Genomic DNA, 57,671 nt, shown 5'->3' on the forward strand with positions numbered 1-57,671 from the left:
CCTTGTTCGAATTCTGCGGTGACTCCGCGTAGTGCGATGACCTGTGCTTCGCCGCTGCCGTATACCTTCCATACGTCACTGGCACGCGCCGCCGCTGTTGGGCCGGCTGCGGGTACTGTCCCCGTCACGATGTCTCCCTCGTTCGATGACGGCGGTCGCCGTCCTATCGTCACGCTAGGTTGCCGAGGCAATCCGGCCATCCTGCGTGCGGAGGGTTTTCGACTACGACCATCGTCGCGACCGACCTCCGACCCGAGGATGGCGGAGGGGTCCGCGCGGCGTACGGACCGCGTGCGGGCGTCAGGAGCCCGGCCGGACCAACCCCGACTCGTACGCGAATACCACGGCCTGCACCCGGTCGCGAAGACAAAGTTTGGTCAGAACGTGTCCGACATGCGTCTTGATCGTCGTCTCGCTGATCGACAGCGTCCGCGCGATCTCGGCGTTGGACAGCCCCCGGGCGATGTGCACCAGCACCTGCCGCTCCCGCTCGGTCAGCACGTCGAGCGCCTTCGGCTGACTCGCCGTCGGGTCGGGCAGCAGGTCGGCGAAGCGGTCGAGCAGCCGCCGCAGGATCCTCGGCGCGACCACCGCCTCCCCGGCGGCCACGGTACGGATCGCGGTCACCAAATCCTCCGCCGGTACGTCCTTGGCGAGAAAGCCGCTCGCCCCGGCCCGCAACGCCCCCACCACGTACTCGTCCAGGTCGAAGGTGGTCAGGATCAGCACCCGTACCGGCAGTCGGGCGTCGACGATCGCCCTGGTCGCCGCGACGCCATCCATCCGGGGCATCCGGATGTCCATCAGCACCACGTCGGGCAGCAGCCGGCGGGCGAGTTCGACCGCCTCGGCACCGTCGCCGGCCTCGCCGACGATGTCGAGGTTCTCCTCCGCGCTGAGCACCATCCGGAACCCGGTACGCAGCAGCGGCTGGTCGTCGGCGAGCAGGATGCGCACCGGCCGGAGACCCCGCGCGTCCTCCACCTGCCCCGCTCCCACGCCCTCACCCGATCCGGTCACGCCATCCCCCCACTGCCCTCAGCCACGCCACCGGTCTCCAGCGGGACCTTCGCGTACACCCGGAAACCGCCGCCGGGGCGGGGGCCGGTGCGCAGGGCTCCACCGTAGAGGGCGACCCGTTCGCGCATCCCGACCAGTCCGTGTCCGGCCCGGTTCGGGTCGAGCGACGGACCGCGCCCGGTGTCCACGACCTCCACCACCAGCCAGTAGACCCCGAAGCTGAGCCGGACCTGCGCGGTTGCCGTCCCGGCGTGTTTCAGGGCGTTGGTGAGCGCCTCCTGCACGATCCGGAAGACGGTCAGGGCCAGCCCCGGTTCCAGCGGCGCCGGCTCGCCGTCGACCCGCAGCGAGACCGGTAGTCCCGCCTCGCGGACCTGGTCCACCAGCGCCTCCAGCCCGGCCAGACCGGGCTGCGGGGTCAGTTCGGCGGCCGGTTCGGTGTCGGTGCGCAGCACGTCGAGCAGCCGGCGCAACTCACGCAGGGTGGTCCGGCTGGTCTCCGCGATGCTCCCCAGGGCCTCGTCGGCGGCGCGCGGGTCACGGGGCAGCACCCGTTGCGCGCCGGTCGCGAGCACGCTCATCACGCTGACGTGGTGCGCGACCACGTCGTGCAGCTCACGGGCGATCCGGCGCCGCTCGTCGGCGACCGCCTGGTCGGCCAGCGACCGCTGGTTCTCCTCGGCCACCCGGGCGCGTTCCTCCAGCGCCCGGATGGTGGCCCGGCGGGCGTGCACCGTACGGCCGACGAAGAAACAGACCAACGCGATCAGTACATTGGTGAAGATCGCGTACGACCGGGCGACCCCCACCGGTTCCAGCGGCACCGGCAGCACCAGCACGGTGACCACGATCGGCACCCAGAGCAGGCCGGCGGTGAACACCGCCCGGCGGAACGAGTAACCGGCCGCGGCGGTGTAGGTCAGCAGGACGAACGCCACCCCAATGGTCAACGGCTGGCGCTGGTCGAGCAGCGCGCTGCCGAAGGCGACCAGGGTGAGCGCCAGCGCCACCCGAGGCATCGTCCGGTTCAGCACGATGGGCACCGCGCAGACGAGGCTCCAGACGATCGTTCGCGGCCAGTGGTCGGCGAGAGACGCTGTCGGCCCGCTGTCGGCGAGCAGGACCAGCGCCATCTCCGTGAGCACCGCCAGGACGGCGAGCAGCCCGTCGCGCCGGAGCGGGCGCAAGTCGTACCCCTCCGGGCGCGGCAGCGACCAGCGCCGCACCGGCGGCGCTGGAGCACCGGTGTGGTCCGGCGCCCGATCGGGTGCGGCCGGGACGTCGGTACGGGTCATGCTGGCGACGGTAGCCGGTGTAGGGGCCAATTCGTCCGCACCGGGGTGGAGCGCGTCTCCTCCTCGCGGAGGATGCCTACTCGTCCTCGGCCGCGCTGCCCGGCCGACCCGGCTGTTCCGGGATCGTCGCCGTGGCCACCCGTTCCGGGAAGGGCGGCGGCGTCCCCCCGAACGCCGGGCAGAGCGCCTGGTGACTGCACCAGTCACAGAGCCGGCTGGGCTTGGGGCGGAAGTCCTGCCGCTCGGTCGCCTGCTCGATCGCCCGCCAGAGCGCCACCAGGGTGCGCTCGAACCGCGCGAGTTCGTCGGCGTCCGGTGCGTAGTCGCAGATCTCCGCGTCCTTGAGGTAGAGCAGCCGCAGCACCTTCGGCACCACGCCACGGGTCCGCCAGAGCACCAGCGCGTAGAACTTGAGCTGGAACAGCGCGCGGGCCTCGAACGCCTCCCGGGGCGCCCCGCCGGTCTTGTAGTCGACCACCCGCAGCGCCCCGTCCGGCGCGACGTCGAGCCGGTCGATGTAGCCCCGGATCAGCAGCTCGTCGTCGACGACCGTGGAGATCAGCGTCTCCCGCTCGGCGGGTTCGAGCCGGCGTGGATCCTCCACCGTGAAGTAGCCGTCCAGCAGCCGGCGGGCCGAACCGAGGAACTCGGCGACGTCGACCGTCTCCTGTTCGGTGAAGAGCCCGGCCAACTCCGGCTCCCGGGTGACCAGTTCGTCCCACTGCGGGTCGACCAGGTCGCCGGCGGCCCCGGGGGTCCGTTCCGGTGCCGGCAGGTCGAAGAGCCGTTCCAGTACGGCGTGCACCAGGGTCCCGCGCACCTGGTCCAGGCTGGGGCGCTCGGGCAGCCGGTCGATGCTGCGGAACCGGTAGAGCAGCGGGCAGGTCTTGAAATCCGCCGCCCGCGACGGTGAGAGGGACGGCCCGGGGGGCCGTTCGGCCACCGGGGGTCGCCCGGTCGTCTGCTTCGTCACCGTCTCCGCCGTCATGACCGAAGGCTAAGGCACCGGTACGACGGTTACCGCGCCCGCCCGGAGTACGGGTGTGGCGTCGCGGCGGCTACGGGAGTCGAGCCCACCGACGACGGTTACGTAGCATCGACACGGTGGAGGACAGCCCAAGACCGAAACGCCGCCCCGAACGCCGCCCGGGTCTCGCCGTCGGCCGGGTGCTCGGCGTGCCGGTTTACCTCAACGCCTCCATGGTTCTGCTGGCCGTCCTGGTCACCGTGGTCTATGGCGAGTTCGTCCGCCGTGAACTTGAACTGTCGCAGCTCACCGGTTATCTGGTGGGCTTCGGGTTCGTGGTCTGCCTGCTCGGTTCGGTGCTGCTGCACGAGCTCGGCCACGCGCTGACGGCCCGACGCCACGGCATCGGCGTACGCGGCATCACCCTGGAACTGCTCGGTGGCTACACCGAGATGGACCGGGACGCCCCGACCCCACGGGTCGACCTGCTGGTCTCGCTCGCCGGCCCGGCGGTGTCGCTGGTGCTGGGCGTGGCCGCCGTGCTGGCCGCCGTCGCCCTGCCCGACCGCACCCTGCCCGACCAGTTCGCCCTCCAGTTGGCGGTCAGCAACGTGATCGTGGCGGTTTTCAACATCCTGCCCGGTTTGCCGCTCGACGGCGGGCGGGCGCTGCGGGCCCTCGTCTGGTCGGTCAGTCGGGACCGTCACCTGGGCACCGAGGTCGCCGGCTGGGCCGGACGGGCGGTCGCGGTCTGCACCGCCGTGGTGGTCGCCGTGCTGACCTGGCTCGGGCTGATCGCGCCGCTGGGCCTGGCCCTGATGGTGCTGGTCGCCTTCACCCTGTGGCAGGGGGCCGGGCAGTCGATCCGGATGGCCCGGATCAGCCGCCGCTTCCCCCTCATCGACCTGCGCCGACTGTCCCGGCCGCTGTTCCGGGTGCCGAGCGGCACCCCGCTGGCCGAGGCCCAGCGTCGGGGCTCGGAGACCGGTGCGGAACCGGTCGCGTTGGGTATCTCCGACTCCTCCGGGCGGCTGGTCGCCCTGGTCGACCGGGCCGCAGCCGCCGCGGTGCCGGCGGAGCGGCGGCCCTGGGTGGCGGTCGACACGGTGGCCCGGGGCCTGGACGGGCTGCCGAGCCTCCCGGTCGGGCTCGACGGCGAGGAGGTCGTGAAGGCCGTACAGACCGACCCGGGCGCGCAGTATCTCGTGACGTCAGGCGAAGATGTCGTCGGCGTTCTGCACATCGCCGATCTGGCGCAGCTTCTGGAGCCGAAACGAAAGATGACTCAGTGACCGCACAGCCCACCACCGCCCACCCCACCGACGCCGCGCCGGTACCGGCGCACCGTGGCCCGTTCCGGCCCGGCGACCGGGTGCAGTTGACCGACCCGAAGGGGCGGATGCACACGATCACGTTGGAGGGCGGCAAGTCGTTCCACACCCACCGGGGCGCGCTCGAACACGACGATCTGATCGGCCTGCCCGACGGCAGCGTGGTCACCTCGGCCGGTGGCACGGCGTACCTGGCGCTGCGCCCGCTGCTCGCGGACTACGTGCTCTCGATGCCCCGGGGCGCCCAGGTGATCTACCCGAAGGACGCGGCCCAGATCGTCGCGATGGGTGACATCTTCCCCGGTGCGAAGGTGCTCGAGGCCGGCGCCGGTTCCGGCGCGCTGGCCTGCTCCCTGCTGCGGGCGGTCGGCCCGACCGGGGAGTTGCACTCGTACGAGCTGCGGGACGACTTCGCCCAGATCGCCCGGCGCAACGTGGAGGCGTTCTTCGGCGGGCCGCACCCGTCCTGGCACCTGCACGTGGGTGACGTGGCGACCTGCCAGGAGCCGGAGTTCGACCGGATCATCCTGGACCTGCTCGCCCCGTGGGACGTACTCGACCTGGTGGAGCGGACGCTGGTGCCGGGCGGGGTGTTCATCGGTTACGTGGCCACCACGACCCAGCTCTCCGACCTGGTCGAGGCGTTGCGCGAGCGCGGCGGCTTCACCGAGCCACGGGCCTGGGAGTCGCTGGTGCGCGACTGGCACCTGGAGGGGCTGGCGGTGCGCCCGGACCACCGGATGATCGCGCACACCGCGTTCCTGGTCTCGGCCCGCAAGCTCGCCCCCGGGGTGACCGCGCCGCCCCGGCGGCGCAAGCCGAGCAAGGGCGTCGAGGCGTACGCGCTGCGCAAGCAGAGCCTGCGGGCGGCGGAGCAGGCCGCTCGCGAGGCGGACGCGGCGGCGCCGGCCCCGGCGGTCCAGCCGGACGTGGACGAGGCGGGGGAGAGGACCGTGCGGTGATCATCAACCTCGGGAGGTCCGCATGAGCAGGCCCACCTTCGGCGGCGGGGACCTCCCCGCCGTCTTCCCGGACTGGTCGCCGTACCAGGACCTGGAGTCGGCCGCCCGGGCCTACCTACGGGACCCGGAGGTGGCGCTGGAGGCTCTGGGCGGGGTGCTGCGCGGGGCCTCCGTGCTCGGCTTCACCCTGGAGCGCTTCGTCAACGAGGTCAACGGGGTCTGGCAGGAGGTGGCGGTCTGCGACGGGAGCCGGCTCATCCTCTGGCACGGCGAGGACATCCCGCCGGACGACGGGCCGGCCGGCTCGATGACCTCGTCCCTGCGGGTGGTGCCGGTCTCCACGGTGACCGAGGTGGGGTGTCGTCGGCGGCTGACCCGGACCCCGAGCGGTGGCGTACGGGTCGACAGCATCGACGTCTACCTGCTGCTCAGCTCCCTGGACGAGGGGGTGCCGGCGGACGAGGTGGTCGGTTCGCCGCGCCACGACGCGCTGCGGTTCGGCAAGACGTTCGACGACGGCGGGGCGGGACAGATCGCCCGGCTGGAGGAGTTCGCCCGGCTGGTCGCCTCGGTGCTCGGTCGTCCCACCCTGTGAGCGGTCCGGTCGGGTGGGAGCGTGCCCGGCCGAACCGTCAGTCCTGCGCGTCCGGTCCGGCCACCTCGACGTCGTCGCGGCTGCGCAGCACGTGGATGCAGTCGCCCGGGCACTCCTTGGCCGCGTCGATCACGTCCAGCCGCAGATGGGCCGGTACGTCCACCCGGCTGCCCGGCGCGAGCAGCAACTCGCCCGAGCCGTCCTTGACGTAGGCCAGGCCGTCGATGTCGAACTCGAACACCTCCGGCGCGTACTGCACGCAGAGCCCGTCGCCGGTGCAGAGGTCCTGGTCCACCCAGACTCGCAGCTCATCGGTCTCGGTCTGGGTTACCACGGTGACCCCTCCATCGGCTTGCTCGACACGTTCCGACGGTACCCGAACGTCTCCCCCGGGCCCCAGCGGCGTCCCCCGTGACGATCAAGGTTCGGTGACGAGGGTGTTGCATGGGACCGAATCGGCCTCATAGCGGCTAGTGTTAGGGCAGAACGTTCAAGCCCCCCGGGGAGGTGGGACGTGGCACGCAGCGACGACGCGGACTCGCGCGCCGCACGGTGGGAGAAGGAGGCCCACGATCTCTCCACCCAGGTCGCGTTCCTTCAGGAGGAACTGGCCTTGGTGCGGCGCAAGCTGACCGAAAGCCCCCGACACGTCCGGCAGCTCGAAGAACGGCTAGCGGCTACCCAGGCGCAGCTTGCTCGACTGACCGAGAACAACGACCGGCTCGTGAGCACCCTCAAAGAGGCACGGGCCCAGATCGTCACGCTCAAGGAAGAGATCGACCGGCTGGCCCAACCACCCAGCGGGTACGGCGTCTTCCTCGCGCGGCACGACGACGGCACGGTGGACGTCTTCACCGGCGGTCGGAAGCTGCGTGTGGCGGTGTCTCCGTCACTGGAGGTGGACGAGCTACGGCGTGGTCAGGAGGTCCTGCTCAACGACGCGCTCAACATCGTGGACGCGTTCGGGTTCGAGCGGGTCGGTGAGGTCGTGATGCTCAAGGAGGTGTTGGAGAGCCCCACGGGTGGTCCGGGTGACCGGGCGCTGGTGATCTCCCACGCCGACGAGGAGCGGATCGTCTTCCTCGCCGACACCCTGATCGGCTCGTCGATCCGAGCCGGCGACTCACTCATGATCGAGCCGCGCTCGTCGTACGCGTACGAGCGCATCCCGAAGAGTGAGGTCGAGGAGCTCGTCCTCGAGGAGGTCCCCGACGTCGACTACGGCGACATCGGCGGCCTCCAGTCCCAGATCGAGCAGATCCGGGACGCGGTCGAGCTGCCCTTCCTGCACGCCGAGCTGTTCCGGGAGCACCAGTTGCGCCCGCCGAAGGGCATCCTGCTCTACGGTCCGCCCGGGTGTGGGAAGACGCTGATCGCGAAGGCGGTGGCGAACTCGCTGGCGAAGAAGATCGCCGAGCGGCGTGGGGAGCAGAAGCACACCAGCTACTTCCTCAACATCAAGGGCCCGGAGCTGCTCAACAAGTACGTCGGCGAGACCGAGCGGCACATCCGGTTGATCTTCCAGCGGGCCCGGGAGAAGGCTGGCGAGGGCACCCCGGTCATCGTGTTCTTCGACGAGATGGACTCGGTCTTCCGTACCCGTGGCTCCGGGGTCTCCTCGGACGTGGAGAACACCATCGTCCCGCAGTTGCTCAGCGAGATCGACGGCGTGGAGGGGCTGGAGAACGTCATCGTGATCGGCGCCTCCAACCGGGAGGACATGATCGACCCGGCCATCCTGCGCCCGGGACGGCTCGACGTGAAGATCAAGATCGAGCGTCCGGACGCCGAGGCGGCCAGGGACATCTTCTCCAAGTACATCCTGACCGGGCTGCCGCTGCACTCGGACGACCTCAACGAGCACGGGCAGGACGCCCAGGCCACGGTGGCGGCCATGATCGAGGCCGTGGTGCTGCGGATGTACTCGGAGTCCGAGGAGAACAAGTTCCTCGAGGTCACCTACGCCAACGGTGACAAAGAGGTGCTCTACTTCAAGGACTTCAACTCCGGCGCGATGATCCAGAACATCGTCGACCGGGGCAAGAAGATGGCGATCAAGGAGTTCCTCTCCTCCGGGCGCAAGGGGCTGCGGTTGCAGCACCTGCTCGACGCCTGCGTCGACGAGTTCCGGGAGAACGAGGACCTGCCGAACACCACCAACCCCGACGACTGGGCCCGGATCTCCGGCAAGAAGGGCGAACGGATCGTCTACATCCGTACGCTCGTCTCCGGTGGTAAGGGTGCCGAAGCCGGACGGTCCATCGAGACCGCGAGCAACACCGGCCAGTACCTCTGATCGATTCGTAGTGGCGGGGGCGGCGCGCACGCGCCGCCCCCGCCGCCGCACCTACGGTCGGCCGCCACCCCGGACGCGGTCGCCTGGTTTCGGATCGGGGCGCCGACCGCGAGGTCCGATGCGGCTCCCGGGCGACCGGTCGATGTGGAACCCGACCGCCTCAGAGACGGCTCATGGGGCGAGTCAGGGCATTGGGTACATTCTGCGGCCGTGTCGTCACATCGGGCGAACGGATGAGCGTGAAACCGGACTACGCTCGCCTCATGGCGACGGAAAGTGGGGCAGCGGCATGAGCGTACGGCGGATCATGGGCGCCGAGGTCGAGTACGGCATCTCCGTGCCCGGACAGGCCGGGGCCAACCCGATGGTCACCTCGTCGCAGGTGGTCAACGCCTACGGCGCACGTCCCGAGCTGACCCGTGGCGGTCGCGCTCGGTGGGACTACGAGGAGGAGTCGCCGCTGCGTGACGCGCGCGGGTTCACCTACTCCGGCGCCGCCTACGACCCGGCCGAGGCGCTCGCCGACGAGGACCTGGGTCTGGCGAACGTGATACTGACCAACGGCGCCCGGCTCTACGTCGACCACGCCCACCCGGAATACTCCACCCCCGAGGTGACCAACCCGATGGACCTGGTCCGTTGGGACAAGGCGGGGGAGCGGGTGATGGCCGAGGCGGCCCGCCGGGCCGAGACCATCCCGGGCACCCACCCGATCCACCTGTACAAGAACAACACCGACAACAAGGGTGCCAGCTACGGCGCGCACGAGAACTACCTGATGCGCCGCCAGACCCCGTTCGCGGACATCGTCAGCTACCTGACCCCGTTCTTCGTCACCCGGCAGATCTTCTGCGGCGCGGGTCGGGTCGGGATCGGCCAGGACGGCTCGCAACCCGGATTCCAGATCTCCCAGCGGGCCGACTTCTTCGAGGTCGAGGTCGGTCTGGAGACCACCCTGAAGCGGCCGATCATCAACACCCGCGACGAGCCGCACGCCGACGCGGACAAGTACCGGCGGCTGCACGTGATCATCGGGGACGCGAACCTCTCCGAGATCTCGACCTACCTCAAGGTCGGCACCACCGCCCTGGTGCTGACCATGATCGAGGAGAAGGCGCTCACCCCCGACCTGGGCATCGCCGACCCGGTCGCCGAACTCCGCGCGATCAGCCACGACCCGTCGCTGTCGCACCTGCTGCGGCTGCGCGACGGTCGTCGGCTCACCGCACTGGACCTGCAGTGGGCGTACTACGAGCGGGCGCGCGCGTTTGTCGACGACCGGTACGGCAACGACACGGACGAGGCCACCCTCGACGTACTCGACCGTTGGGAGGGCGTGCTGGACAAGCTGGGCCGCGACCCGATGCTCTGTGCCGGCGAGCTGGACTGGGTGGCGAAGCTGCGGCTGCTCGAGGGTTACCGGGAGCGGGAGAAGCTCGGCTGGGCCTCGCACAAGCTGCAACTGGTCGACCTCCAGTACTCCGACGTCCGTCCGGAGAAGGGCCTCTACCACCGGCTGGTGGCGCGGGGCTCGATGGCGACCCTGCTGCCCGACGAGGAGACCCGCCGGGCCATGGTCGAGCCGCCGGATGACACCCGGGCCTACTTCCGTGGCCGCTGCCTCGCCCAGTACGCCTCCGAGGTGGTCGCGGCGAGCTGGGACTCGGTGATTTTCGACGTGGGTCGGGAGTCGCTCGTCCGGGTGCCGATGATGGAGCCGGAGCGGGGCACGCGCAAGCACGTGGGCGCGTTGTTCGACCGCTGCGCGAGCGCCAAGGACCTGTTGGAGATGATCACCGGTAACTGACCGGCGGAGTGACCGGAGCCCGCCCGCCCGTGCCGTCGCGGTCGGCCGGCGGATCGTCATGCCGGGCCGGCGGATCGTCGTGCTCGGTGCTCGGTGCTCGGTGCTCGGTGCTCGGTGCTCGCTGGTCGGTGGTCGGTGGTCGGCGGCCGTGGCACGAGATGTCTCGTCGGCCGGCGCCGCGACGGCGCCCGCCGCCGCAGACCGAATCGGTCAGTCGGGTGGCAAAGGTCGCGGGCGACGCCCCGTTCCGTCGCCCTTCCGAGGTAAGTTTCTTGCAGGCGATCGTGGAGGAGGAACCAGATGGCTACCCGTGACACCGGCGGTCAGTCCCAGTCCGGCAAGTCGCGTCGCGACGAAGAGGTCGACGACGTCACCACCGAGGCGAATCCCGAGGTCGCGGAGCGGCACGCCGAGATCACCGAGGACGTCGACGACCTGCTCGACGAGATCGACTCGGTGCTCGAGGAGAACGCCGAGGAGTTCGTCCGGGGCTACGTCCAGAAGGGCGGCGAGTAACCGACCGCCGGCCGTCGGGTCCGGCGGCCGGCGCGGTCCACACCACGCCGGCCTCGAGATCATCGCGCCGACCGGAGCCAGACGATAGTCTGCTTCAACCGCAGCGGTGGTCGTGGCTGATTCGGCGCCGGTGCGGTGTGTTCGGTCAAGGCGATCACGTACTGAGAGGAACCACGTGGCAGCGGGTTTTGATCCATCCGGGCGGCTTCCAGATGTGTTCACCAACGCGGGGACGTCCTCCTTCACCCAGTTCCTGAGCAAGGTGGCACCGGAGCTGCTCCCCGGCCGCCGGCCGCTGCCGCCCGGAATCGCCGCCGACCTGGCGCCGCACGCGACCACCATCGTCGCCATCGCCAGCGCGACCGGCGTGGTCATGGCGGGCGACCGGCGGGCCACGATGGGGAACATGATCTCCAGCCGGGACATCCAGAAGGTCCACCCGGCGGACCGGCACTCGCTGGTCGGCATCGCCGGCACCGCCGGTATCGGCATCGAGATGATGCGGCTGTTCCAGGTGGAGCTGGAGCACTACGAGAAGATCGAGGGCGCCGTCCTCTCCCTGGACGGCAAGGCCAACCGCCTGGCCTCGATGATCCGGGGCAACCTGGGCGCGGCGATGCAGGGCCTCGCCGTGATCCCGCTCTTCGCCGGCTTCGACCTCGCCGCCAGCGATCCGGCGAAGGCCGGGCGCATCTTCAGCTTCGACGTCGCCGGCGGCCCCTACGAGGAAACCGGTTACGACGCGATCGGATCCGGCTCGATCTTCGCCCGTTCCGCGCTGAAGAAGCGGTTCCGCCCGGGGTTGAGCACCGACGAGGCGGTGCGGCTGGCCGTCGAGGCGCTCTACGACGCCGCCGACGACGACACCGCGACCGGTGGCCCCGACCTCACCCGCCGCATCTACCCGGTGGTGATGACGGCGACGGCCGAGGGCACCAACCGGCTCACCGAAGCCGAGACCGCAGCGGTGGCCGAGGCCGTTGTCGCCGCTCGGATGGAGAACCCGGGCGGCTGACGCCGACCGGTCGCCAGCCACCGTGAAGTCCTACGCCAGTCGCTCGTACCGCTGCCAGACCAGCTTGTAAGGAGAACCGCCGCCGTGGCCATGCAGTTCTACGCCTCGCCCGAGCAGATCATGCGCGACCGTTCCGAGCTGGCCCGCAAGGGCATCGCCCGGGGCCGGAGCGCGGTGGTGCTCAGCTACGAGGGCGGGATCCTCTTCGTGGCGGAGAACCTCTCCAGCGCCCTGCACAAGGTCAGCGAGATCTACGACCGGATCGGCTTCGCCGCCGTCGGGCGCTACAACGAGTTCGAGAACCTCCGCCGCGCGGGCGTGCGGATGGCCGACCTCAACGGCCTGAGCTACGACCGGCGCGACGTCACCGGCCGGGCACTGGCCAACGCGTACGCGCAGACGCTCGGTGCGATCTTCACCGAGCAGTCCAAGCCGTTCGAGGTGGAGATCTGCGTCGCCGAGGTCGGTGCCACGGCCGACGACGACGAGATCTACCGACTCACCTACGACGGCTCGGTCAACGACGAGCCGGGCCGGATGGCGATGGGTGGCCAGAGTGAGGCGATCACCGGGTCGCTGAAGGCCAACCACCGTAACGACATCTCGCTCAGCGAGGCGGTTCGGCTCGCCGTGCAGGCCCTCGGCAGCGTCGGTGGCGAGGGGGGCGCGGCCAGGACGATCGCCGCGAACCAGCTCGAGGTCGCGGTGTTGGACCGGCACCGGATCGGGCGAACCTTCCGCCGGATCACCGGTGCCGCCCTGACCAGCCTGCTCGACGGCGGCGCGGAGCCGAAGGCAACCGGCGACGAGCCGGGACCCGCGACGCCGGCCGCCGGACCGGACAAGCCGGCGGTGTCGGCGGCCTCGGCCGACCTGGAAACGAAGGACACCGAGCAGCCCGAGGGCTGACCCGGTGTCCGGCGGGGCGGGTGGCGTCAGACCCAGCGACGAACCACCCGCCAGTAGGACGTCATCAACGCGTTGAGCAGCCCGACCCCGGGCGGATTGATCAGCGGCGTGTTGAACCGGTCGGTGAGCACCCGCATCCAGACCCGGTCCGGCACGGTCCGCTCGGCCTGCACCCGCCGGCGGCGCTCGCCCAGGTGCTTGCGGTGCCGCCAGAGCCATCCGTAGCCGCGCATCTTGTCCCGGAACCAGCCCTCCTTGACCGAGAGCAGGAGCATCACCAACTCCAGCGCGAGCAGCGGCGGTGCGAGCAGCAGCAGGCTGCGGGTCCCCCAGAGGGTGGCCACGAACATCAGCCGGTTCCGCTCGACCAGGTAGTACTTGAAGCTGTTCCGGCTGAACTCGTAACGGTGCAGCGCGACCGCGTCGGGCACGTTGAGCACCCGGAGACCGACCCGCCACGTACGGATCGACAGGTCGGCGTCCTCGTGGTAGGCGAAGTAGTGCGGGTCGAAGCCGCCCAACCGGTCCCAGTGACTGCGCGCCGTGACCAGGCACGCCCCCATCGCCCCGGCGGTCTCGGTGGGCTCGCTGCGGGTCTCCCGCTCCCGGAATCCGCCGATCCAGCTCACCCCGAGCACGTGCACCTCGTTGCCACGGGAGTTGAGCAACTCCGGCTCGTCGGCCAGTCGGACCGCGCCCGCGGCGATGCCCACGTCGGCCTGGTCCACCACCTCGACCAGCCGGGCCAGGGTGTTCGGCTCGACGATCGCGTCGCCGTTGACCAGGGCGACGTAGTCGCCGCTGGAGGCCGCGACCCCGAGGTTGCAGCCGGCGGAGAAGCCCAGGTTCTCGCCCTCGCCGACCGCCACCACGCCGGGCAGCTTCGACAAGACTTCGACGTCGTCGGTGGTGCAGCCGTTGTCGACCAGCACCACCTCGATCTCGACCTTCGCCGAGGCGAGCAGCGACTCCACCGACTGGCGCAGCAGCGGCTCGGCCTTCCAGGCGAGCACGATCGCGCTGACCCGGGGAAGCCGGTTGGAATCGGGGTACGAGCTGAGGGACGCTTCGGGCATGTCGGCGTTATCTCTCGGGTCGGCGGAGGGGGTGGGAGAGCGCTGGGTCAGACGGCGGAGAGGAGACCGCGTTCGGCGAGCGCGCCGGTGAGCATCTCCCGCCAGTCTGGCATGGGGGACAGGCCAGCCGCCCGCCAGCGGTCGTGGCCGAGCACGCTGTAGGCCGGACGCGCGGCGGGGCGGCGGAACTGCTCGCTGGTGGTGGGTCGGACCCGCTCGGGGTCCAGGCCGCTGAGCGCGAACACCTCACGGGCCAGGCCGTACCAGGTGGTCTGGCCGGAGGCGGTGCCGTGGTAGATCCCGGCCGGAGCCCGACCGGCGAGGGCGGCGTCGCCGAGTCCGACCAACTGCTGGGCCAGCGCGTACGACCAGGTGGGCTGCCCGAGCTGGTCGTCGACCACGTCCAACTGGTCCCGTTCGGCGGCCAGCCGCAGCATGGTGGTGACGAAGTTGCGGCCGTGCAGGCCGTAGAGCCAGGCCGTCCGGACGACGTACCCGCTCTCCGGCAGCATGGAGGTGACCGCCTGCTCGCCGACGAGCTTGCTGCGCCCGTACGCGTTGATCGGTGCCGTCGGGGCGTCCTCCGGGTACGGCCGGGTGGCGTCGCCGGGGAAGACGTAGTCGGTGGAGACGTGGATCAGCCGGGCACCGGTCCGCGCGCAGGCGCGGGCGAGGTTGGCCACGCCCGCGCCGTTGACCTCGGTGGCGGCCTCTTCCTGGGTCTCGGCCCCGTCGACGTCGGTCCACGCGGCGGCGTTGATCACCACGTCGTGTCCGTCGACGGCGCTGTGGAGGGCGGTGGCGTCGGTCAAATCCAGATCGGTCCGGGTGGCGGCGGTGACCTGCCGCACGTCCGAGGTGCCGAGCACCGTCACGAGATCCCGGCCCAGCATGCCGCCGGCCCCGGTCACCAGGTAGCGGCTCTTCCGTTCGGTCATTTCCGCCTCGCTCCAACGGCCGATTCCGGCCCCGGCGACAGCCGGGCGATCCGTACGGGTTCGTGAGTCTACGCGATGAGTGAGCCGAATCAGCCGCCACAGGGGGCGTGCTGGTGTCACCAGGAGCCGGTACTCTCCCCGGGTGCGTGGAATCCTGCTCGCCGGTGGCACCGGCTCGCGGCTGTGGCCGCTCACCAAGGCGGTATCAAAGCAGTTGATGCCGGTCTTCGACAAGCCGATGATCTACTATCCGCTTTCCACCCTGGTGATGTCCGGTATCCGGGAGATCCTGGTGATCACCACGCCGGAGGACCAGGACCAGTTCCGGCGCCTGCTCGGTGACGGTAGCCAGTTCGGTCTGCGCCTGGAGTACTGCGCCCAACCCCGGCCCGAGGGTATCGCCCAGGCGTTTGTCCTCGGCGCGGACTTCATCGGCGACGAACCGGTGGCCCTGGTGCTCGGCGACAACATCTTCCACGGGGTGGGACTCGGTCGTCAGCTCTCCGAGCAGAACACGCTGGTCGGCGGGCGGGTGTTCGCGTACCAGGTGGCCAACCCCGAGGAGTACGGGGTGGTCGACTTCGACGAGGACGGCCGGGTGCTCTCGATCGAGGAGAAGCCGGCCAAGCCGAAGTCCCGCTACGCGGTGCCCGGCCTCTACTTCTACGACAACCGAGTGGTCGAGATCGCCCGGGGGTTGCAGCCGAGCGACCGGGGCGAGTTGGAGATCACCGCGGTCAACGAGGCGTACCGCGAGCGGGGCGAGTTGACCGTGACCGTGCTCGACCGGGGAACCGCCTGGCTGGACACCGGCACCTTCACCTCGATGATGCAGGCGGCCGAGTTCGTCCGGGTGATCGAGGAACGCCAGGGCATGAAGATCGGTTGTGTCGAGGAGGTCGCCTGGCGGGCCGGCCTGATCGACGACGATCAGCTCCACGCCCTGGCCCTGCCGCTGCGTAAGAGCGGATACGGCGAATACCTGCTCAATCTGCTTCGTTGACCGGTTCGCGCGCCGGGTTCGCGCGGAGTTTCGCCGCCGACGCGCGGAATGCACGACCCGAGGGCGACCACTCGGAGCCCTCGGGCGGCTAGTGTCTGTTCATGGAGCGGCGAATCTTCGGTCTCGAGACCGAGTACGGCGTCACCTGCACCTACCGCGGTCAGCGGCGACTGTCTCCGGACGAGGTCGCCCGCTACCTCTTCCGCCGGGTGGTGTCCTGGGGACGGTCCAGCAATGTGTTCCTGCGCAACGGAGCCCGGCTCTACCTCGACGTCGGTTCCCACCCGGAGTACGCGACACCGGAGTGCGACTCGGTCACCGATCTGGTCGCGCACGACCGGGCCGGTGAGCGGATCCTCGAGGGGCTGCTCGTCGACGCCGAGAAGCGCCTGCACGACGAGGGCATCGCGGGCGAGATCTACCTGTTCAAGAACAACACCGACTCGGCCGGCAACTCGTACGGTTGCCACGAGAACTACCTGGTCTCCCGGCACGGTGAGTTCGGCCGACTGGCCGACGTGCTGATCCCGTTCCTGGTCACGCGCCAGCTCATCTGCGGCGCCGGCAAGGTGCTCCAGACGCCTCGGGGTGCGGTCTACTGCCTGTCCCAGCGGGCGGAGCACATCTGGGAGGGGGTGTCGTCTGCGACCACCCGGAGCCGGCCGATCATCAACACCAGGGACGAGCCGCACGCCGACGCCGAGCGGTACCGCCGGCTGCACGTGATCGTCGGTGATTCGAACATGAACGAGGTCACCACGCTGCTCAAGGTCGGCAGCGCGGACATCGTGCTGCGGATGATCGAGGCCGGCGTGGTGATGCGGGACCTGTCGCTGGAGAACCCGATCCGGGCCATCCGCGAGGTCTCGCACGACATCACCGGGCGGCGCAAGATCAGGCTGGCCTCCAACAAGGAGGTCAGCGCCCTGGAGATCCAGCAGGAATACCTGGCCAAGGCGACCGAGTTCGTCGAGCGCCGGGGCGGCGACCAGACCGCCAAGCGGGTGGTGGAGCTCTGGGGCCGGGTGCTCAACGCGGTCGAGAGCGGCGACCTGGAGCCGGTCTCCCGGGAGATCGACTGGGTCAGCAAGCTGCGGCTGATCGAGCGGTACCAGGCCAAGCACGACCTCCCGCTGTCCCACCCCCGGGTGGCCCAGATGGACCTGGCCTACCACGACGTACGGCGGGGGCGCGGGCTCTACGGGTTGCTCGAACGGCGTGGCCAGGTGGACCGGATCGCCACCGACCCGGAGATCTTCGAGGCCAAGGAGACTCCTCCGCAGACCACCCGGGCGCGGCTGCGCGGCGAGTTCATCCGGCACGCGCAGGAGAAGCGGCGGGACTTCACCGTGGACTGGGTGCACCTCAAGCTCAACGACCAGGCCCAGCGCACGGTGCTCTGCAAGGACCCGTTCCGGGCGTACGACGAGCGCGTCGAGCGCCTGATCGCGAGCATGTAGGCAATGGCGGGCCGGCGTGCCGTACGGTCACCGGCCCGGGTAGTCTCGGCGGCGTTATGACCTCTGAAGACCGTTCTCCCGAAGAGCCGCCCGAGCGCAACGCCGACCAGGTGCGCCAGGGCTGGGTCAACCGGCGCCGCGAGAAGATCGTGGAAGAGATCGCGCGCAACCGGCGCGGTGAGTACACCGTGCCGACCTGGGTGCTGGTGCTGGCCCTGGTGCTGCTCGTCGGCGGGTGGATCGCGGTCGTGGTGCTCGCCTGAGCCGACCGGCTGGGGTCCGTCCCCGGTCGCCCGGCGTGGTGTTCGCCCGGGTCGACCGAGGCAAGGTCACCCGAGCAGGGTGACCGCGTGCCGGCCGGCGGCCGCCGCGGCGAGGAAGTAGGCGTGGTCGGCGTCGAGTCCGCGTCCCATCGTGGAGAGCGGGGCCGGCCCGGACCGCAGCGCGGCGTCGAGCCCGTCGACCGGGACCCGGACGATCCGGTGCCGCCGCGACAGCGGTTCCAGTGCGGCCTCCACCGCCTCGGCCAGCGCCGGCTCCAGCCCGCCCGGCACCACCAGGTCCGCGCCGGTGAGTGCGACCCGCCCGTACGCGGTGAGGCTGTGGTGGGAGACGCCGTAGTGCCGTACCCGTGGGTCTGCCCCGGAGATCCGCAGCGAGCCGATCGGTCGCCCGCCCAGCGTGGTCACCGCGTTGACCGCCTCGCCGACCGCGACCCCGGAGAAACCCCACCGGGTCCCGGTGCCCAGGTTGCCCGGACCCTGGGCGACGACGGCGATCTCCGCGTCCAGCGCGTGTCGGGCCGCGAGCAGTCCGGCGTGCAGGTTGGTGGCCTCCAGGTCGCCCCCGAACGCCTGCCCGACCGTCACCGTTCCCGCCAACTCGTCGCCGAGCGCGGCCAGGGTGCGGGAGAACCAGGCGGGCAGCGCGCCGCCGTCGGTCATCAGGTAGGCGATCCGGGCCCGGGGAGCGTCGGCGCGGATGCCCGCGACGATCGCCGGGAGCGCTGAGTGCAGGTCCGCGGTGACCACCGGCAGGTTGTCGACGTCGTCGGCGTCGGCGAGCCGGTCCCGGTACGGTGACGCCTCCTCGTCGGCACCGAGCAGGATCGGTTGCAGCGGGGTGTAGCGCGCCTTGACCAGGTGGCCGCCGTCACGCGTGTCGCTGGCCTCCGGTGGGTCGGCCGGCAGCCGGTCGGGGAGCGCGACCACGTGGGCGTAGCCGCCGGTGCCGAGCCCCATCAGCAGTGCTCCCACGTTGAGCAGCACCCGGTCGCCCGGCTCCGGGGTGCCGACCAGCGCGGGGTAGGCCAGCGCCCGGATCGACGACCCGTCGGGGAGCGTCACCTCCAACTCGACCGCGCCGCGCCACTGCCGTCGTACCGCCGTCACCGTGCCGGACCGCCATCGCACCATGCCCGGCACGGTAGCCGCACCGCCGGACGGTGGAGGGGCGGGGGCGGCGGGTCGGTCAGTCCGGTTCGGCGTTCGGGTTGTCGGGGGCGCGTGAACCGGTCGGGTTGTCGGGGGCGCGTGAACCGGTCGGGTCGAGAAAGACGAACCGTACCGCCGGGTTGCGGGCGATCAGTCGCCGCTCGGCCTCGTCGGCGGCGGCCTCGATGGTGGCGCCGGTGGCGTCGTCCGCGAAATCGATCTTCGCGGCGACCAGGATCTCGTCCGGGCCGAGTTGCAGGGTCAGCAGCGTGTCGATCCGTTGCACCGTGGGCACCCTGACGAGTTCGTCGTAGATCTCCGCCCGGGTCGCCGGTCCGGCGGCCCGGCCGAGCAGCAGGGAGAGGTTGCTGCGGGCCAGGGTCACGGCCACCACCAGGAGCAGTACGCCGATCATGATCGACGCGAGTCCGTCCCAGAACGGGCTGCCGGTGAGCTGGGACAGGCCCACCCCGGCGGCGGCCAGTACCAGTCCGATCAGCGCCGCGCTGTCCTCGAAGAAGACCGCCTTCACGGTGGTGTCCGGGGTCCGGCGCACCACCTGGCCGAGGCTGACCGAGAAGCGCCGGGCCCGGCCCTGGATCTGCCGGGTCGCCCGGATCAGCGACACCGACTCGGCCACGAACGAGATCACCAGGACCAGGTACGCGATCAGGTTGTCGTCCTGGCGCTGGTCGGTCTGGATCGCGTGCACGCCCTGGGTGACCGAGAAGATGCCACCGCCGACGAAGGTGAAGACCGCGGCCAGGAAAGCCCAGACGTAACTCTCCCGACCATGGCCGAACGGCCGCTCCTCGTCGGCCGGACGGGCACCCCGGCGCAGGGCGACAAAGAGCAGCACCTCGGTGGTGGTGTCGGCGAACGAGTGGGCGGCCTCGGAGAGCACCGCGGCGGAGCCGCTGAGCAGGCCCGCCAGCACCTTGGCGGCGGCGATCGTCAGGTTGGCCGCACCGGCGATGACAACGGTGCCGACGCTCTGTGCCCCCTCCGGCGATCTCGCCATGGCGCCAGCCTAGGTGCCCGGTGAGGACCGAACTGCCGGATTGGACCGCCGTGCCCCCCGTGTGGGTTCGTGTACGGCGCGCCAACACTGCTAGCGTCTTGCACGTGTCGCGGAGCCGCACCGAGCGCCTGGTCAACCTGGTGATATGTCTGCTGTCCACGCGGCGGTTCCTGACCGCCGCGCAGATCGCCGCGACCGTGCCCGGTTACGAGCACGACCCGGACGACCCGCGCGACCACGAGGCGTTCCAGCGCAAGTTCGAGCGCGACAAGGCTGAGCTGCGCGAACTCGGGGTGCCGCTGGAGACCGGCACGGCGAGCGTCTTCGACACCGAGCCCGGCTACCGGATCGCGCACCGGGAGTACGCGCTGCCCGAGATCCCGCTGGAACCGGACGAGGCCGCGGCGGTCGGGATCGCCGCCCGGCTCTGGCAGCACGCCGGTCTGGCCGCCGCCGCATCCTCCGGCCTGGCCAAGCTGCGTGCCGCCGGCATCGACGTCGACCCGCAGGCGACGCTCGGCCTGGAACCGGTGGTCACCGTCGATCCCGCCTTCGCGCCGCTCACCGCCGCCGCCCGGGACAAGCGGGCGGTCACCTTCGACTACCGGGTGCCGGACGAGGACGCGCCCACCACCCGGCGACTACAGCCGTGGGGCGTGGTCGGTTGGCGGGGCCGCTGGTACGTGGTCGGGCACGACCTCGACCGGGCCGCGACCCGGTGCTTCCGCCTCTCCCGGGTGGTCGGCACGGTCCGGCTGGTGGGCCGCCCGGGCGCCTACACGCCACCCGAGGGAGTCGACCTGATCAGCCACGTGGCCCGCTGGTCCGGCCCGGTCGAGCGGACCGGTCGGGCCACCGTGCTGGTCCGACCCGGCCGCGCGGCGGGGCTGCGCCGCTGGGCCCGGGAGGTCACCGCCGGCCCCGACGGCGACCGGCTGGTGCTGCCGTACGCCGACCCGGACGGGCTGGCCGGCACCCTCGTGGGCTACGGTCCGGACGTACGGGTGATCGATCCGCCCGAGGTGCGGGAGGCGGTCATCCAGCGACTCAAGGAGATCGCCACCCGGCACGACGTGGTGGCCACCGCCGGGACGACCGGATGAACGCGCGTGACGAGGGGACGCCATGAGTGGATCACGGGCCTCGGCCGACCGGCTGGCCCGGCTGCTCAACCTGGTGCCGTACCTGTTGGCACGGCCGGGGATCGAGCTGGCCGAGGCGGCCGGCGACCTCGGGGTCAGTGACCGGCAGCTCCGCGAGGACCTGGAACTGCTCTGGGTCTGCGGCCTGCCCGGTTACGGCCCCGGGGACCTGATCGACATGGCCTTCGACGGCGACCGGGTCACCATCACCTACGACGCCGGCATCGACCGGCCGTTGCGGCTCACCCAGGACGAGGCGCTCGCCCTGGTGGTGGCGCTGCGGATGCTCGCCGAGACGCCCGGCATCGACAACCGCGACGCGATCGAGCGAGCCCTGGCAAAAATCGAGGACGCGACCGGGGATCTGGCCGACGCGCCGGTCGAGGTCCGGATACCGGGCGACTCCGACCAGGTCGAGGCGCTACAGGGGGCCGTCCGACGTGGTAAGGCGCTGCGCATCACCTACTACACGGCCGCGCGGGACGAGACCAGCGAGCGGACCATCGACCCGATCCGGGTGCTGATGGTCGGCGGCCGGGCCTACCTGGAGGCGTGGTGCCGGCGGGCCGAGGCGGTGCGGCTGTTCCGGGCCGACCGGATCGACGCGCAGACCGAGCTGGACGAGCCGGCGATGGCACCGCCGCAGGCCGCCCGCTCGTACGACCTCACCGCGGGGGTGTTCCAGCCCTCGCCGGACCTGCCGCTGGTCACCCTGCGGGTCGGTCGGGGCGGCCGGTGGATCACCGAGTACTACCCCTGTGAACGGGTCGAGCCGGGCGACGGTGAGCAGTGGCTCGTCTCGCTGCGGGTGAGCGACCTGAGGTGGGCCCGCCGTCTGGTGCTCGGGCTCGGGCCGGAGGTGACCGTGGTGTCCCCGCTCGAACTCGTCGAGGAGGTACGCGACCGGGCCACCGCGGCCCTGGACGCGTACGCCGTGCCGGCGCCGGTCCCGGTCGGGCACTAGGCTGACCGCTGTGGTGACCTGGATCGTGCTCGCCGTGGTGCTGTTCGCGCTGGTCGTACTCGTGCTGGCGGTTCGGCCGGTGCTGACCCGGCTGCCCGCCCTGCACCGGGCCTCGGTGGCGCTGCTCCGCCGGCAGGACCAGGTGGAGGCGCTCGCCTCCCGGGCCGAGGCGACGCAGGAGCGACTACTGGTCCTGCAACGGCAGGCGGAAGTCGCGCAGCGGCGACTCACCCTGATAAAGGCAAAACACGGGGAGTGACCACCGGGCGCCGATATCTTCCAGGGAAACGGCGTTTCCTGCAGGAAGCGCCCGTGCAGCGGGTTGACGAGGCGTCGCAGTTGGTCAAGACTTCACCGACTGGATGCAACTGGCAGCATCCCGGCGGGTGGCACGGGCTGGATACACACGTACGATAGGCCCCGACACTCGTAATCCACGAAGACCGACTGGAGCTTCCCATGGGTGCCCTCAAGCCGTGGCACATCGCAGTACTCGTGGTCGTGCTGATCCTGCTCTTCGGCGCGAAGCGGCTCCCCGACGCGGCTCGCTCGCTCGGCCGTTCGCTGCGCATCATCAAGGCCGAGACCAAGAGCCTCGCCGACGATGACAAGGACCTGGCCGAGAAGGCCGACGCGCAGCACAGCCGGCAGCCGTACACGCCGGATCCGGTGATCCAGCCGAGCAGCGTGCACCAGCAGGGTTACCAGCCGCCCGCGCCGCCGGTCAACGACCCGGTGCAGCGCGTTCGCGACAACTGACCCGGGGCCCGAGCACCGTGGCCTTCGCACTCCTGCGCAAGCGCGGTCCGAGCAACTTCGACCGCGCTTCGGACGGCTCGATGACGCTCATCGAGCACATCCGCGAGCTGCGCAACCGGCTCTTCCGCGCGTCGATCGCGATCGTGCTCGGCTTCGGCGTCGGTTTCGCGATCGCCAAGCCGGTCCGCAAGGTGCTGCAACAGCCCTACTGCAACCTGCCGGGCTCGACCAAGAATGGCGAGTGCCAGTTCGTGCAGCTCGGCGTCGCCGACGTCTTCCTGCTCGACCTGAAGATCGCCCTCTGGGTCGGTCTGATCGTCGCCGGTCCGGTCTGGCTCTACCAGCTCTGGGCGTTCATCGCACCCGGCCTACACCGGCACGAGCGTAAGTACGCCTACCTCTTCACCGTGATCGCCGCGCCGCTCTTCGCCGCCGGTGCGGTCCTCGCGTTCTTCGTGGTGCACAAGGGCCTGGAGTTCCTGATCGGCTTCTCCGGCGATGACATCAACACGACGCTGGAGATCACCCGCTACATCTCGTTCGTCACCAACCTGATCCTGCTCTTCGGGGTGGCGTTCGAGTTCCCACTGGTGATCCTCATGCTCAACTTCGTCGGGATCGCCAGCGCCCGGCGGCTGCTGAGCTGGTGGCGGGTTGTCATCTTCCTGTTCTTCGCCTTCTCCGCGGTCGTCACACCGACCCCGGACCCGTTCGGGATGACGGCGCTGGCCCTCTGTCTCTGCGTGCTCTACTTCGCCGCGGTCGGGGTCGCGTTCATCAACGACAAGCGGCGTGGACGGGGCAAAGAGGTCTACTCCGGGCTCGACGACGACGAGGTCTCCCCGTTGACGCACGAGCCGGAACCGGTCGAGGCCGGGGCACGGGTCGACGCGGTGGCACCGGTGGCGCCCGCGCAGCCGATCGACAGCCGCTACGACGACATGACCTGAGTCGTCCGTTCGACCTGAACCTGACGTCACCACCGCCCGGCGAACGAGGGATCGGCTTCCTCGGCGCCGGGCGGTACCGTGCTCGCCGTGACCGTCCCCGATCGTCGCGACCCCACCGCCAACCACCCGCTCGGTGACGGCCCGGTGGCGGTGCTGGCCAATCCAACCGCCGGACGAGGAAGACGCGGGAACCTGACCCCCGCCGTACTGGAGCGGCTGGCGGCGGCCGGGCGGCCGGTGCGGCTGCTGGCGGCGGAGAGCGCCGGACAGGCCCAGGCGGCCTGCCACGAGGCGGTGGCGGAGGGCGCCGCCGCGCTGGTCGCGGTCGGCGGGGACGGCACCGTGCACCTGGCACTCCAGGCGGTCGCCGGCACCCCGGTCGGGTTCGGACCGGTGCCCGTCGGCACCGGCAACGACTTCGCGGTGGAGACCGGCTTCCCGACGGACCCGCTCACCGCCGCCGGGACGGTCGCGGACGCGTTGCGGGCCGGTCGGACCCGGGCGGTGGACCTGGCCCGGCTGACCGGCCCCGACGGGGTCTCCCGCTGGTACGGCGCGGTCCTCGGCGCCGGGTTCGACGCGATCGTCAACGAGCGGGCCAACCGGATGTGGTGGCCGCGCGGCCCACGCCGGTACGACCTGGCGATCCTGGTCGAGTTGGCCCGACTGCGTCCGCGTTCCTACAGGATGCTGCTGGACGGGGTCGAGCACCGCTTCGACGGGGTGCTGGTGGCGGTCGGCAACTGCGCCAGCTACGGCGGCGGCATGCGGATCTGCCCGGACGCGGACCCGACCGACGGGCTGCTCGACGTGGTGGTCGCCGGGGCGGTCGGCCGGGGCACGCTGATGCGGATCAAGCCCCGGGTCTACCGGGGCAGCCACCTCGACCATCCGATGGTGCGCGGTTACCGGGCCCGGACGGTCGAACTCCACGCCGCCGAGGAGATCGTCGGCTACGCCGACGGCGAGCGGATCGGGCCGCTGCCGGTGACGGTGACCGCCGTACCGGGCGCGGTGCGCCTGCTGCGCTGAGCGGCTACCCGGTGCGGCGGCGGGGTGCCGGTACCGTTCACCCGGCCCTGCCGAGCGCGAGGTCGAGGACCGCGCCGAGTCCGTTGGGTCGTCCGGCCTCGGCCGCCGGCAGCACCAGCGCGGCGCAGCCGGCCCGGACCGCGCCCGCGTCGGCCGGGCTGTCGCCGACCATCAGCGCCCGTTCCGGATCGACCCGCAGCGCCGCGCAGGCGCGCCGGAAGATGTCCGGGTCGGGCTTGCAGCGCCCCACCTCGTACGAGAGCACGTAGGCGTCGATCAGGTGGTCCAGCCCCCAGGCGGCGAAGAACGGCCGGATGTCGAAGCCGATGTTGCTGACCACCGCCACCGGCACCCCGGCCTCCCGGAGGCTGTGCAGGGCGCCGGGGGTGTCGGGGTAGGGCACCCAGCCCTCGGGGCGCAGCAGCCGCTCGTAGAGCGCCTCGGCGAGTCCTTCGACCCCGGTGTTCACCGTGCCCGCGAGCCCGGTGTACGCGGCGCGGTGGGCGTACTCGTAGAGATCACGATTGGCCCACACCTCGGCCAGTTGCGGCGGGATCCGGTTCGGCAGCGGACCGCCCGCCCGCCCGGCGGTGATCAACCGGTCGGCGAGGATGGTGGCCCGACCCCGGTCCAGTGCGGTGCCGCACTCGGCCGCTCCGGCGATCACCCAGGAGACCGGATCCTCGACCTGGGCGAGCGTGCCGTGGAAGTCGAAGAGCACCGCCTCCACCGGCCGACGTGGTGGGGCCGTGATCGCGTGGGCGGGTCCGCTCGGCGTACGGGGCTTGGGCGGTTCGGCATGGTCCGGCACGCCGTGCACCCTACCGACCGGGTCCGACCCGTCTGCTCGACGGCCTCACCACATGAGTGTCGTCGGTACGCATTAATCTTGACCGTATGTCGAGCCCCGCCGAGCGGTACGCAGCGGCGCGCCGCCGGGCCGCGCAGATCACCATGTACCCCGCCCTGGAAGAGTTCGCCCTCGAACTGGGGTTCGACCTCGACGATTTCCAGCGCTCGGCCTGTGAGGCGCTGGAGCGGGGCAGCGGGGTGCTGGTCTGCGCCCCGACCGGTGCCGGTAAGACGGTGGTCGGCGAGTTCGCCGTACACCTGGCCCTGCGCGGACGGCCCGGGGACGGCGCCCCCGCGGCCGACGCCGCCGTCGTCACCGATGCCGAGGTGGCGGTCGTCGCCCCGCCCGCGCCCGTGCGCAAGTGCTTCTACACCACCCCGATCAAGGCGCTGTCGAACCAGAAGTACCACGACCTGGTCGACCGGTACGGCGCGGACAAGGTCGGCCTGCTCACCGGCGACAACGCGATCAACGGCGACGCCCCGGTGGTGGTGATGACCACCGAGGTGCTGCGCAACATGCTCTACGCCGGCTCCGCCACCCTGGCCGGACTCGCCTACGTGGTGATGGACGAGGTGCACTACCTCGCCGACCGGTTCCGGGGCGGGGTCTGGGAAGAGGTGATCATCCACCTGCCCGAGTCGGTGACCCTGGTGTCCCTGTCGGCCACCGTCTCCAACGCCGAGGAGTTCGCCGACTGGCTGGTCACCGTCCGGGGCGAGACCGAGGTGGTGGTCAGCGAGCACCGGCCGGTGCCGCTCTGGCAGCACATGCTGGTCGGACGGCGCAACTTCGACCTCTTCCACGACGCGGACGCGGCGCGCAAGCACGACGTACACCCCGAACTGCTCCGCTACACCCGGGAGATGCTGCGCCGGCTCGAACTCGGCGACGGCCGTACCCACGGGCCGGGCTGGGGCCGCAGTGGCGGCCGGGGGCCGCGCTGGCGGGGCCCGTTGCGGCACGAGATCGTCGAGCGGCTGGAGCGGGAGGACCTGCTTCCGGCGATCCTGTTCATCTTCAGCCGGGCCGGCTGCGACGCGGCCGTGCAGCAGTGCCTCGCCGCCGGCCTGCGGCTCACCACGCCCGACGAGCGGGTCGAGATCCGTCGGGTGGTCGAGGGACGGATCACCAGTATCCCGGCCGAGGACCTCGCCGTGCTGGGCTACTGGGAGTGGCTCGACGGGCTGGAGCGTGGCCTCGCCGCGCACCACGCCGGCATGCTGCCCGCCTTCAAGGAGGTGGTCGAGGAACTGTTCGTCCGTGGCCTGGTCAAGGCGGTCTTCGCCACCGAGACGCTGGCGCTGGGCATCAACATGCCGGCCCGCTGCGTGGTGCTGGAGCGGCTGGTGAAGTTCAACGGCGAGGCCCACGTGGACCTGACGCCGGGGGAGTACACCCAGCTCACCGGGCGGGCCGGACGCCGGGGCATCGACGTCGAGGGACACGCGGTGGTGGTCTGGTCGCCGGAGGTCGACCCCCGACACGTGGCCGGTCTGGCGTCGACCCGGACCTACCCGCTCCGGTCGAGCTTCCGGCCCTCGTACAACATGGCGGTCAACCTGGTCGGCTCGGTCGGCGCGGAGTCGGCCAGGGTGCTGCTGGAGTCCTCGTTCGCCCAGTTCCAGGCGGACCGGTCGGTGGTCGGCCTGGCCCGCCAGGTGCAGCGCAACGTCGAGACGATCGAGGCGTACGGCGCCGAGGCGGAGTGCCACCACGGCAACTTCGACGAGTACTTCGCGCTCCGGTCGATGATCGGGGAGCGGGAACGGGCGCTCAACCGGCAGGGGCAGACGCAGCGCCGTAACGCCGCCATCACCGCCCTGGAGCGGCTGCGGGTCGGCGACGTGATCCGGGTGCCGTCCGGTCGGCGGGCCGGGCTGGCGGTGGTGCTCGAGCCGGGCGCCCCAGGGTTCGGCGAGCCCCGGCCGCTGGTGCTCACCCAGGACCGGTGGGCGGGCCGGATCACCCCGGCCGACTTCACCACGCCGGCCGAGGTGCTGGCCCGGATCCGGGTGCCGAAGAACTTCAACCACCGGTCGCCGGCCGCCCGGCGGGACCTCGGCGCGGCGCTCAACGAGCTCGGCCTGGCCCGGCACTCGCGGCGGGGCAGTCGGGGTCGTGGCGGTGCGGGGGAGGACGAGCGACTCGCCCAGCTTCGGTCGGAGCTGCGCCGGCACCCGTGTCACGCCTGCAACGAGCGGGAGGAGCACGCCCGCTGGGCCGAGCGCCGTCGCCGGCTGGAGCGGGACACCGACGAGCTGCGCGAGCGGGTCGCCGGCCGTACCGGTTCGCTGGCCCGTACGTTCGACCGGATCTGCGGGCTGCTCGCCACGCGCGGCTACCTCACGGCGGACGGCGAGGTGACCGACGCCGGCCGGATGCTCGGCCGGATCTGGACCGAGGCGGACCTGCTGGTCGCCGAGTGCCTGCGGCGCGGGGTCTGGGACGGGCTCGCCCCGGCCGAGCTGGCGGCGGCGGTCTCGGTGGTGGTGTTCGAGGCGCGCCGGGACGCCGAGGAGCGGGCGTCGGTGCCGCGTGGTGGCGTTTCCGACGCGGTCGACGCCACGCTGCAACTCTGGGGCGAGTTGGAGGCGGACGAGGCGGCCCAGGGGTTGGAGTCGACCCGCGAGCCGGATCTCGGGTTCGTCTGGCCGATCTACCGGTGGGCTCGTGGCGAGGCGCTGACCAAGGTGCTGGGCAGCGGGCACAACCTCGACGGCGACATGCCGGCCGGTGACTTCGTCCGGTGGACCCGGCAGGTCGTCGACCTGCTCGGCCAGCTCTCCAACGCCGCCGGTGCCAGTGCCGACCTGCGGGCGACGGCGCGTCAGGCGATGGTGGCGATAAACCGAGGAGTGCTCGCGTATCACGCGGCGTCATGATCGGGTGATCATCCCTCCGGTTACTTCCGGCACTCTTTGGTTGATCTTGACTGCCCGGTCCGACATATCCCGGCCTGGCTGGTCCTCGCCGCCTGGGCGATCGGCGGCACCGCGATCTGGACCATGCACTTCATGGCGATGCTCGGGTTCTCCGTGGCCGGCACCGCGATCCGTTACGACGTCCCCATCACCGTGGCGAGCGCGGTGCTCGCCATCGTGACCGTCGGGGTCGGCATGGGGCGGCCGTCGTCGCTGAAGATCCTGGCCGGGGGTCTGTTCACCGGGCTCGGTGTGGCCGCCATGCACTACGTCGGCATGGGCGCGATGCGTCTCAACGGCGACGTCGGCTACGAGCACGGACGGGCGATCGGGTCGGTGGTGATCGCGGTGGTCGCCGCCACCGTGGCGCTCTGGCTCGCGGTGACCGTCAAGGGGCCGCTGGCGATCGTCGGCTCCGCCCTAACCCGCGCCCGGTTCTCCTCCTTCCCGCCCCCCGCCCACGTCTTCGTTGATCTAGGGCAAATCGTCGTGATTGGAGATCAACTAACGACGATCTGCCTAGATCGGCGGGGGAGAGGGGCGGGGGGGTGGGGAAGGGGGAGGCGGTGGGAGTCAGGGGGTGGGGGGTAGGGCGTCGATCAGGCGGCGGGCGGAGCTGGCGAGGTTCCACTTTTCCGCCAGGGCGAGCAGGTGGTCCGGGTCGACCGGTGCGGTTGGCAGGCGGGTGTCCAGGGATGGCAGGGGTACGTCCAGCGCCACGCGTACCACCTGGGGGGCGACGGCCAGGTACGGGCGAGCGTCGAGCAGTTTCTTCCGCAGCCCCGGGGCGAAACCGGACGCCGGATCGTCCAGCGCCGCCAGGACGCCGTCCAGGTTGCCGTACCGCTCGATCAGTCGGGCGGCGGTCTTCTCCCCGACCCCCGGCACGCCCGGCAGGCCATCGCTCGGGTCACCGCGCAGGGCGGCGAAATCGGCATAACCGGCCGCCGGTACGCCGTACTTGGCGCGTACGGCGGCGTCGTCGCAGTCCTCGAGCTTGGCCACTCCTCGGCCGCAGTAGAGCAGCCGGACCGGGACGGCGTCGTCGATGAGTTGGAACAGGTCACGGTCGCCGGAGGCCACCTCGACCGGCCCGGGTTGGGACGCCGCCAGGGTGCCGAGCACGTCGTCGGCCTCGTAGCCGTCGGCGCCGATGGCCGGGATGCCGATCGCCGCCAGCACCTCGAGCAGGAGCGGCACCTGGGGCACCAGGGTGTCCGGCACCACCTCGCCGCCGGCCGGCGCCACCCGGTGTGCCTTGTACGACGGCAGCAGCGCGACCCGGAACGCCGGCCGCCAGTCGTAGTCGAGCGCGCAGACGAGCCGGTCCGGTCGGCGGGTACGGATCAGCGTGGCGAGCATGTCCAGGAAACCCCGTACGGCGTTGACCGGGCTGCCGTCCGGCGCGCGGGCGGCGGACTCCGGGATGCCGAAGTAGGCCCGGAAGTAGAGGCTCGGTGCGTCGACGAGGAGCAGGGGGCGTCGGTCGGTCACAGCCGACAGCCTGGCACAGTCGTGGCCCGTGCCGGAGCCGACGCCCCGCGTGGCCGGTGGTGTCGGCGTACGGCCAGGTCGCTCTGGCTTGGTCACTGGAGTTGACAGATCGCCAATTGAGCGTGGAGTCGTCGCCAAAGACGTGCCGGCGCAACCCGACGATGCTGGCGGCAGGTAAACGGATCAGCCGACGCGCGGGGCTGGTCGACTCAATGGTGCGACGGCGGTTGCGTGACGAGGAGCGGAACAACTTGTACTGCCGATTTTCTGGGCACGGTTACGGCCCACTCGACTCCGCCTGGCCGTCGCTCCGCCAGCCTTCGGAAAGGGGTATCGGTGAAAGGGTATGCGGTTCTGTCCGCCTCGGCGGAGGCAGGCGCCGTGAATCGGCGCCGTGGAGGTGCGCGCAGGAGGCTGGCCCAGCTTCTGCTCGTCCTTGCGGTGATGATGGGAACGGTGGCGCTGGCGGCGCCTCCGGCCAGCGCCGACGCCGGCGACATCGGTTGGAGCTACAGCGCCGACGCGGGTGACCCCGGCGCGCGGGCCTGGTACAACTCCTCGGAGGGCGACGTCACGGTCTGCGACATCAGCGCGGACGGGTGGGCGGCGCGCGCGTACCTCCAGTACTACGACGTGAACACCGGCATCTGGTTCCAGGACGTTGATCTCAGGAAGACAAACTTCTCCGGGTCCGGCACGTCAACAGCGCCGACCATGGTTACACCACTGCCTGGGGTGGTAAACACATAACTCGTTCTGACAATGCGAGCAGCCCTGTTCGCCTCGATCCGGCGTCAAGGCGGCAAGCATTCAGCCAAGAAGTGAGTTGAGCCCCGCCGGGCAGATCCGGTAGGGCTCGACTCACCTCTGGCCTGGTGGCTGCCCGTGCCGGCTGCGGAAGTCTCGTGGCGGCATGCCGTACGCGGATCGGAAGACGCGGCTGAAGCCTGCCGCGTCGGTAAAGCCCCAGCGGCCAGCGATCTGGTGGATCGGAGTGTGCAGTAGGGCGGGGTCGGCGAGATCGCGGCGGGTCCGTTCCAGGCGCTGCTGGCGGATCCAGGCGGCAACCGTGACCTCTTCCGTCTCGAAGAGCCGGTGCAGGTAGCTGACGGAGATGTGGTGTGCGGCGGCGACGCTGCCTGCGGTCAGGTCCGGATCCTGAAGATGTTGCTGGACGAAGGCCCGGATCCGCAGGGTCAGGGCCCGGCGGTGTGTCTCGGCGGGGAGTGCGCGTTCGGCGTCGAGCGTGTGAGCGAGCAGTGCCGACACCAGGTCGACCAGGACCGCGCCCAGGCGAGGCCCGTCGCCGGGTCGGTAGGTGTCGGCCTCGGCGCTCAGTCGGGTCGCGAATCCCATCACCAGCGCACCGAGCCCGTGCTCGCCCGGCAAGCGTCGGGCCAGCAGTCTTTCCATCTTGCTCTCGGGTAGCGGTAGCAGGGACTTGGGGATCTCGATCCCGATCGCCTCGATGGGTCGGTCGCCGATCAGCTCGCTGTCGAAGGGCCTGGACATGTCGACGAGGCACAGGTCGTTTCGGCGGTGCAGAGCCTGCTCGCCGGCCTGACGTACGCCGATCAGGCCGTCCCGGAGGAGCGAGAGGTGGTACATCTCCGGAGCGGACTGCCGGACGAGTCTCGGGGTTCGCTGGCAACGCAGCGACTGCATCGTCGTGGAGCACATTCTCCTGGAGCCGAGTTGCACGATGCGCGCCTGCGCCTGGAAGTCGGCCGCGTGATCGCTGGTCATCGTCATCGGCGCGGTCAGGTGCGACAACTGTTCGCACCAGAGCCCGAACCGGTCGGCCTTGGGGACCTCGTCGGTCCGGAACACGGTCGTGCCGACCACCATCAGCCCCCGTCGCCGATCCTCACTGTGCCCTCCCTGCCTATCACGGCATCGACGTCTGTCACCAGGAGTGTGTGACCCGGTCGACGCCCTTCCCCCGGCAACGGATCGGGACGCGGTCAGCCACGGGTGGGCGGCGTCGCGGGGTGAGTGCTAGGAGTGGCCGCGGACCTGGTGCGGTCGGTACGGCTCCTCCAGTGCGGCGCGCTCGGCGTCGTCGAGGCCGATCCCGAGTGCCGCCACGGCGTCCTCGATCTGGCCCGGCTTGGTGGCGCCCACGATCGGGGCGGTCACCGCCGGCTGGTGCAGCAGCCAGGCGAGCGCGACCTGTGCGGACGGCAGCCCACGTGCCTCGGCGACCCGGTCGACGGCGTCGACCACCGCGAAGTCGGACTCGTCGTAGAGCGAGTCGACGAACGCGTCGGAGTGTGACCGGGTGGTACGCCGTTCGCCGCCCCGGCCCCGGTTGCCGGCGAGTACGCCACGCGCCAGCGGGCTCCACGGGATGACGCCGACCCCCTGGTCGAGGCAGAGCGGCAGCATCTCCCGCTCCTCCTCGCGGTAGACCAGGTTGTAGTGCGGCTGCATGGAGCTGAACGGGGTCCAGCCGTTCACCCGGGCCACGTGCTGGGCCTTGGCGAACTGCCAGGCGTACATGCTCGAGGCGCCGAGGTAACGTGCCTTGCCGGCGCGGACCACGTCGTGCAGCGCCGACATGGTCTCCTCGATCGGGGTGTCGTAGTCCCAGCGGTGGGTCTGGTAGAGGTCGACGTGGTCGGTCCCGAGCCGGCGCAGGGAGTCGTCGATCGAGGCCATCACGTGCTTGCGGGACAGACCCCGGTCGTTCGGGCCGTCACCCATCTGGTTGTGGACCTTGGTGGCCAGCACGTAGTCGTCCCGACGGTCGAAGAGGGTACGCAGCAGCTTGCCGGTGACCTCCTCGCTGACGCCGAGGGAGTAGACGTCGGCGGTGTCGAAGAACGTCACGCCGAGTTCGACCGCGCGGCGGACCAGCGGCTCGGCGGCGCCCTCGTCGAGCACCCAGTCCCGCCACCGGGGCGATCCGTAGCTCATCATGCCGAGGCAGATCCGCGACACCCGCAGGCCGGTGGCACCCAGCCGCACGTAATCCATCGTCATGATAATCAGCCTATGTGGTGCCGTGTCGAAAATGGACCGTCCAATTTTGACCAGCATGGATCCGGCCCGCCCCAGCCGCCGTACGGGAAGTGGCTCGGCACCCGGTTCGCCAGGCTGTCCCGGGCCGAACCCCCGTGCGACCGTTCCCGGGATCGGCCGCTCCCGAAGATCGGAGGTGATCACCGGTCCTTGGGCACGGGCGGCCCCGCCCGTCGGGAGGGTGGACCGGTTCGTCGACGGCGGCGACGTGCTCGGCCTCGCCAATCGGGCGAAAGTGGTCAGGTACGGTGTTTGTCCGGCGTGACCTGCTCGGGTGACGGGATTCACCCGAACGACCGTTAAGCTGTGGGTGTGCGTATCGACGACCTCTACCCACCGCAGCGGCTGGCCGCCGCGCAACGGGCGACCGCCCGCGCCGGGTTGGACGCCCTGCTCGTCACCCCCGGCTCCGACCTGCGCTACCTGACCGGTTACCACGCCCACGCCCAGGAGCGCCTCACCTGCCTGGTGCTGCCCGCGCACGGTGAGCCGACCCTGGTCGTGCCGGCGCTGGAGCGGCCGGCGGCGGAGGCGTCACCGGCACCGGGCACCGGGGTACGGATCGTCGAGCATGCCGACGGCACCGACCCCTACCCGCTGGTGGTACACGCCCTCGGCGGCTCGGTGGGTTCGGTCGGGCTGGCCAACCGGATGTGGGCGGAACAGGTCCTCGCCCTCCGGTCCGCGCTGCCCGACACTACCCAGCGGTTGGCCGGGGAGGTGCTGCGGGAGCTCCGGATGCGCAAGTCGCCGGCCGAGGTGGCGGCGTTGCGCGCGGCCGGCGCCGCGATCGACGCGGTCCACGCCGACATGGCCAAGTGGTTGCGACCGGGCCGGACCGAAGCCGAGGTCGGCGCCGACATCAGCACCGCGATCCGGGCCGCCGGGCACGCCACCGTGGACTTCGTCATCGTCGCCTCCGGCCCCAACGGTGCCAGCCCGCACCACGCCACCTCGGACCGCCGGATCGAAGCCGGTGACCCGGTCGTGGTCGACATCGGCGGCACCATGCCCACCGGCTACTGCTCCGACGCGACCCGTACCTATGTCGCCGGTGGGCGGGCGCCGGTCGACTTCGTCGACTACTACCGGGTGCTGCACGCCGCGCAGAACGCCGCGGTCGCGGCCGTCCGTCCGGGCGTACCGGCCGAGGCGGTCGACGCCGCGGCCAGGGACATCATCACCGACGCCGGTTACGGCCCGGCGTTCCTGCACCGGACCGGGCACGGCATCGGTCTGGACGGTCACGAGGACCCGTACCTGGTCACCGGCAACGACCGGGCGCTCGAGGCGGGGATGGTGTTCTCCGTCGAGCCGGGCATCTACCGATCCGGGCGACACGGCGCCCGGATCGAGGACATCGTCGTCTGCGTCGCGGACGGCGTCGAACGACTCAACACCATCCCGACGGAGCTGGTGCAGCTATGACGGTCGACCGGATCCTGCCGAACGAAGAGGGCTACGAACTACTCGATCTCGTGACCGAGTTGGCCGACCGCGAACTCGCACCCCGCGCGGCGGACTTCGAGTCCCGGGGGGAGTTCCCTCGCGAGGTGCTGCGCACCCTGGGCCGCAGCGGGCTGCTCGGCCTGCCCTACCCCCAGGAGTACGGCGGCGCCGAGCAGCCGTACGAGGTCTACCTGCAGGCGCTGGAGATCCTGGCGAGCCGCTGGCTCGCGGTCGCCGAGGCGGTCAGCGTGCACACCCTCTCCTGCTACCCGACCGCCGAGTTCGGCAACGAGCAGCAGCGCAAGCTGCTCCCGGACATGATCGGTGGCGAACTGCTCGGGGCGTACTGTCTCTCCGAGCCGCAGGGCGGCTCCGACGCCGCGTCGCTCGCCACCCGGGCGACCCGCGACGGCGACCACTACCTGGTCACCGGCACCAAGGCGTGGATCACCCACGCCACCACCGCCGACTTCTACAACGTCTTCTGCCGCACCGGCGGCCCGGGGGCCGCCGGCGTCTCCTGCCTGCTGGCGGCCAGCGGCACCGCCGGCATCGCGCCGCAGCTTCCCGAGCGGACCATGGGACTGCGCTCCTCGCCTGTCGCCCAGATCGTCTTCGACGACGCCCGGGTGCCGGCCGACCGCCTGATCGGGGAGGAGGGCGCCGGTTTCCGGATCGCGATGTCCGCCCTGGACTCCGGCCGGCTCGGCATCGCGGCCTGCGCGGTCGGACTGGCCCAGGGGGCACTGGACTACGCGCTGGCGTACGCGCGCGAGCGGGAGCAGTTCGGCCGCCCCATCATCGACTTCCAGGGACTCGGGTTCATGCTCGCCGACATGGCGACCCAGGTGTCGGCGGCACGGGCGCTGACCCTGTCGGCGGCCCGGCTGCGGGACGCCGGTCGGCCGTACCGGATCGAGGCGGCCAAGGCGAAGCTCTTCGCCACCGACACCGCGATGCGGGTGACCACCGACGCCGTGCAGGTGCTCGGCGGTGCCGGGTACGTCGCCGACCACCCGGTGGAGCGCTTCTTCCGGGAGGCGAAGGTGTTGCAGATCGTCGAGGGCACGAACCAGATCCAGCGGATGGTCATCGCCCGCTCGTTCGCCCGCTGACCGTGCCGGTGTAGACCGGCCGTCGAGCGCGACGGTGGCCGGGTCACCCGGTGACCCGGCCACTCGTCACGGGACGGACCGTCCCGGAGTGCTGCTCAGGACAGGCGCTGGAACAGCGAGAAGGGGAAGACGAAGGCGGGGTTGAAGGAGAGGCCGAGCAGGTGCCGGTACCGCTGGCAGGTGCCGGGCTGCGCCGGGTCCGGGCAGAAGGTCACGTTCAGGTCGGAGTACGCGTCCACCTCGTTGGCGTTGATCCGCACGATCCGGTCCTGCTCGGAGAAGGACACGGTCAGCCGGGAGTCCGGCTGGTCGCCGGGGTAGGTCACGTTGGAGCCGGCGTCGTACACCACGATCTGGTCGGGGAAGAGGCAGACGCTCGCCTCGAAGTGGAAGTCGTACATCAGGCTGCCCTGGGCGGTCTCGTAGACCTGCTCCAGCACCTCTTCGTAGTAGCACGGGGTGTTCGGCGGGAAGACGGCCGGCGGGGTGATCGGGACCGCGTTGGTCCTGATGTCGGTGGCACGGTGACCCGACGCGGGCGACGAGGTGGTGGTCCGCAGGATGCCGTCGCCGATGCAGACCGGTTTGCAGTCCTGCGGTTCGCCGGCCGCCGACGCGGCCACGGCCGGCACGGTGACGGCCGTCGCGACCAGGGCCAGGGACATGCCGACCGACACGACCAGACGCTTGAGACGTACGGACATACGACCTCCCACTGCTTCGAACTGGTACGGACAGGAGACGGCTCCCGAACCCCGGCGGGTCACCCGCTCACGCGTGATCCCGGCTACCCACCGAGCGGTGCCGCAAAGATGATGGCCGATGGATCGACGTGTCTGGCCCGGATTCCGTACATCGCCGTACACTGACGAACGTCTGTTGGTCGGGACGTGCGGCAGCCCGCACGCCGCCGGTCGACAGGGGGCGTCGGACGTGGAGGGCGGCGATGGCCGACAACCCGGACCAGCGGGTCATCTCCCCGGCGCTGAACACCGCCAACGCGCAGACGACCAACGACCTGGCCGGGCTGTTGCGGGCGCTGCGGCGCAGGCACGCACGGCACCGGTTGGGCGGCGAGCTGACCTACCGGGAGCTGGCCGCCCGTACCGGCTGGTCGCACACGGCCATCGCCGAGTACCTCACCGGAAAGACCCTGCCGCCCACCGACCGCCTCGACGCCCTGGTGAGACTTCTCGGCGCCACCGCGACCGAGCAGGGCGCGTTGGCCACCGCCCGGGACCGGATCGACGAGAACCGCCGCCGCGCGCCACGTCCCGCCGACCGGTTGGTGCCCCGGCAACTACCCGCGGACGTGGTCACCTTCGTCGGTCGCGACAACCAGTTGGCCCGTCTCGACCTGCTCCTGGACGGCTCCTCGGCGACACCGTCCACCGCCGTGGTGATCGCCGCGATCTCGGGGACGGCCGGGGTCGGCAAGACCGCCCTGGCCGTGCACTGGGCCCACCGGGTCGCCGACCGGTTCGACGACGGGCAGCTCTACGTCAACCTGCGCGGCTTCGACCCGCGCGGGCAGGCACTGACCCCGGCGAAGGCGCTGCGCGGTTTCCTGGACGCGCTCGGTGTGCCGGCCGAACGAATCCCCGCCGACCTGGACGCCCAGGCCGCCCTCTACCGCAGCCTGCTGGCCGACCAACGGGTCCTGATCGTGCTGGACAACGCCCGCGACGCCGAACAGGTCCGTCCGCTGTTGCCCGGCACCCCCACCGCCCTGGTGGTGGTGACCAGCCGCGACCAACTCACCTCCCTGGTCAGCGCCGACGGCGCGCACCCGCTCGGGCTCGGTCTGCTCACCGACGACGAGGCCCGCGAACTGCTCGCCCGCCGGTTCGGCGCCGACCGGGTCGCCGCCGAACCGGACGCGGTCGAGGCGATCGTCGCCGCCTGCGCCCGCCTCCCGCTCGCGTTGACCATCGCCGCCGCCCGCGCCCTGCAGTCCGGCTTCCCGCTGGCCACGCTCGCCACCGAGCTCGGTACGGCCGGCGAGCGGCTGGGCGCGCTGGACGCGGGCGACGCGGTCAGCGAGGTCCGGGCGGTCTTCTCCTGGTCGTACGCCGCGCTCACCCCTGCGGCCGCCCGGCTGTTCCGGCTGCTCGGACTGCACCCCGGGCCGGACGTGACGGTGGCCGCCGTGGCCAGCGTCGCGGCCGAGACCACCGTCGAAGCGCGTCGGTCGCTGGCCGAGCTGGCCCGCGCCAACCTGTTCGTCGAGCACCAGCCGGGCCGGTTCACCTGCCACGACCTGCTGCGCGCCTACGCCGCCGAGCGCTGCCACCGTACCGAGCCCGAACAGCACCGGCGTGCCGCCACCATCCGGTTGCTCGACCACTACACCCACACCGCACACGCCGCCGACCTGCTGCTGCGTCCGCACGGCGACCCGGTGGGCCAGCTCCTGGCCCCGCCGGCGGCCGGCGCGGTCCCCGAGCGTCCTGTCGGCCACGGGGAGGCGATGGCCTGGCTGACCGCCGAGCACCCGGTCCTGCTCGCCGCCCTCCGTCAGGCCGCCGACGCCGGCTTCGACGCGCACACCTGGGAGCTGGCGCGGGCACTCGACACGTTCCTCGACCGTCAGGGGCACCGGCACGACCGGGTCGAAACCTGCCGCGCCGCCCTGAACGCCGCGCAGCGCCTCGGGAATCCGACGGCGGAGGCCGTGGCGTACCGCTATCTGGCCGGTGCGAGCACCGTACTGGGCCGCTACCCGGACGCGCATGCCCACCTCGGCCAAGCCCTCGACCTCTACGTTCGACTGGGCGACCGGGAGGGCCAGGCGCGTACCCACCAGAACCTGGCCTCGCTCTGGGATCGGCAGGGTGACCCGGCGGCCGCTCTCGACCATTCCCGGCAGACCCTTGCGCTGTCCGAGGAGACCGGTCACCGCAGGGGGCAGGCGGACGCGCTCAACGCGGTCGGCTGGTGCCACGCCCAACTCGGCGAGCACGCCGAGGCGCTCGCCTACTGCCAGCGGGCGCTCACCCTGCTCCAGCAGCTCGGCGACCGGGCCGGGGAGGCCGCCACCTGGGACAGCCTCGGCTACGCGTACCACCATCTCGGTGACCACGCCCAGGCCGCGCGGTGCTACGAACAAGCCCTCGACCTCATCCGGGACCTGGGCGAGCGCTACAACGAGGCCGAGACCCTCAGCCGGCTCGGCGACACCCACGAGGCGGTCGGCGACGCCGCCGCGGCCTCTTCCGTCTGGCGGCAGGCCCTGGACATTCTCGACGACCTGCACCACCCCGACGCCGCCACGGTCCGGGCGCGGCTGAGCAACGGCTGACACCGCCCAGCGCCTGCCGTCTGCGGCATCGGTCGGGCCGGCGGTGGCTACGCTCGCGCGGGTCCCGGTGAAACGTGAGAAATTGTTACGCGGGTCAGGTGTTTGACCATCGGTCGGCCAAGCGGCCGCGCCCGCGCTGTCCGCCGTGATACGAATGTGACAGGACCGGCGAGACGGATGACCTGTGGCGGAAGCAGGAATAGAACGGCTTTTGCTCAAGCCGAAACGGCCACACGAGATCTCCTTCCTCGAACTGTTCTTCGATCTGGCCATCATCTTCGCGCTCATCCAGCTCTCGCAGCGTCTGCTGGGTGACTTCGACGGCACGAACAGCGCGCAGACGCTGGTCCTGGTGGCGGCGATCTGGTGGCTCTGGGTGGCGGCGGTCCGCACGGCGGACTGGTTCAACCCGGGCGCGCCATTCGTCCAGGGAGTCATCACGATGGTGATGTTCGGGGGACTGGTGGCGGCCGCCGCCGTACCCCGGGCATTCGGCGAACACGGCCTCGTCTTCGCGGGCGCGTACGTCACGTCGCACGTCGGGCGGCACCTGGCGATCTTCCGCGCCCTACGGGGCCATCCGTTGCAGGCACGTTCGCTACGGGCCATCGTCTGGTTCAGCGCGGCCGGGGTGCTGTGGATCATCGGTGCGTTCCTGCCCGCCACACCACGGCTGGTGCTCTGGTCGGTGGCGATCGTCGTGGACTACGCCGGCGTCCCGATCGGCTGGCCGGTGCCGGGGCTGGGCCGGGTGAGCAACGTACACATGCCGGTGCGCGGCAGTCATCTCGCCGAACGGCACCGGCAGGTCTTCATCGTCGGCCTGGGGGAACTCATCCTGGCCAGCGGCCTCACCCTCAGCCAGGACGGAACCGACCTGGTCCGGACGGTAGCCTTCCTGCTCGCCTTCGCCATCGCCGTGCTGATGTTGTGGGGCTATCTGCTGCCGCACGGACTCGACCTCGAAGGTGTGCTCGATCGGCGCCCGCCCCCGGTCGCGATCCTCTGTTCCTACGCGCACGGGCTCATGATCGCGGGCATCGTCGTCACGGCGATGGCCGACGACCTCCTGATCGGGAAGCCACTCGGGGAGACCGAACCCGGATGGGTGGTGGCGATGATCGCCGGCCCTGTTCTCTATCTCGCCGGACGCGCGTTCTTCGTGGCGGTGGTGTTCCAGCACCGGATCTGGCGGGCACCGGTGGGAATGGCGATCCTGGCGGCACTGCTCCCGGTCCTGCTCGACATGCCCCTGCTGGCGGTGGCGGGTGTGGTCACCGCCGTGCTGCTCGGCATCGTCCTCAGCGGCAACATCGGGGAGTCGTCGACACGCCGCCTGGGCAGCCTGTCGGAGCGACTGCTGCGCAAGCGGGAACACCCCGAGGTGATCTCCTTCTACGAACTGTTCTTCGACCTGGCGCTGATCTTCGCGCTGGTCCGGCTGTCGCAGCGGCTACTGAACGACCTCAGCCTGATCAACGTGGCGCAGACGCTGGTGCTCCTCGCCGCGATCTGGTGGATCTGGGTCGCGACCGCCTGGTCGACGGACTGGTTCAACAGCGACGAGCCGTACCTGCAACGTCTCGTACTCGGCATCATGTTCGCCGGTCTGCTGATGGCCGCCGCCGTCCCCGGCGCCTACGACGACAACGGCCTCCTCTTCGCCGGTGCGTACGTCGCCATCCACCTCGGCCGGGGGCTGCTGATCGTGCCCGCCCTCCGGGGAAGCCCGTTGCAGATGCGATCGGCGCGGGTCCTCATCTGGTTCGCCGTCTCGGCCGTCCCCTGGCTGGTGGGGGCCTTCCTGCCCGCCGGACCCCGAATGCTGCTGTGGGCGGTGGCGATCGCCCTGGACGGTGTGATCGCCTTCCTGGGCTGGCCGCTGCCGAAACTCGGTTCGGTGCCGCACTCGCAGTTGCGGGTGGTCGGCGCGCACATCGCGGAGCGCTACCGGCAGATCTACATCGTCGCCCTCGGCGTGCCGATCATCGTCACCGGGCTGACCTACAGCGACTCGGGCTTCGACTACGCCCGTACGTCCGCCTTCGTCATCACCTCGGTCAGCACCCTCCTGCTGCTGTGGGTCTACGTCCTGCCGTTCGGGCGGAACCTCGGGACCCTGGTCGACAACAACGCACCACGGGCCGCGGTCGTCACCGCCTACACCCACGGCATCCTGGTCGCGGCGGTGGTCGCCATCGCGGTCGGTGACGCGATGCTCATCGAGCAACCGCTCGACGGCAACCGCATGGCACCGTCGCTCGTCCTCATCGGCGGGATCGCGCTGCACATCGTGGGGCGGTCAATGCTGACCGTCGAGTTCGGCGTACGTCGACCATGGCGCTCGGTCGCCGCCCTGCTGGTGCTGATCGGCATCGCGCCCGGCCTGCTCCTGGCGCCACCCCTGGTCATGGCCGTCGTCGTCAACCTCGTGCTGCTCTTCGTCGTCCTCGTCTACCGGAGCATCAAGCCACGCGGATCCCCCGCGCCGACCTGACGGGTTGTCGGACCGGGCCGTCACCCGGTCGGGCACGCGTTCGGGATTCCGGTCCGGACGTCCGTCGTCCCCACTAACGTCCTCGCCGGAAGGAGCTACCGTGTCCAATCATTTCAGCGCCGACAATCTCGGATTTCCCGGCGACGACCGTCGATTCGAACTCACCGACCTGTACGTCTTCACCTCGCAGGAGGATCCCGGCAAGACGGTGTTGATCATCGACTCGAATCCGACCACCGCCCCGCCCCCGATCCCGGCGCCGACCACCGGTCCGGAGTTCCACCCGGACGCGGTGCACCGGATCAATATCGACACTGACGGCGACGCGGTCGCCGACATCGCGTTCACGTTCACCTTCTCCGGGTACGAGAACGGCCGCCAGACCGTGACCGCCTGGTACGCCACCGGAGCCGAGGCCCGGCGGCCCGAGCCGGCCGGACGGGTGCTCGCCGAGTCCATCCAGGTCAGCTTCGACGGCGCGGACCAGCCCGTCCTGGTTGACGATCCGGGGCCGATCCGGCTCTTCGCCGGGCTGCGCAGCGACCCGTTCTTCGCCGATGTCGAGGGTGCCCTGCACGGGATGGAGTGGACCGGGCACGACGACTTCGCCGGCAACAACGTCGACTGCATCGTGCTGGAGGTACCCACCGACCTGCTCGGCCCCGGACCGGTCGTCGGGGTGTGGGCCTCGATCAGCCGGCGCCGCGACGGCAAACTGGAGCAACTGGACCGGGGCGGGAACCCGACCATCAACCCGTTCATCAACCCCGACGGCCAGAAGGACCTGTACAACTCCCGGCAACCCGCCGACGACGTGACCAACTATCTGGGCCCCTGGTCCCAGATGCTGGAGAAGGGCGGTTACTCACCGAAGGAGGCCAAGGAGACCGCCATGCAGGTGTTGCCCGACGTCCTCGTCTACGACCGCACCAAGCCGGTCGCCTACCCCAACGGACGCAAGCTCGTCGACGACGTCTTCAGCTATCGCTTCGGCTGGCTGACCCACGGCAAGGTCCCGCCGACCGGACTCCAGCCGCACGACGACATGTTGCCGCGCTTTCCCTACCTCGGCCCGCCCAACCCCTGACCGGCGGCATCGGGGCGGAGCCGGGCCGGGCGCGCGGGGACATCCTCACCGCACCGCCCGAACAGCGGACACTCGCTGACCGCTTCGGCTGCGATCCTGGGTGCGTGCCGATCGACGACAGCCACCACCGCGACCACGCCACACGAGCAGCCGGCCGAGGCCCGGCTCGCGGGAGGGGCCGGTGACCGTCCTCGACAGCCGGGCGCTCAACCGTGCGACGCTCGCCCGACAGTTGTTGCTCGATCGTGCCGACCTGCCGGTCCTCGACGCCGTCGCGCACCTGTGCGGTTTGCAGGCGCAGGAGCCGCAGGAGCCGTTCGTCGGGCTCTGGTCCCGGCTGCGCGACTTCGACCCGGTGATCCTCTCCGACCTGCTGACCCAGCGCCGTCTGGTACGGACCCACCTCATGCGCCGTACCGTGCATCTCCTCGCCGCCGACGACGTGCTGGCCTGGCGGGCCCGCCACGACGGCATGCTGCGCCAGCGGGTGCTCGGCGTCTACCGCAGCGAACTCGCCGGGGTCGACCTCGACGAACTCGCCTCGGCGGGCCGGGCGGTGATGGCCGACGGCGAGCCCCGGTCGATGGGGGAACTCGCCCGACTGCTCGCCTCGCGCTGGCCCGACCCGGGGCCACGGGCGCTGGGCGAGATGCTGGTCGCCGCCCTGATCCCGATGGTGCAACTGCCGCCGCGCGGGCTGTGGCGGACGAGAGCGGGCGTGCGCAACGCGACCCTCGCCTCCTGGTTGGGACGCGAGATCGACCCGCCGGCACCGCAGGGCTGCGACCCGGTCGGCGCGGCGCTGGTGCGGCGTTATCTGGCCGCGTTCGGTCCCGCCGCCACGGCCGACCTGCGGGCCTGGTGCGGCCTGGCCGGGCTGCCGGCCGCGGTCGCCTCGGTACGCGAGGAACTGGTCACCTTCCGGGACGAGCGGGGACGGGAACTGCTGGACCTGCCCGGCGCACCCCGCCCCGACCCCGACACACCGGCCCCGGTGCGGTTCCTACCGGCGTTCGACAACGCGCTGCTCGGTTACCACGACCGCAGCCGGATCGTCGACGACGCTGACCGGGGCCTGTCGGTCGCGGGTGCGCGCGTCGTCCTGGTCGACGGCCGGGTCGCCGCGACCTGGGGCGTCGACGCCGGCACGGTGACCGTCACGCCGCTGCGCCCGTTCTCCCGGTCCGAGCGGGTGACCGTGGCCGAGCAGGGGGAGGCGTTGGCGTCGTTCCTCTCGGACGACGAACACCGACGCGTACACCTCGACGCGTCTTTCGACTGAGCGGTGCCGTCCCGTGGCGGCACGGTGCGTGGCGACGGCGAGGCGCCGTCCCGCCGCCGTCCCGCCGCCGGAAGGCGGTCAGCCGCCCGGTACGGCGACGGCCGGCTCACGTACCAGGAACAGGAACGCCGTCGCGGTCGCACCACGCACCAACCACCTCGATCACCCAGGTGTGCGCCGGGGCGAACCCGTCCCGCAGCCGCTGCCGTACCCGCCGCTCGTCGTACCGGCCGAGCCGCTCCAGGTCCGGCCGCAGCACCACGGCCCGTAACTCGGCCACCGGCTCGACGTCCGCCGCCTTGGCCGGCCGGATCTCCCAGTCCGCCATGATCGCCACACTGCGTGGTCAGGTGGTCGGCATGCTCCAACCGACCGGTCGACCGACGGCCGCGCGTACCTGTGTCATCAGGTCCCGCGCCTGTTCGATCGTCTCGGTGATCCGCTGCGGGGACTGCCCGACATCGGCCAGCAGGGAGTGCGCCCGTGGCGCGAAGTCCGGTGGTGCGGCGGTGAGCCGTCCGGCCGAGGCCACCATCGCCTTTTCGTTGATCAACCATTCGCGGGCGTGGCCGTGCAGTGCCTGGCAGGCCACACCGACACCCCGGAACAGGCACCCCGCCGCGTACGTCGGATCGTCTCCGGCGGCACCGTAGCGGGCCAACTGCACGGCGAAGTCCGCCTCCCAGATCCCGTCGACCAGGGCGTCGCCCAGCGCCGCCGGGTACTCGCGGGTGCGGTCCCGCAGGTCGGTCAGCTCACCAGTCGGATCGGCCAGCACCCGGCACAACGCGACCTCGCCCGCGTACGCGTGGGAGTAGAAGCCCAACGGGTGGCCAGGTTGGAAACCCACCTCGTAGCGCCCGTCCAGGCAGTCGGCCCAGATCCGCCGGACCCGATCCAGGTCCCGGTAGATCCAGTCAACCCGCCATCCCCGTACGGTCAGCCAGCCGCCGCCGTCGACCCACGGCCCCCAGCCGCCCACCTCGGTCACCTCGGTCGGTGCGTCCGCCAGCTCCGCCGCCAGGGCCCGCAGCCCAGCCACGTCGAGGTCGCCCCGGTAGTACAGGCCGAGGTCGATGTCGGAGTCGGGCCGGTGGGTGCCACGGGCGCGACTGCCGCCGAGCGCCACCGCCACCACCCCGTCGAGCGCCACCAGCCGCTCGGCGAGCGCCACCAGCGCCTTGTCGTCCAATGCGTCAGATCCGATCACTACGTGTCCTGGACCCGAACGAAAGTACCGCATCCCGCGCCTCGCGGGCGCCGAGTGAAACCGGGAACCGGACGGCGCCGGCACGGGCGCGCGGGACACATCCGCACACCCGTGCCGGCGGTCGAGCCACCCCTCACGCCTCGGTCGAAGCGGTCGAACCGGTTACCGGGCGACGCTCACCGCGAGCGCCGCCGTACGGGTCACCGTGCCGACGGCCTGCACGGTCAGTTTGTAGGTGCTGTTCGTCGGCATCGACGGTGACACGGCGACCGTCAGGGTCGCCGAGTTGCCGGCGTCAACGGTGATCGGGTTGAAGTCGGCCGTCAGGCCCGACGGCAGGCCGGTGGCCGACAGCGTCACCGGCTGCGTCAACCCGTTGAGCAGGGAGGTCCTGACCGTGACGGCGATCCTGCCACCCGGGGCGACGGTGACCAGACCCGGCGAGACCGAGACGGAGAAGTCGCCCGCGCCGATCGTGCAGACCGGCTCACCCGACTGCGCCGGAACGCTGACCGCGTTCCAGGCCGCCTTCACGATGTTGAACTCGGTGCAGCTGGTCGGGTAGAGGTTCTTCGCCGCGTTCAGCGTCGCGACCCGTACGTTGGCGTACCGCCAGGTCGAGGTCTTGGCCAGCAGTGCGTTGTAGTAGATCTCGCCGGCCTTGCGGATGCCCAGACCGGCCACGGTGGAACCGTTGCAGGTCGGGCTCGCCGGCTTGCCGCCGCCCGGGTTCGAGCCCTCGGCGACCAGGTAGAACCAGTGGTTGAGCGGTCCGGCCGCCGCGTGCACCTCGGTGTTCGGGATCGACGGGGTCCAGCAGTTCGGGTCGCCGACCAGCGACGGGTTGTACATGTACCGGATCGGGCCCCGGCCGTTGAAGTCGATCTCCTCGCCGACCTGGTAGTCCGGCGGGTCCAGGGGGTTGTTGGCGTACGCCTCGGTGAGCGCGCCGAAGATGTCGCCGGTCGCCTCGTTGAGGCCGCCGTTCTCGTTGTCCCGGCCGGGGCCGCCCGGGGTGTACTGGAAGATGGCGTGGCCCAGTTCGTGCGCCACCACGTCGATCGCGGTGGCCTGGCGGGTGTTCGCCGCGTTGTGGCCGAAGTTGGCGATGGCGCCGTTCCAGTAGGCGTTCACGTCGTCGAGCCCGACGCGCACGGACGGGCTGCCGCCGTTGCCGTTGAACCCGTTGCGGCCGAACCACTGAGCGAGCATGTCCCACTGCCGTTGGGCCGCGTACATCGTGTCGACGCAGGCGGTCTCCAGGCTGGTGCCGGAGCCGTTGCCCCACACGTCGTCGGTGCCGCTGTACGTGCCGCCGTCCTGCCCGCCGCACCTCAGCCCCGGGCGGAGTCCGTCGGTCATCGTCCAGACGCCGGTGGAGCCGGACGTGTCGACGAAGACGTTGCCGTTGTAGTAGCCGTTGCCGACCCCGGCCCGGACCTCGTCGTACGACTCGGCCACCGCGCCGGTGGCGGCGTCGACGAAGACGTGCAGCCTGCTCGGGCGTCCGCCGGCCTGACCGGTCACGACGGTCTCCCAGGTGAGCTTCGGTGTCGCCCCGGCGAGTACCACCAGGCGCGGGGTGGACGTTCCGGCCGTCGAGGTGAGTCGGGCCCGGGCGGTGGCGGTCGCCTGGGCGGCGGTCACGGTCGCGGTGGTGGCCACGCTGATCGGCCGGTCCTGGGCCACGGCGGTGCCGAGCACGGCACCGGTCGGATCGGTGGTGATCACCACGTCCCCGCCGACCACCGGCAGACCCTGGTGGGTGCGTTCGTAGCTCACGTAGTGCAGGCCCCGGCCGCCGGCCTGGATGCCGACGCGGTGCAGTACGTCACCGGGAGCGCGGTGCAGCGCGCTCGCCGTGCCGGCGACGTACCGGTCGGCGGCGGTGGCGGCGAGCGTGGCGGGGGTGTTGCCGGACGGGGGCGGGACGACGGGTGCCGCCACGGCGGGTCGTACGACGACGGGTGACGCGGCGAGCGTCAGTGCCGTTCCGGTGGCGATGGCCACCAGACCTCGGCGGAGGAGGTTGCGTCTCACCTGGGTGCTCCTTGTCTTCCCGAGTAGGGCGGCCCGCCCGGGGCCGAGTGCGGCGGCCCAGCCGGGAACCGGCCCCGGCCGTCGGGTCACCGTCGGCGGGCCACCGGCTGACGTTGATCGTCTGTTGAAAGCTATGCATCGGGCACGAGCAGCCGAAACAGGGAAAACCCTTGTCCTTTGTAGACGTCGTGAGATCCGGCCCGGGTCGTTTGCCGTCGGGTCGCCCACGCGCGACGACGCCGCGGCCGGCGGGCGGTCAGCGCCCGTACAGTCGGGAGCTGAGCTGGGTGCGCGAGCGGACCCCGAGCTTGCGGTAGACGCGGGTCAGTGTCGCCTCGACGGTCTTGACGCTGACGAACAGCTCCGCCGCGATCTCCCGGTTGGTCGCGCCCTGTCCCACCAGGCCGGCGATGCGTGCCTCGGTCGAGGTGAGCGCACCGCCGGGCAGCAGTTCGGCCGGTACGCGCCTCGGCGTCGCCGCCGTACCGGCCCGCGTCGCCTCGGCCGGTCGCGCCGTCGCGCTGTACCCGGCGGCGGGCCCGGTGGGCATCCGGGCTCCTGCGGTCGATCCGTCCGTGGCGGCGAGTCCCGTGGCGACCTGTGGTCCTGCGGTCGACCCGTCCGCCGGTCGACGCTCGACCGCGCGCCATTCGACCACGTCGAAGCGGTGGGCCACGACGGGCGTCGCCGGTTCTGGCCCGCCACCCCCGAGCCGGGCCAGCGTACGGCCCGCCTGCTCGACCCATGGCCTGGCGTCGATCCGACCGAAGATCGTCAGCGCGGCGTCGACCGCGAGGCGCGCGGCGGCGTACCGACGTCGTCGCCGTTCGGCACCGCCCTGCACCAGCAACGCGTGCCCCTGCTCGATCGGCTGGCCCAACGTGGCGAAGCACTCGGCCGACGAGGCGGCGAGGTCCACCGCCGACTCCAGGTCGCCCCGCTCGGCCAGCACCAGGGCCGCCGCGCGGTCGAGCCGCGCCGTCACCCCGGCGGGGTGGCCGAGGCGGAGGGCGGCCCTGCGGCCGTCCGCGACGGTGTCGGCCGCCTCGTCGTACGCACCGAGCGCGGCCAGTCCCGAGGCCAGGTCACCGTGCCAGCGCAGCAGGGAGGGGTCGGCCACCCCCTGCGCGGCCTCCAGGTCACGCAACCGGCGCAACGCCTCCACGCCAGCCCGGTTCTGTCCGGTACGCAGCCGCGCCTGGCCGAGCACGTGCAGGTTACGGCCGAGATGGACGCTGTCGCGTTCCTCCTCCGAGGCGCGCGTCCCGCGTTCGGCGTACGCCAGTGCCCGGGGCAACCGGCCACCGGCGAGTTCGGCCACGGCGAGGCTGTACCAGCACGGGCCCGGGCTGCGGCGCGCCTGCTCGCAGAGGCGCATCGCGCGCTGCGCGTAGTGCAACGCCTCCCGGCAGCGTCCGGCCCGAGCCGACACCTCGGCGAGGCCCCGGAGCACCTCGATGTGCTCGTCGCCGCCGCCCCGGTCGGTCAGCGCCAGCAGGGTGAGCAGTATGTCGCGAGCCGCGTCGATCCGGTCGTCGGCGAACGCGAAACACGCGGTCAGGAAACGTGGTGTCTGGTGTAGCCGCCCGCTCGCCTCCGGCGCCGACCGCGCCAGGGCCCGGGCGAGCGTCTGGACGTGACCGGGCTGCGCGCGTACCCGCTGCACCTGGGCTCGTACCACCAGCGCCATCGCCTCGGTGGCGGCGTCGCCGGCCACCCGGGCGTACCTGATCGCCGCGTCGGCCTCGGCGGATGCCCGCGCCGCCGCACCGGCGCCGAGCGCGCGCCGAGCCAGCCGCAGGCGGAGTGGCGCGAGCAGGGCGGCCGAACTCCCCGCCTCGGCGAGCGCGGCGGCGAACGCGTGGTCCATCTCCGCGATGGCCCCGTCGGCGAGATCGATCAGCACCGTCCGGGCCCGGACCCGGTACGCGGTCGCGCTCTCCCCGGCGAGGACGGCCTCCGCCGCCCGACCGGCGAGGTCGGGCAGACCCGCGACCGCTCCCGCTTCCGCCGCCGTCACCAGCCACGCCTGTCGCTGCTGGTGCTCGGCGGTCGGGGTCCGCTCGGCGGCGAGCAGATACAGTTCGGCGCCGAGCCCGTGTGCTCCCCGCCGCAGCGCGGTCTCGGCCGCCGTGATCAGCGACCGGGTCAACCCGGGGACCGGGCCCTCGCTCGCCAGCGCGTGATGCCGCACGCGGTCGGCCCGGTCGGTGGCCGCCTCGGCCAACGCCGCGTGAATCGTCGCCCGGCGTGCCGCGCCCGCGTCGTCGACCAGCACCGTGCGTACGCCCACCGGGGTCAGGCGGACCACCGGCCCGTCGAGTTCGACCAGGCCGACCGACCCGGCGAGCCGGACGTGGCGTTCCGCCTCCGCCCGCCCGGCCAGCCGCAACCGTGCCACCGTGGGCCGGGCGGCGAGCGCGGCGAACAGGAGTGTCTCGGTGACCTCGGGGCCGAGCGCGTCGAGCCGCCGACGCAGTCGGGCCCGTACCGTGGCGGGCAGGGGCAGCGACCGCCACGCGGTTTCCGGCCCGGAACCGAAGGCGCCGCCCAGGGCCAGTGCCAGGTACGGGTTGCCGCCGCTCTCCGCGTGCAGCCGGCTCGCCGCGCGGCCGGAGAACCGGTGCGCCTCCAGCAGCGCGGCCAGGTCGGCGGCGTCGAGTGGTGGCACGGCGAGTTCGAGCACCGGCGCCGGGCTCATCCCGGTGGCGCGCTCGACCGCGTCGGGTTCCGCCGGACGTACGGCGGCCACCGTGCGGACCGGGGACCCGCCGACCCGCCGTACCGCGTAGCCGATCGCGGTGGCCGAAGCGGCGTCCAACCACTGCGTGTCGTCGAGCAACAGCAGCACCGGCTGCCGCCGCGCGATGCGCTCCAGCGCGTCACGCAGCGCGCGACCGCAGGCCAGTTCGAAGCCCGGACGGTCCCTAGCGGCGGGCGGTACCACCGGTCCCAGCAGGACGGCCTCGACGGCGGCCCGAGGGCCCGGCGGCAGTTCGACCAGCACCCCGGACGGGAACTGGGTGAACAGGTCGACCAGTCCGGAGTAGGGCATCGACCGCTCGGCTTCGGCCGGTGCGAGGCGTAGGACGCGGGTGCCCGGGGACGCGGCCGCGCCCACCTCGCCGAGGATCGCCGACTTACCGATACCGTCGGGGCCGGTGAGGACCACGCCGCCGCCCGTGGCCAGCCAGGTCTGGATGCTGCTCAGCAGTTCGGCCCGGCCGAACAACTGGGAGCGGCGACTGGCGGGGAGACTGCCGCTGCGCACCGTCCTCCTACTCGAACGTGCTTCCGGCTGCCGAGGTCCCGCCAGACGTCGCGGCAGCCCTTCCTTGATCAGTTCGCAGCAAGCGTAGGAGGTGGTCGACGCCGCATCAATCCCCGTACGGTCCGAAGTCACGCCGGTCGCCGTAGCCGGCGTGGGTCGGTCGGCACCGGGATGGCCCGGCCGCCACCGTCGCCGCCGATTTCCGTGGGGCGGGGCCCTCGCGCCCGGGAGCTTCACCGCTCCGACGTGGCTCTTGATACACGCGTTCGACACGCCGGTAACCGCGTGACTCGATCTGATTGCCGAACGTAGGCTCGCTGGGCGCGGTTGTCTCCGTCGGAGCGGAGTCGTCCGTCCCGTCCGTCAACGCCAGTTCCCCGGCGGATCGCCGGGCGATACACGCTGCCCCGAATCGCTGCCGCCGTGTGCCGCCCGAGCGTCACCGCCGCCTGAGGAGGTCGTGTGGAGACCGTGATCCGCCCCCGTCAGCCCTCGGACAACGACGAGACCTCGGACAACGACGAGACCACGGACCACGCCGACGGGTCGGCGCTACCGGAGTTGGAGGAGCCCGACTGGATGCACCACGCCCGCGAGGTCGCGCAGACCAGCTTCTGGTCGGTCGCCCGCCGCCTACCGCACCTGGTGCGGGAGGCGATCGCCGTGGCGTGGGCGACCAGCCGCTGGGATACCGTCGCCTCGATCGGCCTGAACATCGCCGCCGGGGTGATGACCACCTTTGGACTGCTCGCCACGACCAGTGTGCTGACCCAACTGTTCGCCGCCGGACCCACCCCGGACCGGGTCCGCGCCGCGCTGCCGGCGCTGCTGCTCACCGCGGCTGCGGTGATGGCCAAGGGTGGACTCACGATCGCCGCCGGCTGGGCCCAGGCCCGGTTGGTGCCGCAGATCAACTACCGGGTCGAGCTGCGGATGTTCGAGGCGACCACGGCGGTCGACCTGGCCGCGTTCGACGACGCCGGGTTCGCCGAGGAGATGGACCGCGCCCGGGACCGGGGCATGCGCGAGGCCGCCTCGATCGTCGACAACACCGTCAACCTCATCACCGGCGTCGTCGGCGTGCTCGCCACCGCCGTCGCCGTCGCCGTCATCCAGCCGATCCTGCTGCCCTGCCTGCTGCTCGCGGCCGTCCCCGAGGCGATCACCGCCGTACGGATCGCCCGCCGCCAGTACCTGAACCTGCTGGCCAGGATCACCCGACGCCGTCGGATGTGGATGTTGGCGACCCTGATGGCGAACCGGCACACCGCCGCCGAGATCCGCTCCTACCAGATGCGTGAGTTCCTCCTCGGCGAGTACCGGCGGATGATGAACGCCGAAACCCGCGCGGATCTCGACCTGGTCCGCTCCCAGACCACCACCCGCCTGCTCGGCGCGTCCGTCGCCGGGCTGGCCGGCTTCGCGGTCTACGGTGTGCTCGGTGGTCTTCTCCTGGTCGGATGGGTCGCCCTCGCCGCCGCGGCGACCGCGCTGCTGGCGTTGCAGACCGCCCACTCCAGCCTCGGGGTCGCGGTGTTCGCCACGAACTCGCTCTACGAGGACGCCCTCTACTACCAGGACTACCGAGACTTCCTCGAGCGCGCCCACGACCGTACCCGGCCGTCCGGCGGTCAGGTCACCGCCGGGTTCGACACCATCGAGCTGGACAAGGTCAGCCTGCGCTACCCGGACACCGAGAACCCGGCGGTGAACGAGGTCAGCCTCACCGTACGGCGGGGTCAGGTGATCGCACTGGTCGGTGAGAACGGCTCCGGCAAGACCACCCTGGCCAAGCTCATCGCCGGCCTGTACCGGCCCAGTTCCGGTGCCATCCGTTGGGACGGCACCGACACCGCCGACCTCGACTCGCACAGCCTCGCCTCGCACGTCGCGGTGATGACCCAGGACTGGTGGAAGTTCCCGTTCACCGCGCGGCAGAACATCCTGATCGGCCGGCACGACTCTCCGGCACGCCGGCCGGGCCGGGGCGTCGAGGACGCCGCCAGGGCCGCCGCCGCGCACGACATGATCCTCGACCTGCCGTTCGGCTACGACACCCTGCTCGACCGCGAGTTCAAGAACGGCCACGACCTCTCCGGCGGCCAGTGGCAACGCCTCGTCGCCGCCCGCAGCCTCTACCGGGACGCCCGTCTGCTGGTGTGCGACGAACCCTCCGCCGCCCTCGACGCGCGCGCGGAGCACGCGATGTTCCAGCACCTGCGCCGCCACCCCGACCGCCTGATCGTCCTGATCACCCACCGGCTCGCCAACGTCCGGCACGCCGACCAGATCTACGTCATGCGCAACGGGCGACTGATCCAGCAGGGCAACCACGAGGAGCTGATGACTCAGGACGGGCTCTACCGGGAGTTGTTCGACCTACAGGCGGCCGGGTACCTGCCGGAGTCCACGTCATGATCCGAAGCCCTGTGGTGACGTAGACGCCGGAGCAGCCGTAGTTGCCCGTTCGACGGAGACCGCGTTGGCGGATCGTCGCCGTAGCATCGCCCGTTGTCAGGAGCCGGACCGCGTACGCCCGTGTGAGCCTTACTTCGACCACTATCGATGTCTTGGTCTCCGGTTCGACGAGGAGTCGGGTGCTCCGGGGCAGCGTCGGGAGGAGGCTTCATGCGTGGACGTAGATGGGTGACCCTGGTGGCGGCGATGACGCTCGCGCTGGGCGGGCTGGTCGGGACCGGTGCCGCCCCCGCCGCCGCCGACCCGCCGGGCGGTACGCTGCGCGGCGTCTACTACGACGGCCAGTTCTGCAACAGCTACGGCAACGAGGGAGTCCAGACCGGACTGTGGAGCTGGTACTACTGCGAGTACCGCCAGTACGGCCCCACCGGCCCCGGTTTCTACTTCCTCTGGTCCTTCACCTACTAGACAAGTGAGTCCCAAGTCGGGTCGGTGGTTGTGGGCGATCAGGGGAGCTGGTCACTCACCGACTCGACGAGCGGGGGACAGGTTTCGGTAGGTGCTCCTCCGGGCACGGGGTGCGGTTGTGATACGCCGGCCGTGGCAACCGCACCCAACGCTCGGCCACCACCGGTCCCACGCGAACGGGAACGTGGTGCACGCGTGCCAGTCGTTCGACGGTCAGCGAGGAGACGGCTGGCAGAGGCAACCGATGTTCATCTATCGTCTTGGTTGTGGTCGGCGTGGCGGGCAGGGTGAGCTTCTGGGTGTTGGCAGCCGGTGGCGGGCTGCTGACGGTCGGGGCCTGGGGTGTCTTCTGGTGGTTGGCGGTGCCGCGCCACGACATCTGCGCGATGACGTTGCCGGCTCCCGCCGGTTGCGGCTCCAGCCGGCTTCCCGTTGCCGCGTTCTGGTCCGTCGTCGCCGCCGGGCTCTACGGTGGAGTGCTGCTCTTCGCGGCAAAGGTTCCCGAGCGGCGGTGGCGGATGCTCGCCGTCCTCGGGCTGGTCGCCGGGGCCGTGTGCGGGTACTACTCGGTGCTCTACGCCTGACGGCTGGTCTTCCTGAGACGCCGGTCGCGGCGAGTAGCCGCGTGCGAGCCGCCGGGTCGCACGAGCGCGGCCCGAATCAAGCGGATGTCAGTACGGGTCATGGCCCGATATGGATGAACGGTGCCCAACTGGTGGGCAGACCGGGCGCCTCGTCCCGCATCCCGCGAATGGCAGTGTGGAGGGCGATTGCGGCGTTGTCACTCGTGAGCGTTCCGTCGTGGACGAGCTGACGATAGACACGCCTGCTGACCTCTGCCGCTGCCTTGTCGCCCGTCGCCCACATCGTGCCGATCACGTGTCGCCAACCTCCGAAGTGCATGGCGGCGGCGATGTTGACGGCCTCGTCCAGAAGATGGACTCCGCCGACGGCCGTCTCGCAGGCGGAGAGGAATGCGAACTCGGCCGCGCCGAACCGCCGATCGGCCAGGTCCGGGACGGTTACCGGGCCGGTGGTCAGCCAGTCCGTCGGCAGTAGGCCGCCGCGGGTCGGGTTGACGATGTCCTGGGTGCCGTGGCATGCGGCGTGGAACCAGGTATGCCCGGGGAGGGCTTCGAGGATCGCGGTGCGGCTGGCCGAAGTGTCACCGAGAACCGTGAGGGCCGAGTCCGCGAAGAGGCTGCGCAGAAGCGCGGTTTCGGTTGTGGCACCGTCCAGCTTGCCGCGTCCCGGCGTCTCGGGCAGTGATACCACGAGCATTCGCCCCGGCGCCGGTGTCCCACCATCGACCCGCACCGGCTGCAAGGCACGCAGCGCGGGGATGTAGGACGAGACGACCCGGTCCAGTACCGTGTCGGACGTGCCATGCCGGCCCGCGGCATGTATGGGCAGGAATGTCAGGGGCCCCGTGGGGGACCACCACAGGCGATCCCAGTTGTCGTCAGCCGGTGTGGTGCCGTGTCCGAGTGCGGCCAGGACCGGCTCGGCGACGTGGTCCCACAGCCAGGCCAGCGCGTCGCTGATCGCGATGTCCAGCGCGGTGCGGTCGCGCGATGCCTCGAACTGCTGCAACGCACCCAGGTAATCGTTGGTCTGTTCGCTCACCGCCTGCTCGGTGAGCGTCCGAAGCGCAACGGTGGACACACCAGAGGCGGAGACCAGCAGTGCGTCGCACCGCCACCGGCTGACGTTGACGATGACCGCTGTGCCGCCACCGCCCGGGGGGAGCAAACTGGTCAGACTCGGCGGCCGCAGGGAGGTGGTGGCTTCGGCGGTAAGGTCCTCCATCAGCTGGGCGGCCGCCATTCTCGTGTCGCGGTGCGCGGCCGTCGTCGCCGGTGTGGCGTTCTCGGGTGGCGGCCGGTCGAGGACCTGCTGGCAGTCGGCTATCCGCCGGGCCAAGAGCGGATTGTTCGTCGCGAGTTCGTCGAGGTCCCGGCGCCCCTCCAGCAGCCGGGACCAGTACACCGTACGCCCCCGTTCCAGGAGCTCGGTGGCCTCGTCGGGCGCCCCGGCCGCGAGTGCGCAGGCGGCCGCGTCGCGCCCGAGGCCGGTCGCGTGCCGCCGCAGGAGCCGGAGTTGGTCGTGATGACCCGCACCCCGCCAGGCCAGGACAGGCAGGAGCGCGACCGCGGCGCGGTGGGCAGCCAGGGCCTCGACCGGGCCCCGGGTCTCGGCGACAGCTCGGGCATGCGCCCGTGCTGCGGCGAGCCGGCCTACCGGGTCGCCAGCCGGCACCGCCGCAGCCTCCTCCCAGCGTCGTACCGCGTCGTCGAAGTCGACGGGGTTACCGGTGCGCCGATGCCGTAGGTACAGCGCGTCCGCGAGGCAGGCGAGGAACGGCGCGCGGTCGGGGTGATCGGGCCGGGTGGCGGTGACGGCGGACAGCCCGAGCCGGACGGGCGCGTCCAGATCCGCCTCGCCGCCCCGGTGCTCGGCGTGGGTGACGAGGATTTCGCAGAGGTTGGACTGGTAGCCGGGACGATCGGCGCTGTCGGGTGGGCACGCTTCGAGCGCGGCGCGAGCGGCTCGCACCGCACCGTCGAGGTCGGCGTCGCGCAGGCTGGTGGCCTCGGTGTCGAGGGTGGTGCCGGCGGCGGCACCGTACTCGAAGCGCATTTTCCGGGTGACAGCGAGGTTCGACGACCACCGGGCGAGCAGGAGTTGGTCCGCGCCCGCCATCTCGATCGCCCGCAGCCCGTGCCGTACGGCGCCGTCGAGGTCGGCGCGGTCGCCGTTCGTTCCGAACCGGACGCGTAGCGCGAGTGCGAGGTTGTTGAGCCGACGGCCGAGATCAGGATCGCCATCGGGAGTGAGCCACACCGCGAGTTGTCCCGTCTTGACCGCATCGTCGGCGTCGTCCGCAGCGCCGAAACGTTCGGCGCGCATACGCAGGGCGAGACCGAGGTTCGACGTGTAGATCGGACGCCGAGGGTCGGTTGCTTCGACTGTGTCAACGGCCCGGCGGCCGACCGTCACGGCCTCCTGCAGGTCGCTCGGATCACCGGTCTGCTCGAAGCGGGCACGGAGCCGGTTGCCAAGGTGAGACAGGTACATCGGAATGCTCGGGTCGCCGGGGTACGCGACATCGAGGGCTCGCCGGCCCACCGACACCGCCTCCTCCAACGCGGCCTGGTCGCCGAGGTAGTCGAACCGGGTCCACAGCACAAAACCGAGGTTGGACAGCCGAGGAGCCAGATTCGGGTCGTCCGCCCCGGTCGCGGCGACGGCATCTCGCCCCGCGGCGACAGCCAGACGAATGTGGTCGTGGTTCCCGGTCCGCCCGAACTCCTCCCGCAGCCACAGACTGATCCGATTCAGCGTCCGTGGATGGAACCCGGCGAGCGCGTCGCGCCCTGCCTCGCGCGCCCGCAGCCATGCCGTCGTCGCCTCCGCGAGTTCGTTTCCGTCCACGTGTCACGCACCTCCGGCAAGCAGGACGAGCACCACGATGCCGAGTGCGACCAGCGCCACGAGTTGCGCGGCGAGACCCACCGAGATCCAGGCCGCTTTCCAGTTGTTCGCCCTGCGCAGGGTGTCGATCGTCCAGACCTGGATCGTGCCCACGTGATTGCGGGCCACGGTTTCGCCGTCGACGCCCCAACGGTCATGGAGAAGCCGGTCGAGCGTCACCGGCGTGGCGACCGCGTACAGCCGATTCCAGTTCGCCACGATGCCGGCGCCGGCCGCCGCGGTGAGGGCCACGAGTGCCACGACGAGCGGCGGTATCCCACTGTCGGGGAACACTCGGGCGGCCGTCGCCGTACCGGTGCGGAACAGCGCGACTACGGCGGCGAGCAAGGTGACGAAGCCGCCGGATGTCGTGACCAACGCGACGCCTCGGGCGTCGAACTGGGTACGGCGCTCCCTCTCCGCCTTGAGCTCCGCCTCGATGAAGGTGGTGTAGGTCTTGCCCTGCTCGCTCACCGGTGTTCGAGGTCGGGTGGGAGATTTCCACCCCGGATGTGGTCCATCTCGATCCAGGACTTGTCGGTCGGTGGCGGCTCCAGCTCGTCCGGCCCGGGCGCTGGAGCGGGCTGGTCAGGGGCTGTCGGTGTGGGTTCGTCGCCGCTCATCGTTCCTCCGGCAGTGGTGTCCGTGCCCGGTGTCCCGGCCATCATCGGGACCGTCGCGAAAGTGGGACAAGCAACTGACCGGTGTCCGACAACGACTTGCCGACGGTCCGGCCGTACGGATCGCGCATCTGCCCGACAGGGGGGCGGGTTGACGTCGGCCCGGCCGCACCATGGAGGCTTTCGGGGCCTACTTAGGGCGCATCCCGGATGCGCCAGGCGTCCCAGTCCGCCAGATTTGTTCCTGGTGGACTGCCGACGGGGGAGGTCGAAATGAGGCGGATGCTTCGGTCACTGGTGATCGCGACAGCGGCGTTGGCGGTGGTCGCCCCGACTGCCGCTGCCACCGCCGGGCCACGGGACGTGAAGCGCGCGGGGTTGCAGAGCCGACTTGACGGCGTCGTGGCCGCCGGGGCGGTGGGCGCCCTGGCAGAGGTACGCGACGCAGGTGGCGTCTGGCGGGGCAACAGTGGCGTCGCCGAACTGGGCACGAGGCGGGAGGTGCCGGTCGACGGCCGGTTCCGCGCCGGCAGCATCACGAAGACATTTGTCGCCACCGTCGTCCTGCAACTCGTCGGCGAGGGTCGGCTGCGGCTGGACGACCCGGTGGAGGCGTGGTTGCCCGGGGTCGTCCCGGGCGGTCGTCGGGTGAC

50 protein-coding genes and 1 pseudogene (1 of these 51 running past the window's edge) are annotated in these 57,671 nt (G+C 71.3%); 30 read left to right on the plus strand and 21 right to left on the minus strand.

Annotated features, from left to right (window positions below; genetic code table 11):
• From ACI2K4_RS35015 to ACI2K4_RS35030, 4 genes and pseudogenes are all read right to left on the minus strand, one after another.
• Positions 1 to 128 (minus strand): annotated as a pseudogene (locus ACI2K4_RS35015) (ABC transporter ATP-binding protein); the annotation flags it as partial.
• 172 nt (positions 129 to 300) lie between these two features.
• Entirely contained in the window at positions 301 to 984 is a 684-nt protein-coding gene (locus ACI2K4_RS35020) for a response regulator (protein ID WP_404517495.1), read from the minus strand.
• Positions 985 to 1,016: 32 nt separating this feature from the next.
• Complete coding sequence (locus ACI2K4_RS35025) at positions 1,017 to 2,315, minus strand: sensor histidine kinase (protein WP_404517443.1); 1,299 nt, start codon at positions 2,313 to 2,315, stop codon at positions 1,017 to 1,019.
• Between the two features lie 76 nt (positions 2,316 to 2,391).
• Positions 2,392 to 3,303, minus strand: a complete 912-nt coding sequence (locus ACI2K4_RS35030) for a RecB family exonuclease (protein WP_404517444.1) — start codon at positions 3,301 to 3,303, stop codon at positions 2,392 to 2,394.
• A 179-nt stretch (positions 3,304 to 3,482) separates the two neighbouring features.
• On the opposite strand from ACI2K4_RS35030, the gene ACI2K4_RS35035 reads away from it, so the two are divergent.
• The 3 genes from ACI2K4_RS35035 to ACI2K4_RS35045 are packed head-to-tail and all read left to right on the plus strand — an operon-like array spanning position 3,483 to position 6,170.
• The gene (locus ACI2K4_RS35035) at positions 3,483 to 4,574 is read left to right on the plus strand and encodes a site-2 protease family protein (protein ID WP_404517496.1); all 1,092 of its coding nucleotides are present in this window, start codon (positions 3,483 to 3,485) and stop codon (positions 4,572 to 4,574) included.
• Positions 4,571 to 5,575, plus strand: coding sequence for a tRNA (adenine-N1)-methyltransferase (locus ACI2K4_RS35040; protein WP_404517445.1), 1,005 nt, complete (start codon positions 4,571 to 4,573; stop codon positions 5,573 to 5,575). The genes ACI2K4_RS35035 and ACI2K4_RS35040 overlap by 4 nt, the downstream gene beginning before the upstream one ends.
• 22 nt (positions 5,576 to 5,597) lie before the next feature.
• The gene (locus ACI2K4_RS35045; protein WP_404517446.1) at positions 5,598 to 6,170 is read left to right on the plus strand and encodes a hypothetical protein; all 573 of its coding nucleotides are present in this window, start codon (positions 5,598 to 5,600) and stop codon (positions 6,168 to 6,170) included.
• 37 nt (positions 6,171 to 6,207) lie between these two features.
• On the opposite strand, the gene ACI2K4_RS35050 is transcribed toward ACI2K4_RS35045, so the two are convergent.
• The gene (locus tag ACI2K4_RS35050; RefSeq protein ID WP_404517447.1) at positions 6,208 to 6,504 is read right to left on the minus strand and encodes a ferredoxin; all 297 of its coding nucleotides are present in this window, start codon (positions 6,502 to 6,504) and stop codon (positions 6,208 to 6,210) included.
• 180 nt (positions 6,505 to 6,684) lie between these two features.
• On the opposite strand from ACI2K4_RS35050, the gene arc reads away from it, so the two are divergent.
• The 5 genes from arc to prcA all read left to right on the plus strand — a co-directional run bounded on the left by arc (position 6,685) and on the right by prcA (position 12,713).
• Complete coding sequence (arc, locus tag ACI2K4_RS35055) at positions 6,685 to 8,466, plus strand: proteasome ATPase (protein WP_404517448.1); 1,782 nt, start codon at positions 6,685 to 6,687, stop codon at positions 8,464 to 8,466.
• A 289-nt stretch (positions 8,467 to 8,755) separates the two neighbouring features.
• Positions 8,756 to 10,273 (plus strand): depupylase/deamidase Dop, encoded by a 1,518-nt coding sequence (dop, locus tag ACI2K4_RS35060; protein WP_404517449.1) that lies wholly within the window; start codon positions 8,756 to 8,758, stop codon positions 10,271 to 10,273.
• Between the two features lie 300 nt (positions 10,274 to 10,573).
• The gene (locus ACI2K4_RS35065; protein ID WP_121160560.1) at positions 10,574 to 10,789 is read left to right on the plus strand and encodes a ubiquitin-like protein Pup; all 216 of its coding nucleotides are present in this window, start codon (positions 10,574 to 10,576) and stop codon (positions 10,787 to 10,789) included.
• Between the two features lie 175 nt (positions 10,790 to 10,964).
• A complete protein-coding gene (gene prcB / locus ACI2K4_RS35070; RefSeq protein ID WP_404517450.1) occupies positions 10,965 to 11,804 on the plus strand; it encodes a proteasome subunit beta in 840 nt (279 codons plus the stop codon).
• Between the two features lie 84 nt (positions 11,805 to 11,888).
• Positions 11,889 to 12,713, plus strand: coding sequence for a proteasome subunit alpha (prcA, locus tag ACI2K4_RS35075; RefSeq protein WP_404517451.1), 825 nt, complete (start codon positions 11,889 to 11,891; stop codon positions 12,711 to 12,713).
• Positions 12,714 to 12,739: 26 nt separating this feature from the next.
• Here the strand turns inward: prcA and ACI2K4_RS35080 are convergent, their stop codons facing one another.
• A complete protein-coding gene (locus ACI2K4_RS35080; protein ID WP_404517452.1) occupies positions 12,740 to 13,789 on the minus strand; it encodes a glycosyltransferase family 2 protein in 1,050 nt (349 codons plus the stop codon).
• 47 nt (positions 13,790 to 13,836) lie between these two features.
• Positions 13,837 to 14,727, minus strand: coding sequence for a dTDP-4-dehydrorhamnose reductase (rfbD, locus tag ACI2K4_RS35085; RefSeq protein WP_404517453.1), 891 nt, complete (start codon positions 14,725 to 14,727; stop codon positions 13,837 to 13,839).
• 142 nt (positions 14,728 to 14,869) lie between these two features.
• Here rfbD and rfbA point away from each other — a divergent pair, with 142 nt between their 5' ends.
• The 3 genes from rfbA to ACI2K4_RS35100 all read left to right on the plus strand — a co-directional run bounded on the left by rfbA (position 14,870) and on the right by ACI2K4_RS35100 (position 17,453).
• Positions 14,870 to 15,730: a glucose-1-phosphate thymidylyltransferase RfbA gene (gene rfbA / locus ACI2K4_RS35090; RefSeq protein WP_404517454.1), complete on the plus strand. Its 861-nt coding sequence runs from the start codon at positions 14,870 to 14,872 to the stop codon at positions 15,728 to 15,730.
• 101 nt (positions 15,731 to 15,831) lie between these two features.
• Positions 15,832 to 17,190, plus strand: coding sequence for a Pup--protein ligase (gene pafA / locus ACI2K4_RS35095; RefSeq protein WP_404517455.1), 1,359 nt, complete (start codon positions 15,832 to 15,834; stop codon positions 17,188 to 17,190).
• 56 nt (positions 17,191 to 17,246) lie between these two features.
• Positions 17,247 to 17,453 (plus strand): hypothetical protein, encoded by a 207-nt coding sequence (locus tag ACI2K4_RS35100; RefSeq protein WP_404517456.1) that lies wholly within the window; start codon positions 17,247 to 17,249, stop codon positions 17,451 to 17,453.
• 66 nt (positions 17,454 to 17,519) lie between these two features.
• Here ACI2K4_RS35100 and ACI2K4_RS35105 read toward each other — a convergent pair whose 3' ends face one another.
• Complete coding sequence (locus ACI2K4_RS35105; protein ID WP_404517457.1) at positions 17,520 to 18,605, minus strand: DUF3866 family protein; 1,086 nt, start codon at positions 18,603 to 18,605, stop codon at positions 17,520 to 17,522.
• A gap of 55 nt (positions 18,606 to 18,660) precedes the next feature.
• Positions 18,661 to 19,644 carry a cation diffusion facilitator family transporter gene (locus tag ACI2K4_RS35110; RefSeq protein ID WP_404517458.1) on the minus strand — a complete coding sequence of 328 codons (984 nt, stop codon included), beginning with the start codon at positions 19,642 to 19,644 and terminating at the stop codon, positions 18,661 to 18,663.
• A gap of 104 nt (positions 19,645 to 19,748) precedes the next feature.
• On the opposite strand from ACI2K4_RS35110, the gene ACI2K4_RS35115 reads away from it, so the two are divergent.
• From ACI2K4_RS35115 to ACI2K4_RS35140, 6 genes are all read left to right on the plus strand, one after another.
• A complete protein-coding gene (locus ACI2K4_RS35115) occupies positions 19,749 to 20,747 on the plus strand; it encodes a helix-turn-helix transcriptional regulator (protein ID WP_404517459.1) in 999 nt (332 codons plus the stop codon).
• Between the two features lie 22 nt (positions 20,748 to 20,769).
• The gene (locus tag ACI2K4_RS35120) at positions 20,770 to 21,750 is read left to right on the plus strand and encodes a helix-turn-helix transcriptional regulator (protein WP_404517460.1); all 981 of its coding nucleotides are present in this window, start codon (positions 20,770 to 20,772) and stop codon (positions 21,748 to 21,750) included.
• A gap of 10 nt (positions 21,751 to 21,760) precedes the next feature.
• Complete coding sequence (locus tag ACI2K4_RS35125; RefSeq protein WP_404517461.1) at positions 21,761 to 22,009, plus strand: hypothetical protein; 249 nt, start codon at positions 21,761 to 21,763, stop codon at positions 22,007 to 22,009.
• A 200-nt stretch (positions 22,010 to 22,209) separates the two neighbouring features.
• The gene (gene tatA / locus ACI2K4_RS35130) at positions 22,210 to 22,509 is read left to right on the plus strand and encodes a Sec-independent protein translocase subunit TatA (RefSeq protein WP_121160573.1); all 300 of its coding nucleotides are present in this window, start codon (positions 22,210 to 22,212) and stop codon (positions 22,507 to 22,509) included.
• A gap of 17 nt (positions 22,510 to 22,526) precedes the next feature.
• Positions 22,527 to 23,459, plus strand: a complete 933-nt coding sequence (gene tatC, locus ACI2K4_RS35135; RefSeq protein ID WP_404517462.1) for a twin-arginine translocase subunit TatC — start codon at positions 22,527 to 22,529, stop codon at positions 23,457 to 23,459.
• 87 nt (positions 23,460 to 23,546) lie between these two features.
• The gene (locus tag ACI2K4_RS35140) at positions 23,547 to 24,491 is read left to right on the plus strand and encodes a diacylglycerol kinase family protein (protein ID WP_404517463.1); all 945 of its coding nucleotides are present in this window, start codon (positions 23,547 to 23,549) and stop codon (positions 24,489 to 24,491) included.
• A gap of 37 nt (positions 24,492 to 24,528) precedes the next feature.
• Here ACI2K4_RS35140 and ACI2K4_RS35145 read toward each other — a convergent pair whose 3' ends face one another.
• Positions 24,529 to 25,302, minus strand: a complete 774-nt coding sequence (locus tag ACI2K4_RS35145; RefSeq protein ID WP_404517464.1) for an HAD family hydrolase — start codon at positions 25,300 to 25,302, stop codon at positions 24,529 to 24,531.
• Positions 25,303 to 25,388: 86 nt separating this feature from the next.
• Between ACI2K4_RS35145 and ACI2K4_RS35150 the strand changes: the two genes are divergently transcribed.
• Together ACI2K4_RS35150 and ACI2K4_RS35155 are read left to right on the plus strand one after the other, a co-directional pair.
• Positions 25,389 to 28,229: a DEAD/DEAH box helicase gene (locus tag ACI2K4_RS35150; RefSeq protein ID WP_404517465.1), complete on the plus strand. Its 2,841-nt coding sequence runs from the start codon at positions 25,389 to 25,391 to the stop codon at positions 28,227 to 28,229.
• A 36-nt stretch (positions 28,230 to 28,265) separates the two neighbouring features.
• A complete protein-coding gene (locus ACI2K4_RS35155) occupies positions 28,266 to 28,859 on the plus strand; it encodes an MHYT domain-containing protein (RefSeq protein WP_404517466.1) in 594 nt (197 codons plus the stop codon).
• Here the strand turns inward: ACI2K4_RS35155 and ACI2K4_RS35160 are convergent.
• Complete coding sequence (locus ACI2K4_RS35160; protein WP_404517497.1) at positions 28,842 to 29,771, minus strand: 5'-3' exonuclease H3TH domain-containing protein; 930 nt, start codon at positions 29,769 to 29,771, stop codon at positions 28,842 to 28,844. The two genes, ACI2K4_RS35155 and ACI2K4_RS35160, sit on opposite strands and share 18 nt — an antisense overlap.
• A gap of 372 nt (positions 29,772 to 30,143) precedes the next feature.
• On the opposite strand from ACI2K4_RS35160, the gene ACI2K4_RS35165 reads away from it, so the two are divergent.
• A complete protein-coding gene (locus tag ACI2K4_RS35165) occupies positions 30,144 to 30,512 on the plus strand; it encodes a hypothetical protein (protein ID WP_404517467.1) in 369 nt (122 codons plus the stop codon).
• A gap of 111 nt (positions 30,513 to 30,623) precedes the next feature.
• On the opposite strand, the gene ACI2K4_RS35170 is transcribed toward ACI2K4_RS35165, so the two are convergent.
• A complete protein-coding gene (locus ACI2K4_RS35170) occupies positions 30,624 to 31,610 on the minus strand; it encodes a helix-turn-helix domain-containing protein (protein ID WP_404517468.1) in 987 nt (328 codons plus the stop codon).
• A 150-nt stretch (positions 31,611 to 31,760) separates the two neighbouring features.
• Entirely contained in the window at positions 31,761 to 32,741 is a 981-nt protein-coding gene (locus tag ACI2K4_RS35175; protein WP_404517498.1) for an aldo/keto reductase, read from the minus strand.
• Positions 32,742 to 33,098: 357 nt separating this feature from the next.
• Between ACI2K4_RS35175 and ACI2K4_RS35180 the strand changes: the two genes are divergently transcribed.
• Positions 33,099 to 34,214, plus strand: a complete 1,116-nt coding sequence (locus ACI2K4_RS35180; RefSeq protein ID WP_404517469.1) for a M24 family metallopeptidase — start codon at positions 33,099 to 33,101, stop codon at positions 34,212 to 34,214.
• Positions 34,211 to 35,350 carry an acyl-CoA dehydrogenase family protein gene (locus ACI2K4_RS35185; RefSeq protein WP_404517470.1) on the plus strand — a complete coding sequence of 380 codons (1,140 nt, stop codon included), beginning with the start codon at positions 34,211 to 34,213 and terminating at the stop codon, positions 35,348 to 35,350. Before ACI2K4_RS35180 ends, ACI2K4_RS35185 begins: the two co-directional genes overlap by 4 nt.
• Before the next feature lie 95 nt (positions 35,351 to 35,445).
• On the opposite strand, the gene ACI2K4_RS35190 is transcribed toward ACI2K4_RS35185, so the two are convergent.
• Positions 35,446 to 36,054, minus strand: coding sequence for a hypothetical protein (locus ACI2K4_RS35190; RefSeq protein WP_404517471.1), 609 nt, complete (start codon positions 36,052 to 36,054; stop codon positions 35,446 to 35,448).
• A 242-nt stretch (positions 36,055 to 36,296) separates the two neighbouring features.
• Between ACI2K4_RS35190 and ACI2K4_RS35195 the strand changes: the two genes are divergently transcribed.
• From ACI2K4_RS35195 to ACI2K4_RS35210, 4 genes are all read left to right on the plus strand, one after another.
• Positions 36,297 to 38,651: a tetratricopeptide repeat protein gene (locus ACI2K4_RS35195; RefSeq protein ID WP_404517472.1), complete on the plus strand. Its 2,355-nt coding sequence runs from the start codon at positions 36,297 to 36,299 to the stop codon at positions 38,649 to 38,651.
• 184 nt (positions 38,652 to 38,835) lie between these two features.
• On the plus strand, positions 38,836 to 41,148 hold the full coding sequence (locus ACI2K4_RS35200) for a low temperature requirement protein A (RefSeq protein WP_404517473.1): 2,313 nt from the start codon (positions 38,836 to 38,838) through the stop codon (positions 41,146 to 41,148).
• Between the two features lie 100 nt (positions 41,149 to 41,248).
• The gene (locus ACI2K4_RS35205) at positions 41,249 to 42,235 is read left to right on the plus strand and encodes a DUF4331 family protein (protein ID WP_404517474.1); all 987 of its coding nucleotides are present in this window, start codon (positions 41,249 to 41,251) and stop codon (positions 42,233 to 42,235) included.
• A gap of 181 nt (positions 42,236 to 42,416) precedes the next feature.
• Positions 42,417 to 43,517, plus strand: coding sequence for a winged helix DNA-binding domain-containing protein (locus ACI2K4_RS35210; RefSeq protein ID WP_404517475.1), 1,101 nt, complete (start codon positions 42,417 to 42,419; stop codon positions 43,515 to 43,517).
• Positions 43,518 to 43,623: 106 nt separating this feature from the next.
• On the opposite strand, the gene ACI2K4_RS35215 is transcribed toward ACI2K4_RS35210, so the two are convergent.
• The 4 genes from ACI2K4_RS35215 to ACI2K4_RS35230 all read right to left on the minus strand — a co-directional run bounded on the left by ACI2K4_RS35215 (position 43,624) and on the right by ACI2K4_RS35230 (position 50,038).
• Positions 43,624 to 43,845, minus strand: a complete 222-nt coding sequence (locus ACI2K4_RS35215) for a hypothetical protein (RefSeq protein ID WP_404517476.1) — start codon at positions 43,843 to 43,845, stop codon at positions 43,624 to 43,626.
• A gap of 18 nt (positions 43,846 to 43,863) precedes the next feature.
• A complete protein-coding gene (locus ACI2K4_RS35220; protein ID WP_404517477.1) occupies positions 43,864 to 44,727 on the minus strand; it encodes a nucleotidyltransferase domain-containing protein in 864 nt (287 codons plus the stop codon).
• A gap of 162 nt (positions 44,728 to 44,889) precedes the next feature.
• Positions 44,890 to 46,767 (minus strand): M4 family metallopeptidase, encoded by a 1,878-nt coding sequence (locus ACI2K4_RS35225; protein WP_404517478.1) that lies wholly within the window; start codon positions 46,765 to 46,767, stop codon positions 44,890 to 44,892.
• Between the two features lie 256 nt (positions 46,768 to 47,023).
• Positions 47,024 to 50,038, minus strand: coding sequence for an AAA family ATPase (locus ACI2K4_RS35230; RefSeq protein WP_404517479.1), 3,015 nt, complete (start codon positions 50,036 to 50,038; stop codon positions 47,024 to 47,026).
• Between the two features lie 462 nt (positions 50,039 to 50,500).
• Here ACI2K4_RS35230 and ACI2K4_RS35235 point away from each other — a divergent pair, with 462 nt between their 5' ends.
• The 3 genes from ACI2K4_RS35235 to ACI2K4_RS35245 all read left to right on the plus strand — a co-directional run bounded on the left by ACI2K4_RS35235 (position 50,501) and on the right by ACI2K4_RS35245 (position 53,508).
• The gene (locus ACI2K4_RS35235; RefSeq protein WP_404517480.1) at positions 50,501 to 52,456 is read left to right on the plus strand and encodes an ABC transporter ATP-binding protein; all 1,956 of its coding nucleotides are present in this window, start codon (positions 50,501 to 50,503) and stop codon (positions 52,454 to 52,456) included.
• 210 nt (positions 52,457 to 52,666) lie between these two features.
• Positions 52,667 to 52,924, plus strand: coding sequence for a hypothetical protein (locus ACI2K4_RS35240; protein WP_404517481.1), 258 nt, complete (start codon positions 52,667 to 52,669; stop codon positions 52,922 to 52,924).
• A 266-nt stretch (positions 52,925 to 53,190) separates the two neighbouring features.
• Positions 53,191 to 53,508, plus strand: a complete 318-nt coding sequence (locus ACI2K4_RS35245; RefSeq protein WP_404517482.1) for a hypothetical protein — start codon at positions 53,191 to 53,193, stop codon at positions 53,506 to 53,508.
• Between the two features lie 97 nt (positions 53,509 to 53,605).
• Here the strand turns inward: ACI2K4_RS35245 and ACI2K4_RS35250 are convergent, their stop codons facing one another.
• From ACI2K4_RS35250 to ACI2K4_RS35260, 3 genes are read right to left on the minus strand one after another with little or no spacing between them, the layout of a single operon-like run.
• Complete coding sequence (locus ACI2K4_RS35250) at positions 53,606 to 56,359, minus strand: CHAT domain-containing protein (RefSeq protein ID WP_404517483.1); 2,754 nt, start codon at positions 56,357 to 56,359, stop codon at positions 53,606 to 53,608.
• A gap of 3 nt (positions 56,360 to 56,362) precedes the next feature.
• Positions 56,363 to 56,872 carry a hypothetical protein gene (locus ACI2K4_RS35255; RefSeq protein ID WP_404517484.1) on the minus strand — a complete coding sequence of 170 codons (510 nt, stop codon included), beginning with the start codon at positions 56,870 to 56,872 and terminating at the stop codon, positions 56,363 to 56,365.
• The gene (locus ACI2K4_RS35260; protein WP_404517485.1) at positions 56,869 to 57,021 is read right to left on the minus strand and encodes a hypothetical protein; all 153 of its coding nucleotides are present in this window, start codon (positions 57,019 to 57,021) and stop codon (positions 56,869 to 56,871) included. Before ACI2K4_RS35260 ends, ACI2K4_RS35255 begins: the two co-directional genes overlap by 4 nt.
• Before the next feature lie 270 nt (positions 57,022 to 57,291).
• Between ACI2K4_RS35260 and ACI2K4_RS35265 the strand changes: the two genes are divergently transcribed.
• Positions 57,292 to 57,671, plus strand: partial view of a serine hydrolase domain-containing protein gene (locus ACI2K4_RS35265; RefSeq protein ID WP_404517486.1) — the 5' end (the start) only. It continues 739 nt past the right edge of the window; only the first 380 of its 1,119 coding nucleotides appear in the window; it begins with the start codon at positions 57,292 to 57,294; the stop codon falls past the right edge of the window.

The sequence above is a fragment of the Micromonospora sp. NPDC050397 genome, from assembly GCF_044901685.1.
Classification (GTDB): domain Bacteria; phylum Actinomycetota; class Actinomycetes; order Mycobacteriales; family Micromonosporaceae; genus Micromonospora_G.

Bases quoted from the DNA above. Each gene is read 5' to 3' on its own strand.
- ACI2K4_RS35105 (WP_404517457.1), bottom strand. From the start codon at position 18,605: ATGGTGCGATGGCGGTCCGGCACGGTGACGGCGGTACGACGGCAGTGG.
- ACI2K4_RS35175 (WP_404517498.1), bottom strand. From the start codon at position 32,741: ATGGATTACGTGCGGCTGGGTGCCACCGGCCTGCGGGTGTCGCGGATC.
- tatA (WP_121160573.1), top strand. From the start codon at position 22,210: ATGGGTGCCCTCAAGCCGTGGCACATCGCAGTACTCGTGGTCGTGCTG.
- ACI2K4_RS35030 (WP_404517444.1), bottom strand. From the start codon at position 3,303: ATGACGGCGGAGACGGTGACGAAGCAGACGACCGGGCGACCCCCGGTG.
- rfbD (WP_404517453.1), bottom strand. From the start codon at position 14,727: ATGACCGAACGGAAGAGCCGCTACCTGGTGACCGGGGCCGGCGGCATG.
- ACI2K4_RS35195 (WP_404517472.1), top strand. From the start codon at position 36,297: ATGGCCGACAACCCGGACCAGCGGGTCATCTCCCCGGCGCTGAACACC.
- ACI2K4_RS35170 (WP_404517468.1), bottom strand. From the start codon at position 31,610: ATGGTGGTCGGCACGACCGTGTTCCGGACCGACGAGGTCCCCAAGGCC.
- ACI2K4_RS35190 (WP_404517471.1), bottom strand. From the start codon at position 36,054: ATGTCCGTACGTCTCAAGCGTCTGGTCGTGTCGGTCGGCATGTCCCTG.
- dop (WP_404517449.1), top strand. From the start codon at position 8,756: ATGAGCGTACGGCGGATCATGGGCGCCGAGGTCGAGTACGGCATCTCC.
- ACI2K4_RS35065 (WP_121160560.1), top strand. From the start codon at position 10,574: ATGGCTACCCGTGACACCGGCGGTCAGTCCCAGTCCGGCAAGTCGCGT.
- ACI2K4_RS35025 (WP_404517443.1), bottom strand. From the start codon at position 2,315: ATGACCCGTACCGACGTCCCGGCCGCACCCGATCGGGCGCCGGACCAC.
- pafA (WP_404517455.1), top strand. From the start codon at position 15,832: ATGGAGCGGCGAATCTTCGGTCTCGAGACCGAGTACGGCGTCACCTGC.
- ACI2K4_RS35100 (WP_404517456.1), top strand. From the start codon at position 17,247: ATGACCTCTGAAGACCGTTCTCCCGAAGAGCCGCCCGAGCGCAACGCC.
- ACI2K4_RS35240 (WP_404517481.1), top strand. From the start codon at position 52,667: ATGCGTGGACGTAGATGGGTGACCCTGGTGGCGGCGATGACGCTCGCG.
- ACI2K4_RS35260 (WP_404517485.1), bottom strand. From the start codon at position 57,021: ATGAGCGGCGACGAACCCACACCGACAGCCCCTGACCAGCCCGCTCCA.
- ACI2K4_RS35080 (WP_404517452.1), bottom strand. From the start codon at position 13,789: ATGCCCGAAGCGTCCCTCAGCTCGTACCCCGATTCCAACCGGCTTCCC.
- ACI2K4_RS35120 (WP_404517460.1), top strand. From the start codon at position 20,770: ATGAGTGGATCACGGGCCTCGGCCGACCGGCTGGCCCGGCTGCTCAAC.
- ACI2K4_RS35150 (WP_404517465.1), top strand. From the start codon at position 25,389: ATGTCGAGCCCCGCCGAGCGGTACGCAGCGGCGCGCCGCCGGGCCGCG.
- ACI2K4_RS35215 (WP_404517476.1), bottom strand. From the start codon at position 43,845: ATGGCGGACTGGGAGATCCGGCCGGCCAAGGCGGCGGACGTCGAGCCG.
- ACI2K4_RS35045 (WP_404517446.1), top strand. From the start codon at position 5,598: ATGAGCAGGCCCACCTTCGGCGGCGGGGACCTCCCCGCCGTCTTCCCG.
- ACI2K4_RS35185 (WP_404517470.1), top strand. From the start codon at position 34,211: ATGACGGTCGACCGGATCCTGCCGAACGAAGAGGGCTACGAACTACTC.
- ACI2K4_RS35110 (WP_404517458.1), bottom strand. From the start codon at position 19,644: ATGGCGAGATCGCCGGAGGGGGCACAGAGCGTCGGCACCGTTGTCATC.